44 protein-coding genes, 2 pseudogenes and 1 riboswitch (1 of these 47 running past the window's edge) are annotated in these 57,671 nt (G+C 71.1%); of the genes and pseudogenes, 13 read left to right on the forward strand and 33 right to left on the reverse strand.

The genetic code is table 11. The features are described 5' to 3' along the window. The 4 genes and pseudogenes from ACFYQA_RS08825 to ACFYQA_RS08840 form a co-directional block, all read right to left on the reverse strand. A pseudogene (locus ACFYQA_RS08825) lies at positions 1-135 on the reverse strand (4-hydroxy-3-methylbut-2-en-1-yl diphosphate synthase); the annotation flags it as partial. Positions 136-331: 196 nt separating this feature from the next. After that, a complete protein-coding gene (locus ACFYQA_RS08830) occupies positions 332-1,624 on the reverse strand; it encodes a M50 family metallopeptidase (RefSeq protein WP_388914073.1) in 1,293 nt (430 codons plus the stop codon). Between the two features lie 8 nt (positions 1,625-1,632). Continuing rightward, on the reverse strand, positions 1,633-2,895 hold the full coding sequence (gene dxr / locus ACFYQA_RS08835; RefSeq protein ID WP_388913636.1) for a 1-deoxy-D-xylulose-5-phosphate reductoisomerase: 1,263 nt from the start codon (positions 2,893-2,895) through the stop codon (positions 1,633-1,635). A gap of 234 nt (positions 2,896-3,129) precedes the next feature. Then, positions 3,130-5,106 (reverse strand): acyl-CoA dehydrogenase family protein, encoded by a 1,977-nt coding sequence (locus tag ACFYQA_RS08840; protein ID WP_388913639.1) that lies wholly within the window; start codon positions 5,104-5,106, stop codon positions 3,130-3,132. A 437-nt stretch (positions 5,107-5,543) separates the two neighbouring features. Here ACFYQA_RS08840 and ACFYQA_RS08845 point away from each other — a divergent pair, with 437 nt between their 5' ends. Continuing rightward, positions 5,544-6,593 (forward strand): LacI family DNA-binding transcriptional regulator, encoded by a 1,050-nt coding sequence (locus ACFYQA_RS08845; protein ID WP_388913642.1) that lies wholly within the window; start codon positions 5,544-5,546, stop codon positions 6,591-6,593. 79 nt (positions 6,594-6,672) lie between these two features. On the opposite strand, the gene ACFYQA_RS08850 is transcribed toward ACFYQA_RS08845, so the two are convergent. From ACFYQA_RS08850 to ACFYQA_RS08875, 6 genes are all read right to left on the reverse strand, one after another. Beyond that, a complete protein-coding gene (locus ACFYQA_RS08850; protein ID WP_388913645.1) occupies positions 6,673-7,386 on the reverse strand; it encodes a hypothetical protein in 714 nt (237 codons plus the stop codon). A gap of 36 nt (positions 7,387-7,422) precedes the next feature. Continuing rightward, positions 7,423-9,693: a glycoside hydrolase N-terminal domain-containing protein gene (locus tag ACFYQA_RS08855; RefSeq protein WP_388914076.1), complete on the reverse strand. Its 2,271-nt coding sequence runs from the start codon at positions 9,691-9,693 to the stop codon at positions 7,423-7,425. A 68-nt stretch (positions 9,694-9,761) separates the two neighbouring features. Further along, the gene (locus ACFYQA_RS08860) at positions 9,762-11,729 is read right to left on the reverse strand and encodes a DUF4434 domain-containing protein (protein ID WP_388913648.1); all 1,968 of its coding nucleotides are present in this window, start codon (positions 11,727-11,729) and stop codon (positions 9,762-9,764) included. A 139-nt stretch (positions 11,730-11,868) separates the two neighbouring features. Further along, positions 11,869-12,807 carry a carbohydrate ABC transporter permease gene (locus tag ACFYQA_RS08865; RefSeq protein WP_388913652.1) on the reverse strand — a complete coding sequence of 313 codons (939 nt, stop codon included), beginning with the start codon at positions 12,805-12,807 and terminating at the stop codon, positions 11,869-11,871. Then, positions 12,804-13,874 (reverse strand): ABC transporter permease, encoded by a 1,071-nt coding sequence (locus tag ACFYQA_RS08870; protein WP_388913655.1) that lies wholly within the window; start codon positions 13,872-13,874, stop codon positions 12,804-12,806. The genes ACFYQA_RS08865 and ACFYQA_RS08870 overlap by 4 nt, the downstream gene beginning before the upstream one ends. A 27-nt stretch (positions 13,875-13,901) precedes the next feature. Then, complete coding sequence (locus ACFYQA_RS08875) at positions 13,902-15,593, reverse strand: extracellular solute-binding protein (RefSeq protein WP_388913658.1); 1,692 nt, start codon at positions 15,591-15,593, stop codon at positions 13,902-13,904. A 388-nt stretch (positions 15,594-15,981) separates the two neighbouring features. On the opposite strand from ACFYQA_RS08875, the gene ACFYQA_RS08880 reads away from it, so the two are divergent. Continuing rightward, entirely contained in the window at positions 15,982-18,948 is a 2,967-nt protein-coding gene (locus ACFYQA_RS08880; protein WP_388913661.1) for a glycoside hydrolase family 3 C-terminal domain-containing protein, read from the forward strand. Between the two features lie 158 nt (positions 18,949-19,106). On the opposite strand, the gene ACFYQA_RS08885 is transcribed toward ACFYQA_RS08880, so the two are convergent. From ACFYQA_RS08885 to ACFYQA_RS08895, 3 genes are all read right to left on the reverse strand, one after another. Continuing rightward, on the reverse strand, positions 19,107-20,567 hold the full coding sequence (locus tag ACFYQA_RS08885) for an aldehyde dehydrogenase family protein (RefSeq protein ID WP_388913664.1): 1,461 nt from the start codon (positions 20,565-20,567) through the stop codon (positions 19,107-19,109). 137 nt (positions 20,568-20,704) lie between these two features. Further along, positions 20,705-22,327, reverse strand: a complete 1,623-nt coding sequence (locus tag ACFYQA_RS08890) for a PucR family transcriptional regulator (protein ID WP_388913667.1) — start codon at positions 22,325-22,327, stop codon at positions 20,705-20,707. Positions 22,328-22,573: 246 nt separating this feature from the next. After that, positions 22,574-24,712, reverse strand: a complete 2,139-nt coding sequence (locus ACFYQA_RS08895) for an ATP-binding protein (protein WP_388913670.1) — start codon at positions 24,710-24,712, stop codon at positions 22,574-22,576. Between the two features lie 355 nt (positions 24,713-25,067). On the opposite strand from ACFYQA_RS08895, the gene gabT reads away from it, so the two are divergent. Next, positions 25,068-26,402: a 4-aminobutyrate--2-oxoglutarate transaminase gene (gene gabT, locus ACFYQA_RS08900; protein WP_388913673.1), complete on the forward strand. Its 1,335-nt coding sequence runs from the start codon at positions 25,068-25,070 to the stop codon at positions 26,400-26,402. Between the two features lie 477 nt (positions 26,403-26,879). After that, positions 26,880-27,515, forward strand: a complete 636-nt coding sequence (locus tag ACFYQA_RS08905) for a phosphatase PAP2 family protein (RefSeq protein WP_388913676.1) — start codon at positions 26,880-26,882, stop codon at positions 27,513-27,515. Positions 27,516-27,958: 443 nt separating this feature from the next. Here ACFYQA_RS08905 and ACFYQA_RS08910 read toward each other — a convergent pair whose 3' ends face one another. The 7 genes from ACFYQA_RS08910 to ACFYQA_RS08940 all read right to left on the reverse strand — a co-directional run bounded on the left by ACFYQA_RS08910 (position 27,959) and on the right by ACFYQA_RS08940 (position 35,736). After that, complete coding sequence (locus ACFYQA_RS08910) at positions 27,959-28,414, reverse strand: hypothetical protein (RefSeq protein ID WP_388913679.1); 456 nt, start codon at positions 28,412-28,414, stop codon at positions 27,959-27,961. 172 nt (positions 28,415-28,586) lie between these two features. Then, positions 28,587-29,990: an NAD(P)/FAD-dependent oxidoreductase gene (locus tag ACFYQA_RS08915; RefSeq protein ID WP_388913681.1), complete on the reverse strand. Its 1,404-nt coding sequence runs from the start codon at positions 29,988-29,990 to the stop codon at positions 28,587-28,589. 5 nt (positions 29,991-29,995) lie between these two features. Next, on the reverse strand, positions 29,996-30,796 hold the full coding sequence (locus tag ACFYQA_RS08920) for an ABC transporter permease (protein WP_388913684.1): 801 nt from the start codon (positions 30,794-30,796) through the stop codon (positions 29,996-29,998). Next, positions 30,796-31,734, reverse strand: coding sequence for an ABC transporter permease (locus tag ACFYQA_RS08925; RefSeq protein WP_388913687.1), 939 nt, complete (start codon positions 31,732-31,734; stop codon positions 30,796-30,798). The genes ACFYQA_RS08920 and ACFYQA_RS08925 overlap by 1 nt, the downstream gene beginning before the upstream one ends. Continuing rightward, positions 31,734-32,900, reverse strand: a complete 1,167-nt coding sequence (locus tag ACFYQA_RS08930) for an ABC transporter ATP-binding protein (protein WP_388913690.1) — start codon at positions 32,898-32,900, stop codon at positions 31,734-31,736. Before ACFYQA_RS08930 ends, ACFYQA_RS08925 begins: the two co-directional genes overlap by 1 nt. A 4-nt stretch (positions 32,901-32,904) precedes the next feature. Beyond that, the gene (locus ACFYQA_RS08935; protein WP_388913693.1) at positions 32,905-34,152 is read right to left on the reverse strand and encodes a PotD/PotF family extracellular solute-binding protein; all 1,248 of its coding nucleotides are present in this window, start codon (positions 34,150-34,152) and stop codon (positions 32,905-32,907) included. 48 nt (positions 34,153-34,200) lie between these two features. After that, the gene (locus ACFYQA_RS08940) at positions 34,201-35,736 is read right to left on the reverse strand and encodes a gamma-aminobutyraldehyde dehydrogenase (RefSeq protein WP_388913696.1); all 1,536 of its coding nucleotides are present in this window, start codon (positions 35,734-35,736) and stop codon (positions 34,201-34,203) included. A gap of 201 nt (positions 35,737-35,937) precedes the next feature. Between ACFYQA_RS08940 and ACFYQA_RS08945 the strand changes: the two genes are divergently transcribed. Further along, positions 35,938-36,564 carry an NADAR family protein gene (locus ACFYQA_RS08945; RefSeq protein WP_388914079.1) on the forward strand — a complete coding sequence of 209 codons (627 nt, stop codon included), beginning with the start codon at positions 35,938-35,940 and terminating at the stop codon, positions 36,562-36,564. 423 nt (positions 36,565-36,987) lie between these two features. On the opposite strand, the gene ACFYQA_RS08950 is transcribed toward ACFYQA_RS08945, so the two are convergent. Beyond that, the gene (locus ACFYQA_RS08950; RefSeq protein WP_388914117.1) at positions 36,988-37,914 is read right to left on the reverse strand and encodes a hypothetical protein; all 927 of its coding nucleotides are present in this window, start codon (positions 37,912-37,914) and stop codon (positions 36,988-36,990) included. Positions 37,915-38,012: 98 nt separating this feature from the next. Here ACFYQA_RS08950 and ACFYQA_RS08955 point away from each other — a divergent pair. Next, positions 38,013-39,141 (forward strand): annotated as a pseudogene (locus ACFYQA_RS08955) (adenosine deaminase). 71 nt (positions 39,142-39,212) lie between these two features. Further along, positions 39,213-39,908 carry a glycerophosphodiester phosphodiesterase gene (locus tag ACFYQA_RS08960; protein ID WP_388913699.1) on the forward strand — a complete coding sequence of 232 codons (696 nt, stop codon included), beginning with the start codon at positions 39,213-39,215 and terminating at the stop codon, positions 39,906-39,908. 15 nt (positions 39,909-39,923) lie between these two features. Here the strand turns inward: ACFYQA_RS08960 and ACFYQA_RS08965 are convergent, their stop codons facing one another. Next, positions 39,924-40,451: a hypothetical protein gene (locus ACFYQA_RS08965; RefSeq protein ID WP_388913702.1), complete on the reverse strand. Its 528-nt coding sequence runs from the start codon at positions 40,449-40,451 to the stop codon at positions 39,924-39,926. A 201-nt stretch (positions 40,452-40,652) separates the two neighbouring features. Beyond that, positions 40,653-42,092 (reverse strand): gamma-aminobutyraldehyde dehydrogenase, encoded by a 1,440-nt coding sequence (locus ACFYQA_RS08970; RefSeq protein WP_388913705.1) that lies wholly within the window; start codon positions 42,090-42,092, stop codon positions 40,653-40,655. A gap of 181 nt (positions 42,093-42,273) precedes the next feature. On the opposite strand from ACFYQA_RS08970, the gene ACFYQA_RS08975 reads away from it, so the two are divergent. The 6 genes from ACFYQA_RS08975 to ACFYQA_RS09000 all read left to right on the forward strand — a co-directional run bounded on the left by ACFYQA_RS08975 (position 42,274) and on the right by ACFYQA_RS09000 (position 48,106). After that, positions 42,274-42,792 carry an Lrp/AsnC family transcriptional regulator gene (locus ACFYQA_RS08975; protein WP_388913708.1) on the forward strand — a complete coding sequence of 173 codons (519 nt, stop codon included), beginning with the start codon at positions 42,274-42,276 and terminating at the stop codon, positions 42,790-42,792. 2 nt (positions 42,793-42,794) lie between these two features. Beyond that, positions 42,795-44,168: an aspartate aminotransferase family protein gene (locus ACFYQA_RS08980; RefSeq protein ID WP_388913711.1), complete on the forward strand. Its 1,374-nt coding sequence runs from the start codon at positions 42,795-42,797 to the stop codon at positions 44,166-44,168. Between the two features lie 287 nt (positions 44,169-44,455). Further along, on the forward strand, positions 44,456-45,205 hold the full coding sequence (locus ACFYQA_RS08985) for an ABC transporter ATP-binding protein (RefSeq protein WP_388913714.1): 750 nt from the start codon (positions 44,456-44,458) through the stop codon (positions 45,203-45,205). Beyond that, entirely contained in the window at positions 45,187-46,608 is a 1,422-nt protein-coding gene (locus ACFYQA_RS08990; RefSeq protein ID WP_388913717.1) for a hypothetical protein, read from the forward strand. Before ACFYQA_RS08985 ends, ACFYQA_RS08990 begins: the two co-directional genes overlap by 19 nt. Before the next feature lie 141 nt (positions 46,609-46,749). Continuing rightward, on the forward strand, positions 46,750-47,157 hold the full coding sequence (locus tag ACFYQA_RS08995; protein ID WP_388913719.1) for a VOC family protein: 408 nt from the start codon (positions 46,750-46,752) through the stop codon (positions 47,155-47,157). Between the two features lie 220 nt (positions 47,158-47,377). Next, positions 47,378-48,106 carry an LAETG motif-containing sortase-dependent surface protein gene (locus ACFYQA_RS09000; RefSeq protein ID WP_388913722.1) on the forward strand — a complete coding sequence of 243 codons (729 nt, stop codon included), beginning with the start codon at positions 47,378-47,380 and terminating at the stop codon, positions 48,104-48,106. Between the two features lie 86 nt (positions 48,107-48,192). Here the strand turns inward: ACFYQA_RS09000 and ACFYQA_RS09005 are convergent, their stop codons facing one another. From ACFYQA_RS09005 to tsf, 10 genes are all read right to left on the reverse strand, one after another. Further along, entirely contained in the window at positions 48,193-48,990 is a 798-nt protein-coding gene (locus ACFYQA_RS09005) for a maleylpyruvate isomerase family mycothiol-dependent enzyme (RefSeq protein WP_388913725.1), read from the reverse strand. A 24-nt stretch (positions 48,991-49,014) separates the two neighbouring features. Then, positions 49,015-50,040 (reverse strand): ABC transporter ATP-binding protein, encoded by a 1,026-nt coding sequence (locus ACFYQA_RS09010; protein ID WP_388913728.1) that lies wholly within the window; start codon positions 50,038-50,040, stop codon positions 49,015-49,017. Beyond that, positions 50,041-51,714, reverse strand: coding sequence for an ABC transporter permease (locus ACFYQA_RS09015; RefSeq protein WP_388913731.1), 1,674 nt, complete (start codon positions 51,712-51,714; stop codon positions 50,041-50,043). It lies immediately after the preceding gene. After that, entirely contained in the window at positions 51,690-52,784 is a 1,095-nt protein-coding gene (locus ACFYQA_RS09020; protein WP_388913734.1) for a thiamine ABC transporter substrate binding subunit, read from the reverse strand. The genes ACFYQA_RS09015 and ACFYQA_RS09020 overlap by 25 nt, the downstream gene beginning before the upstream one ends. Before the next feature lie 84 nt (positions 52,785-52,868). Beyond that, a riboswitch (TPP riboswitch) is annotated at positions 52,869-52,974 on the reverse strand. A 47-nt stretch (positions 52,975-53,021) separates the two neighbouring features. Further along, positions 53,022-54,128, reverse strand: a complete 1,107-nt coding sequence (gene rlmN / locus ACFYQA_RS09025) for a 23S rRNA (adenine(2503)-C(2))-methyltransferase RlmN (protein WP_386407090.1) — start codon at positions 54,126-54,128, stop codon at positions 53,022-53,024. 65 nt (positions 54,129-54,193) lie between these two features. Next, on the reverse strand, positions 54,194-54,370 hold the full coding sequence (locus ACFYQA_RS09030; RefSeq protein ID WP_388913737.1) for a hypothetical protein: 177 nt from the start codon (positions 54,368-54,370) through the stop codon (positions 54,194-54,196). 268 nt (positions 54,371-54,638) lie between these two features. Continuing rightward, positions 54,639-55,766 carry a phosphatidate cytidylyltransferase gene (locus ACFYQA_RS09035; RefSeq protein ID WP_388913740.1) on the reverse strand — a complete coding sequence of 376 codons (1,128 nt, stop codon included), beginning with the start codon at positions 55,764-55,766 and terminating at the stop codon, positions 54,639-54,641. Then, complete coding sequence (frr, locus tag ACFYQA_RS09040) at positions 55,766-56,323, reverse strand: ribosome recycling factor (protein WP_386407083.1); 558 nt, start codon at positions 56,321-56,323, stop codon at positions 55,766-55,768. The genes ACFYQA_RS09035 and frr overlap by 1 nt, the downstream gene beginning before the upstream one ends. A 181-nt stretch (positions 56,324-56,504) precedes the next feature. Next, positions 56,505-57,260, reverse strand: coding sequence for a UMP kinase (gene pyrH / locus ACFYQA_RS09045; RefSeq protein WP_388913743.1), 756 nt, complete (start codon positions 57,258-57,260; stop codon positions 56,505-56,507). 186 nt (positions 57,261-57,446) lie between these two features. Then, on the reverse strand, positions 57,447-57,671 hold the end of the coding sequence (gene tsf, locus ACFYQA_RS09050; RefSeq protein WP_388913746.1) for a translation elongation factor Ts. 621 nt of this gene lie beyond the right edge of the window; only the last 225 of its 846 coding nucleotides appear in the window; its start codon lies off the right edge, out of view — the gene reads right to left on this strand; it ends in the stop codon at positions 57,447-57,449.

Below are 57,671 nucleotides of genomic sequence, written 5' to 3' on the forward strand. Positions count from 1 at the left end.
CGTCGTCGTCATCGACTGCACCGACACCGGTGCGTCCCCGCCCACCGCCACCGACCCGACCTGGATCTTCCGGCTCTTACGGCGCGGGGCGAGCGTGATCGGAACGGACGGCATGCCGAGAGAAATCGCAGTCATCTGCTGTGCAACCCCAAGTCGTGGATCAAGGTCCGGCTCCCGGTGAGCAGCGGGCTCCGGGCTCCGAGATTACGGCACGGCCATCGGCCCCGGCACATCCCGGTCGTAAACCCACCCAAAGGGCGATGGCCCGGAACGAAAGGGTTCCAGGCCATCGTGAACGGCAGGTGTCCGGCGGATGCGTGCCGGACAGTCCCTACGAGATCCGTATCGGGTTCACCACGTCCGCGACGAGGACGAGGAGGGTGAAGCAGACGAAGACACCGGCCACCACATAGGCCACCGGCATCAGTTTCGCCACGTCGAACGGGCCCGGGTCGGGGCGGCGCAGCACCTTGGCGAGGTTGCGGCGCAGCGACTCCCACAGGGCGCCCGCGATGTGCCCGCCGTCGAGGGGCAGCAGCGGGAGCATGTTGAACAGGAACAGAGAGAGGTTGAAGCCCGCGAGCAGCATCACGAACATGGCCATCTGCTGCGAGGCCGGGATGTCGAGCGTGGCGATCTCGCCGCCGACCCGGGCCGCTCCGACGACGCCCATCGGGGAGTCCTGTTCGCGCGGGCCGTCGCCGAAGGCGGCGTCCCACAGGGCGGGCACCTTGGACGGCAGGGCGGCGAGGGAGTCGATCGCGTCGCCGACCCGGTCGGTCATCCAGACCACGGAGTCGCCGAAGTCCTGCTTCACGACGCCGGTGGCCGCGCTGAAGCCGAGGAAGCCCGCCTTGACGTACTCGCCCTCGACATAGAGCCCGTTGGAGTCCTTCTTGGCGACCAGGTTGACGGCGATCTCCGCCTGGAGGGTGACTTCCCGGCCGTCGCGGTCGACGACGATCGGGACGGCTTTGCCGGCGCTGTCGCGGATGAGGTCGGAGAGCGTGCCCCAGTCGTCGGTCCTGACGCCGTTGAACGCGACGATCTCGTCGCCCGCCTTCATGCCGGCCGCCTCGGCCGGAGACCGGGGGTCGGACTGCTTGCACTCGTCGCGGTTCTCGCTCTGCGAGATGACGCAGGGGGAGACCGAGCTGACGGTGGTGGTCTGCTGCTGGATGCCGAAGCCCATCAGCACGGTGAGGAACAGCGCGACCGCGAGGATCAGGTTCATGAACGGGCCCGCGAACATCACGATCACCCGTTTCCAGGGTTTCCGTGTGTAGAACAGGCGCTTCTCGTCGCCGGGCTGCAGTTCCTCGAAGGCGGCGGAGCGGGCGTCCTCGATCATGCCGCGCCACGGTGAGGTGGAGCGGGCCTCGATGCGTCCGTCGGCGCCGGGCGGGAACATGCCGATCATGCGGATGTAGCCGCCGAACGGGATCGCCTTGATGCCGTACTCGGTCTCGCCCTTGTGCCGGGACCAGATGGTCGGGCCGAAGCCGACCATGTACTGGGGCACACGGATGCCGAACATCTTGGCGGTGGAGAGGTGCCCCAGCTCGTGCCAGGCGATCGAGACCAGCAGGCCGATCGCGAAGACGACTATGCCGAGGATGAACATCAGGGTCGTCATGCACGCGCCTCCGCGCTCGCCGTACGGGCTGTCAGTTCCCGGGTCCTCGCTCGCGCCCAGGTCTCCGCTTCGAGGACGTCCGGGACCGTCAAAGAGGTTCCCGGTCGGGGGGTGCCGTGCTCCTCGACCACCCGGATGACCGTATCGATGATCCCGTTGAACGGCAGCGCGCCGGAGCGGAACGCCTCCACGCACTCTTCGTTCGCCGCATTGAACACCGCCGGGGCCGTTCCCGCGAGCCCGCCCACGTGCCGGGCCAGGTTCACCGAGGGGAAGGCCTCGTTGTCGAGGGGGTGGAACTCCCAGGTGGACGCCTTGCTCCAGTCGAAGACCGGGGCGGCGTCGGGGACCCTTTCGGGCCAGCCGAGGCCGATGGCGATGGGCCCGCGCATGTCGGGGGGCGTCGCCTGGGCCAGTGTCGATCCGTCCGTGAACTCAACCATCGAGTGGACATACGACTGCGGGTGCACGACGACCTCAATGCGATCGAAGGGAATGTCGTACAGGAGGTGTGCCTCGATGACTTCGAGGCCCTTGTTGACGAGGGTCGCGGAGTTGATCGTGATCACCGGGCCCATGGCCCAGGTGGGGTGGGCGAGGGCGTCCTCGACGGTGACGTTCGCCAGTTCGTCCCTGGTGCGGCCACGGAAGGGGCCGCCGGACGCGGTGACGACGAGCTTTCGGACATCCGCGCGGGTTCCGGCGGCCAGCGCCTGGAACAGTGCGGCGTGCTCGGAGTCGACGGGGATGATCTGTCCCGGCTTCGCCAGCGCCTTGACCAGTGGGCCGCCGACGATCAGCGACTCCTTGTTGGCGAGCGCGAGGGTGCGGCCCGCCTCCAGGGCGGCGAGGGTCGGGGCCAGTCCGATGGAGCCGGTGATGCCGTTGAGGACGGTGTGGCAGTCGGAGGCGGCGAGCTGCGTGGCCGCGTCCGCTCCGGCCAGTATCTCGGGCAGCGGCTCCCCCGCGCCGTACCGCGCGGCCAGCTCGTCGCGCAGCGCGCCGACGACGTCCTCGCGGGCGACGGCGACCGTGCGCACCCGCAGCCGGTGGGCCTGTTCGGCGAGGAGCGCGACGCGGCCGCCGTTGGCGGACAGGCCGGTGACGCGGAAGCGGTCGGGGTTGCGCAGTACGAGATCGATGGCCTGGGTGCCGATCGACCCGGTGGAGCCGAGGATCACCACGCCCTTGGGGCCGTCCCCCGCCACGGGGTCGTACACCAGATGCGGGTCGGCGAGCGGAGCTGGAGCGTCGGTCATGGACTCCATTGTGTCCGGTCGCGGGCACTGCCGGGGCCCCGCCCCGGCAGCTCGTGCGTCGTGGTCCGCGCCGGGGCTGCGTCACCGGGGCCGCCCGCTCCGGCCCTGTTCCTTCCCTTCCCCTCCCCGCTCCTCCCGGCTCCTCCCGGCTCCCTCCTGTCTCCCTCCTGTCTCCCTCCTGCCTCTCCTGGCACCACCGGCGCCGGTCGGCCGCGGCCACCGGGACCGGCCGGCTCAGCGGATCGGCCGGTGCCGGTTCTTCCGGCTGCTCGGGCCGGGCGCGGCGTCCGCGATCCAGGGGCCGTCGCCCGAGGGATCGACGACACCCTGTTCCAGCCAGGTGTACGTGCCGGAGAGCACACCCTTGACGACCCTGCGGTCGACGTCGTCGGTGTTGGTCCACAGCCGGCCGAAGAGCTCCTCGACGCGGACGCGGGACTGGCGGCAGAAGGCGTCGGCGAGCTGGTAGGCCTCGCGGCCGTTCTCGCCGCGGGTGCGCAGGAGCTCGGCGCGGACGCAGGCGGCGCTCATCGCGAACAGTTCGGCGCCGATGTCGACGATCCGGCCCAGGAAGCCCTGCTTGGTCTCCATCCTCCCCTGCCAGCGGGACATGGCGTAGAAGGTGGATCGGGCGAGCCTGCGGGCCGCGCGCTCGACGTACCGCAGATGCGGCGACAGGTCGATGCCGTGCTTGAACTCACCGTAGGTGCCAGGGAGTTGTCCGGGACCCGCGACGAGCTTGGGCAGCCACTTCGCGTAGAAGAGGCCTGCGTTCGCCCCTGCCCTCGCCTTGTCGCCCAGGGTCTTCTCGGGGTCGATGAGGTCACCGGCGACCGACAGGTGGGCGTCGACGGCCTCCCGCGCGATCAGCAGGTGCATGATCTCGGTGGAGCCCTCGAAGATGCGGTTGATCCGCAGGTCGCGCAGGATCTGCTCGGCGGGGACCGCCCGCTCGCCGCGTTCCCGGAGGGAGTCGGCGGTCTCGAAGCCGCGTCCGCCGCGGATCTGGACCAGTTCGTCGGCCATCAGCCAGGCCATCTCCGAGCCGTACAGCTTGGCTAGCGCGGCCTCGATGCGGATGTCGTTGCGGTTCTCGTCGGCCATCTGCGAGGACAGGTCGAGTACGGCCTCCAGGGCGAAGGTGGTAGCCGCGATGAACGCGATCTTCGAGCCGACCGCTTCGTGCAGCGCCACCGGTTTGCCCCACTGTTCGCGGGCCGCCGACCATTCGCGGGCGATCTTCAGGCACCATTTTCCGGCGCCGACGCACATTGCGGGCAGGGACAGCCGTCCGGTGTTCAGCGTGGTGAGCGCGATCTTCAGGCCCTGCCCCTCCTCGCCGATGCGGTGGGCGGCGGGGACCCGGACGCGGTGGAAGCGGGTGACGCCGTTCTCCAGGCCGCGCAGGCCCATGAAGGCGTTGCGGTTCTCGACGGTGATGCCCTCGGAGTCCGCTTCCACGACGAACGCGGTGATGCCGCCCCGGTGGCCCTCGGACTTCGGCACGCGGGCCATGACGACGAGGAGGTCGGCGACCACGCCGTTGGTCGTCCACAGCTTCACGCCGTCGAGGACGTAGAACCCCCCGCTCTCGGCTCCGCTCGAGCGGGAGGTGCCCCCATCGTCCGGGACGGCGGTGGTGGCGAGCCGGGCCGGGTCGGATCCGACGTCGGGCTCGGTGAGCAGGAAGGCCGAGATGTCGGTGCGGGCGCAGCGCGGCAGGAAGGTGTCCTTCTGCTCCTGGCTGCCGAACATTTTCAGCGGCTGCGGGACGCCGATCGACTGGTGGGCGGAGAGCAGTGCGCCGATCGCGGGGCTGGCGGAGCCGACCAGGGCGAGGGCCTTGTTGTAGTAGACCTGCGTCAGGCCGAGGCCGCCGTACTTGGTGTCGATCTTCATGCCGAAGGCGCCGAGTTCCTTGAGGCCGGTGACCACCTCGTCGGGGATGCGCGCCTCGCGGTCGATCAGGGCTCCGTCGATCCGTGTCTCGCAGAAGTCGCGGAGCTTGGCCAGGAACGCCTCGCCGCGTTCGGCGTCCTCGCCGGCCGGGAGGGGGTGGGGGTGGATGAGGTCGAGCCGGAAGCGGCCGAGGAACAGTTCCTTGGCGAAGCTGGGCTTGCGCCAGTCCTGCTCCCGGGCGGCCTCCGCGACTTGACGGGCTTCACGTTCGGTGACGGTGGGTCGGGACGAAGACTCGGGTGTTGCGGACATGAGGCTCACCTCGCCGCTTATCGGGGGTATGCGGAATGTAAGGGGTTCGACTCGGCACCGGCCCCGAGGATCGTTTCAGGCGATCTTGGGGGTTTACGTTACCGACTGGTGCTACTCGTACGTATGTACCCGATTCGTAGCGACCTCGCCACCCCTCGTGCACCCGTTCGGCCTACCTGCCGCGGTCCCCCGGCCCGGCCGGGCCCCGCGGGAGTGACGGCGGCGCGTTCGTGGCAACCTGGGTGCCACGGGGTCCGGCTCGCACCCCGTCCGCGAAGCGACGGACCCATCGACACCCCCTCCCGTCGAAGCGCTTCGACAGTTGTATGGACACGCACCCATGCTGGTATTAGGGTCGATTCACCGATTGAGCCACCCTCACCCGTCCCATCGTCATGGCGCACTGTCGAAGCGCTTCACAACAATTGGAGAGCTGGATGGTCACCCTCGCCGAGGTCGCCCAGCACGCCGGAGTCTCGGCGAGCACGGTGAGTTATGTCCTCAGCGGCAAGAGGTCCATCTCCGCGAACACCCGGCAGCGGGTCGAGGAGAGCATCCGCAGGCTCGGGTACCACCCGAACGCCGGGGCCCGCGCCCTGGCCAGCAGCAGGTCGAACATCATCGCTCTGATGGTTCCGCTGCGGACGGACATGTATGTGCCCGTGATGATGGAGATCGCCATTGCCGTGGCCACCACCGCCCGCGCCCACGGGTACGACGTCCTGCTGCTCACCGGCGAGGAGGGCCCGGACGCGGTGCGCCGCGTCGCGGGCAGCGGACTCGCCGACGGGATGATCCTGATGGACGTCGAACTCGAGGACGAGCGGCTGCCGTTGCTGCGCGGCGGGGATGCCCCCGGTGGAGCGCGGCCGGGCGTACGGGCCGACCAGCCGGCGGTGCTGATCGGACTGCCCGCCGACGCCTCTGGCCTGACCTGCGTCGACCTCGACTTCCGGGCCACCGGTGCGCTCTGCGTGGAGCATCTGGCGAAGCTGGGGCACCGCGACATCGCCGTCATCGGCGAGGCCCCCGCGGTGTACGAACGGCACACCGGCTTCGCCGAGCGCACTCTGGACGGGCTGCGCTCCGGGGCACGGGAGTCGGGGGTGCGGCTGCTGCACCGGCCGTGCGAGGGCGGGTACGACGCGATGGCCCTGACGCTCGCCCGGATCCTCGACGAGCGCCCGGGCACCACCGGGTTCGTCGTACAGAACGAGTCGGCGGTCGAGCCGCTGCTGGCCCTGTTGCGGCAGCAGGGGCGGGCCGTGCCGGAGGACGTCTCGGTGGTCGCCGTCTGCCCCGAACAGGTCGCCGTCCAGGCCTCGGTGCGGCTGACGTCGGTCGCCATTCCCGCACAGGAGATGGGCCGGTACGCCGTGGAGCACCTGGTCGCCAAGCTCGACGGGCGGGACGGGGACGAGGTCGTACTGATCGCGCCCGAGCTGACGGTCCGGGCCAGTTCGGGCCCGGCCCCCGCCCGCGCGTGACCCGCCCCGGTCCCGCCCTGCCTCGCCCCCGCTCCTCGGCACGGTGGGCGACCGGTCGCCCACCGTGCCGAGGCCGTGGTCAGCTGCTGCTGACGGTCAGGTTCTCGGTCCGGAAGTCCAGGCCGCCGGACGACGAGGTGATCTCGTAGCCGAACTGCACGTCGCCGATGGTCTCGTTGCCCATCCAGCCCTTGGTGTCCTTGATCCAGTCGAGGATCGGCAGGATGTTGACAGTTCCGGACGTGGAGTTGGACGTACGCAGGAACGAGAAGACCTCGTTGGCGCCGTTGTCGCCCTTGTGGACGTTCCAGGTGTGGCCGCCGAGGGCGACCGTGCCCTGCGGGCTGCCGAGCGGGCCGACGGGGCCGTACCGGTTGACCCAGAGCATGATCTCGTAGTCGTAGTCCGTGTCCCAGATGTCGTACGACGTGTTGTACGCGCCCGCGGACGGGACGGCGACGTTGTAGCTGCTGGTCAGCGAACGGAGCGAGTCGATGGGCTTGTTGACCACCTTCTTGGCGTTCGGATACGACTTGATGCCCCCGGTGTCGGGGTGGTTGGCCCAGGCGCCCCAGTTGGTGCCGGAGTTGGCCCAGACGCACTGGCTGCCGGCGCCGGAGCCCCAGATGTTGTTGTAGAGGATGTAGCCGTTCAGCGTGGTGTTGCCCCACTGGTCGCAGGAGCTCCAGACCGCGGCCTGGGCGGGGGCGGAGGCCACGCCGACGGTGAGGCCGAGGGCGACGGCGGGCACGGCCAGGACCTTGCCGATCCTGCTCGTGATGCTTGGTGCCATGGGGTTCCTTCCATGGGTGGGGGGAGAGCGCCGATGTCACCGCGCCTTCAGGGTGAGGACGCGGTCTTCGTGGGCGACGAGGTCGAGCGGCTCGACGCCGTCGGAAGTCCTCAGTTCGATGCGGACGGTGCGGGTGGGGCGCAGGACGGCGGTGACGTCGTCCTCGGTCCAGGTGAGGTCGAGGGCGGCGCCGAAGCGGGTCCGTACACCGTGCAGCGCCCCGCGCGGGTACTCCGCGGGCGGGGCGGGCAGCAGGACCAGCCGGTCCGGGGTGGACTGCACGAGCGCCTCGATCAGCACGGCCGGGAGGGTGTGGGCGGCGTCGGCGTTGTAGACGTCGCGGTGGGGGTAGTGCGCGCTCATCAGGGAGGCGTGGAAGAAGTCGCCGTCGAGGACCCTGCCGAGGGCGCTCGCGACCCGTTCGGCATCGCGGAGACGGGCGGCGATCAGGGCGTGGTGCAGGTGGCCGTGCGCGGAGTCGTTCTCGGGGCCGCGCAGTTCGAGGGCGCGGTGGGCGGCGGCGGCCAGGTCCGGGGTGTCGTAGGGAGTGATCTCGTGCAGCGGCCAGACGGCGTAGAGGTGGCTGAGGTGGCGGTGGTCGTAGGTGTCGGTGAGGTCCGGCCGGGCCCATTCGGCCAGTGCCCCGTCCGCGTTGATCCGGTGCGACGGGAGCCGGTCGGCGAGGGTCCGCCAGCGGCCGGCGTGCTCGGGGTGGCGGTCGGCGGCGGTACGCAGCGCGTGCCGGGCGGCGGAGAGGTCCATGGCCGCGTTGACCGTGCCCCAGCCGGCGTTCGCGGGACGGTTCTCGGGCGAGTAGGAGGGGACGACGACCAGCCGGCCCTCGTCGTCGGTGCGGGTGAGGAAGTCCTCGTAGAACAGGGCGACTTCGGCGAGGACGGCGGTGGTGCGGGGATCGTGCTCGCCGCGGGTGTCGTCGTGGTCGACGAGCGGCCCGAGGAGCCAGTCGGCGCCCGCTGTCCACAGGTGCAGCGGGTACTCGCGGTTGAAATGGTAGGAGTGTCCGGACTCGCCGTCGGAGTGCGCGGGCGCGACCACGCCCCGGGCACCGAAGACCTCACGGGCGTTGTCCCGCCAGTCGGGCAGCTGGCGTTGGACGAGTGACGCCAGTGCCTCGGTGACCTCCGGGAGGGCCGCCGCGGCGGCGCAGGCGGTCTGGAGGTTGAGGTTGGCGTCGTTGGTGAAGGCGCCGGACCAGGCGGTGTCCCAGTCGCCGGTCCACAGGCCGGTGAGACGGGGCGGGAACAGGCCGCCGGAGGACAGCAGGTGGTAGCGGCCGGCCGCGAAGAGGCGTTCGAGCAGGGCGGCGCTGCGCGGCCGGGCCAGCAACTCCGATCCCGGCCGGGCGCGTTCGGCCGGATCGCCGGCCAGGTCGAGGGTGACGCGCTCGTAGGCGGTGCGGTGGAGGGACAGGTGGCGGGTGAGGAGGGCGTCGTACGCCTCGGCGGAGGACCCGGGCGCCGCCGGCCCCTCTTCGGTCGTGCGATCGTCTTCGTCTTCGGTGAGCAGGTCCCGCAGGGCGCGTCCCTCGGCGACCACGTCCGTCTCCCCGGTGTGCCGGCGTACCCGGGTGAGCAGGAGTACGGAGCTCGCGCCCTCGACCCGCACGCCCGGCGGGGCGAGCGTCGTCGTGCCGCCGGTGACGGCGACCAGGGTGACGCCGGTGTACGCGAGGTCGCTGTCCGGGTAACGGGCGCGCAGGCTCAGCAGGGCGCCCTCGGCGGTGAGGACGGCGCCGTGTCCGATGCCGAGCGTGCCGGGGGCGCCGGCGAGGCGGGGGTCCAGGCGGATGTCGAGGGTGAGGTCCGGCCCGGTGACGTACTGGACGATCACGTCGTCGGCGCGGGAGACGAAGACGCGGCCGGTCCGGCCGGCGCGGGTGGCCTCCGCCACGCCGGTGCGGAAGTCGACGGTGCGGCGGTGGAACGGCGGGGCCCCGGTGCCGTCCTGGGCGCCGTCGGGCCGGCGCAGGTGTACCTGGAAGGCCGGGTGGAAGGGCCGTACCCACTGGAGCGGGCGGCCGTCGGTGAAGGTCTCGGCGGCGCTCGTGTCCCCGGCGAGCAACCGGTCCTGCAGGGAGGTGAGTTCGTCGGCCAGCCGGGGCGGCAGCCGGTCCTCGTCGGCGCCGACCGGACGGACCAGGGTGTGGTGGGTGACGACGACCCGTTCGTCGTCCGGATCACCGAACACAAGGGCGCCGTGGTGGCCGTTCCCGCTCAGGAAGGCGTCCTCCCAGCGGGCGGCGGGCCGCGGTTCCCAGGTCCCGTGGACGGGTGCGGTGGCGTTCATGGGCGCGTTCATGGGCGCGTTCATGGACATGTTCGGGGATGCGTTCGTAGGCGTGTTCAGGGATGCGTTCATGGGCGCAGCACCGCCGCGCCGTGGCGGCCGAGGGTGACCCGGTCGGTGACGTCGGTGCCGGTGAGCAGGTCGTGGTGGGTGCCGGGCAGGTCGACGGCGACCGGTTCGCGGCCGTGGTTGAGCAGGAACAGCAGGTCGCCCCGGCGTACCGCCTCGACCTGGTCGGGGAGCCCGTCGAGCACCGGCCGCACGCCCGCGCCGGCGGCGATCCGGGTGAGCAGGTCGCGCAGCGCCTCGGGCTCCGGGAGCGTCGAGACGTACCAGGCGCGGCCCTTGCGCAGGACGGCGGGCAGTCCGTCGAGTTCGCCGCCCTTGTAGGGCGTCGTGGCGTCCGCGGTGCCGTCGGCCTCCAGTTCCTCGGACCACAGGGTGCCGCGGAAGCCCTCGCAGGCGACGGTCTCCCCCGCGTCCAGCGGCCACCACTCGTGCAGGGTGCGGATGCCGAAGAGGTCCCGCAGCCGGGCGTCCATGCCGCCGGGCCGTACCCGGTCGTCCTCGTCGGCGATGCCGGTCAGGAACCCGCAGACGAGGGTGCCGCCGCCGTGCGCGTAGGCGAGGAGGTTGTCGACGGCGGTGTCCGTGAGCAGGTAGAGCTGGGGGACGACGACCAGCGGGTAGGCGGACAGGTCGTGTTCGGGGTGGGCGAAGTCGGTGGTGAGGTGGGCCTGCCACAGGGCTCGGTGCCAGGCGCGCAGCATGCCGGGGTGGTCGACCTCGTGGGACGGCCGGGCCTCCTGGTCGCCGGCCCACCAGGAGTGCCAGTCGTGCAGTACGGCGATGCGGGCGGTGCTGTGCGTGCCGGTGACGTGCGGGGCGATCCGTGCCAGGTCGGCGCCGAGCCGCGTGACCTCCTGGTACGTACGGCCCTGCTCGCCCGCGTGGCTCACCATCCCGGAGTGGAACTTCTCCGCGCCCTGCCGGGACTGGCGCCACTGGAAGCAGCAGACGGCGTCCGCGCCGCGTGCCACGGCCTGCAGGGACCACAGGCGGTTGAGGCCGTGGGGCTTGGGGTGGTTCACCCCGCGCCAGTTGACCGCTCCGGCCGCCTGTTCCATGAGCATCCAGGGGCCCCGGGCTTGGGAGCGCGTCATGTCCTGGACCAGGGCGCCCTCCTGGGCGCCGAAGGGGTCGCGCGGGTCGGGGTAGAGGTCGACGGAGACGACGTCCTCCTCCTCGGCCCAGCGCCAGGCGTCCTGCCCCGCCCACAGCGGCATGAAGTTGGTGGTGACCGGGAGGTGCGGGCTGTGCCGGCGCACGATGTCGCGTTCGGCGGCGTAACACTCCAGGAGCATGTCGGACGTGAACCGTTTGAAGTCCAGCACCTGGGTGGGGTTCTTCAGGTAGTGCGGGTGGCGGGGCGGCATGACCTCGGCCCAGTCGCCGTAGCCCTGACTCCAGAAGGCGGTGCCCCAGGCGGTGTTGAGTGCGTCGAGGGTGCCGTGGCGGTCGCGGAGCCAGTCGCGGAAGCGGGCGGCGGCCTCGTCGCCCCAGTCGTAGGTGCAGTACTCGTTGTTGATGTGCCACATGGTGAGGGCCGGGTGGCCGGCGTAGCGGGCGGCCAGGTCCTCGGTGATGGCGGCGGCGTAGCGGCGGTAGGTGGCGCTGGAGTGCGAGAAGTGCTGCCTGCCGCCCCACCATTCGGTACGGCCTTCCTCGTCACGGGGCAAGGTGTCCGGGTGGAGGTGCCCCATCCAGGGCGGTGGCGAGGCCGTCGGGGTGGCGAGGACGACGCCGATACCGGCCTCGCCCATCAGGTCCATGATCCGGTCCAGCCAGCCGAAGTCCCTTTCTTCCGGCCGGGGTTCGAGCTTCGACCATGAGAAAACGCCCAGCGTCACGGTGTTGACGCCGGCCTGCCGCATCAGACGGACGTCCTCGTGCCAGGTCTCCTCGGGCCACTGCTCGGGGTTGTGGTCGCCGCCGTAGAGGATGCGCCCGCGGGTGGCGTCGCTCAGTCCGGGCATCAGACACGCTCCCGGCGGGTGGGGAACGTACGGGATGTGCGGGATGTGCGGGACGCGTGCATGACCTACCTCGTTCTGCGGGTGTCGGGGGGCGGGCCACCGGAGGGGAGCCGCGGCGGTGTGCCGTGATCCCCCTCCGTCAGCCCTTCACGGCGCCGGTGAGCATGCCCTTCTTGAAGTGCTTCTGGACGAAGGGGGACAGCACGGCGACCGGGAGCAGAGCCATGACCATGACGGCCATCTGGACGGCCAGTCCCGACAGCTGCCCGGTCCTGATGGCCTGGCCGAGGCCGACGGGGGCCTCCTGTTTCTGGACGAGCTGGATCATGACGTTCTGCAGGGGCAGCATGTTCTGGTCGTTGAGGTACAGGGAGGCGTTGAACCAGGCGCTCCAGTAGCCGACGGCGTAGAAGAGCGTGATGACGGCGATCACCGCGCGGGACAGCGGCATGACGATCTGCCACAGGATGCGGAAGTCGCCTGCGCCGTCGATGCGGGCGCTGTCGACGAGTTCCTGCGAGATGTTCATGAAGAAGCCGCGCAGGACCAGGATGTTGAAGACGCTGATGGCACTGGGCAGGATCAGCGCCAGGTAGCTGTCGGTCAGGCCGAGGGTCTGCACCAGCAGGTACGTCGGGATGAGGCCGGCGCTGAAGAACATGGTCGCCAGCAGCGTCATCAGGATCCAGCGGTGCCCGAGCGAGTCGGTGCGCGTCAGGCCGTAGGCGCAGAGCACGGACACGGTCATCGAGAACAGGGTGCCGACCAGGGTGACGCCGATACTGACCAGCGCGGCCCGGGTGACCTGGCCGCCGCTGAGCAGTTCCTGGTAGGCGATGAAAGTGATGTCCTTGGGCACCATCACCAGGCCGCCGGCCTCGTCGATGGTCCTGCGCGTGGACAGGCTGGTGACGATCACGATCCACAGCGGGAAGACGACCGCCAGGCAGGCGAGGACCAGGATGATGCCCTTGCCCGCGAGCCCGGCCTTGGTGGGCGCTTCCTCCCACACCGGGCGGGGCGGGGCGGCCCAGCCCCGGGCCTTGTGCGTCGTGGGTTCGTCGATCACGGCGGTCACTTCTTGTACACCCCCTGCTCGCCCATGAGGTGGGCCACCTTGTTCGCGGCGAGGACCAGACCGAGGCTGACCACGCCCTTGATGAGGCCTGCGGCGGCCGCATAGCCGAAGTCCTGGTTGCGCACGCCGTTCCACCAGACGAAGGTGTCGAGGACCTCCGAGGCCCCTGGCCCGACGGCGTCGCGTTGCAGCAGGATCTGTTCGAAGCCGACGGTGAGCGCGTCACCCACCCGCAGGACGAGCAGCAGCGCGATCACGGGCCGCAGCGCGGGCAGGGTGACGTGCCAGATCCGGCGCCATCGTCCGGCGCCGTCCATGGCGGCGGCCTCGTACAGGTCGGGGCTGACGGAGGCCAGCGCGGCGAGGAAGACGATGATCCCCCACCCGGCGTCCTTCCACACGCTCTGCGCGGTGAGCAGGAACATGAAGGTGTCGGGGTTGGTCATGACCTCCAGGCCGTCGTGGCCGTTCTGGCGCAGGAGCTGCGAGAAGATCCCCGCGCCGCCGAACAGCTGCTGGAAGACGGCGATGACCAGGACCCAGGAGAAGAAGTGCGGCAGGTACAGGATGGCCTGCGCGACCGCCCGCACCCGGGGCCTGATCACGCTGTTGATGAGCAGCGCGAGCAGGATCGGGATCGGGAAGAACAGCACGAGCTGGAGGAAGAAGAGCACCAGGGTGTTCTTCAGGGCGTTCCAGAACGCCGAGTCCTCCATGATTCGCTGGAAGTTCTCCAGTCCCACCATGGGACTGTTCAGTATCGAGACGACGCCGTTGTCGCTGATGTAGGGGTCGTAGTCCTGGAAGGCGACGACGTTGCCGAGGATCGGCAGGTAGTTGAAGACCAGGACCAGTGCCACGGCGGGCAGGGTCATCAGCAGCAGGACGCGGTCGCGCCGGTATCGGAGCCGCAGGCTCAGCTTGCTCCGCTTTCCCTGCTTGCTCCGCTTTCCCTGCTTGCTCCGGGGTGGTGCGTCCGGCGGGCCGGCGGCGTCACCGGACGCCGCCGGCTCCTCGACCGGCTTCGTGGCCTCGGCCTTGCTCCGAGGCACCGTGCTGTGCGACACGGCGGTTCTCCTTGCCTCGGTCCCGGGTCAGCCGGCCGCCGGGCCGTTCTCGTCGAGGATCTTCCGATACCAGTCGCGCAGCTTGTCCCCGCCCTTGCTCTTCCAGTCGGACACGGCCTGCTGCATGTCGCCGATCTTCTTGTGGCCGCGGACGATGTCGTCCTCGAGCTGCTCGAAGTCGTTGGAGAGGCTGGTCAGGCGGGAGGGCTCGGTGATCTGCATCCCGTAGAAAGAGCTCTTCCTGGTGAAGGCGCCCATCCGCTGCTGCCACTCGACCTGCCCCTTGGCGACGTTCGCGAAGTCGGGGTGGGCGATGGTCGGGGCGGGGCTCGCCACCATCACGTAGGCGTTGACGACGTGGTTGTTGCCGGTGTCGTTCTTGACCGGGACGCCGTCCTCGACGCCGTAGTGGGTGCCCTCGACGCCGTAGTTGGTCAGCATGAACTCCTTGGTGCCGTACGGGGCCGCGGTGACGTTGGCGACCGCCAGGGTGTCGCGGATGACGGCCTCGGAGGCCTTCTTGCTGACGAAGGCGAAGATGTTGGCCGGCTGCGTCGCGTACAGCGTGGGGTCGCCGCCGTCGTGGCCGAAGATGTCCATGCCCCAGATCTCGAAGTCCGGGTTCTGTGTGGCCTGTGCCGCGGTGAGGCCGTACCAGCTGGAGATGTCGTTGTTGTAGATCAGGAACTCGCCGGCGGCGAACTTGGTACTGGGGTCGGTGGCCTGGCTCTTGCCGAGCTTGAAGTCGGGGTGCACGACACCGGCGGCGAACAGTTTGCGGGTCCATTCCAGGGCCTCGAGGTACTGCTCCAGCTCGGCCCGGTAGACCAGCTTGCCGCCCTCCTCGATCCAGCCGAGCGGCTTCTCCTGACCGGAGGGCACGCCGAACGCGTTGAACGCGGTCCACTTCATGTCGCCGCAGGCCCACCGCTTCGCCTTCGCGTTGGTGGCGTCCTTGGCCAGGGCCATGAACTCGTCGGCGGAGGTGGGGATGTCGTAACCCTCCTCGTCGAAGATGTCCTTGCGGTAGTACGGCACGATGTTGGTGACGTAGGAGGAGGGCATCGGCAGGCCCCGCAGCTTGCCGCCGAAGATGGAGCGCTGCCAGGCGTCCGTCGGGATCGCCGCGAGGTTCGGGTACTCCTTGACCTTGTCCCCGGACAGGTAGGGGCCGAGGTCGGCGAACTTGCTCGTGATGGCGCTCGGTATCTTGCCGCCCATGTTCCAGCCGGGGATCACCACGACGTCCGGGAGGTCGCTGGAGGCGAGGACCGCGCCGAGCTTCTGGTCGTAGGTGTTGCCGTCCTGGTTCTGCCAGGCGACGTCGACGCCGATCAGGTCGTTCATGGCCGTGTAGTAGGCGTTGTCGCCCTTGGGCGGCGAACCCCAGAACGGCGCCATGACGGTGACCTTGCCGCCCTTGCCGAGCTTCTTCGGCACCGAGGTCTTCAGGCCGGCGAGGTCGAGCTTGCCGGTGAAGCCGACCGCGGAGCCGTTCTTCGACGCGATGTCCGGGGTCACCACGCTGCCGGCCACGAAGGCCGGGAGGATGTCCTTCGCGTCCTTGCCCGAGGTGGTGCCCTCACGCGAGCCGCTCTCCGCACCCCCGCACGCGGCGAGCAACGGCACTCCCCCCGCCACCGCTGCGGTGGCGACCGCCGTGGAGGCGAGGAAGCTTCTCCGGCTGGGCCCGGAGGAGGTGGAGGCATTCGGCGTCATTGCGTCAACCCTTCATGGCACACCAGGACACCCGGCGGCGGCCGTCGGCTGCGGTGTCTTCACTGGAACTGGCTGAGCCGAAGCGGTCGTTCGGAGGGAACGTGCCAGGGAGGCGGCCTCACAGTCGAAGCGCTTCGATGTTGCTGCGAGGTTAAGTGAACACCTAGGGCCGCACAAGAGTTGCTCACAAGATTCCTCGGAGGTGCGCCGAGGAACTGCACGACCACCACACACGCGCAATGCGCGCGCTCCCTTCAAGGAAATGCCCGCGAGATCCCGCCGGTCGTCCGATCGCTCCCACCCCTGTCCTTGACACCCACCCCTTCTCGGAATCAGCATCGAAGCGCTTCGAAAGCGCCTCGTCGTTCCACCGCAAGGGGATGTCCACGTGACCGCACCAACGCCGACCACGCCGCCTTTCCGCGATCCGCGCCTGCCGTTCGCGAAGCGCATCGACGACCTTCTGTCGCGGCTGAGCCTCAAGGAGAGGATCGGAGCCCTGCACCAGTTCACGCCCGCCGTCGAGCGGCTGGGCATCGCCGCCTTCCGCACCGGTCAGGAGGCACTGCACGGCGTGGCCTGGATGGGGCCGGCGACGGTGTTCCCGCAGGCCGTCGGGCTGGGGGCGACCTGGAACCCGGAGCTGGTGCGCCGGGTCGGCGAGGCGGTGTCCAGGGAGGCCCGCGCGATGCGTGCCCGGGACGAGCGGGTCGGCCTCAACGTCTGGGCGCCGACCGTCAATCTGCTGCGCCACCCCCTTTGGGGCCGCAACGAGGAGGGCTACTCGGAGGACCCCCGGCTCACCTCGGCGATCGCCACCGCCTACACCCGCGGCCTGCGCGGTGATCACCCGGTGTACTGGCGGACGGCGCCGGTGCTCAAGCACTGGCTCGCACACAACAACGAGACGGCCCGGGACACCGCTTCCAGCTCGGTCCGCCCGCGGGTGCTGCACGAGTACGATCTGCGCGCCTTCCGGGACACCGTCGAGGCGGGTGCGGTGGCCGGCGTGATGCCCGCGTACAACCTGGTCAACGGCCGCCCGAACCATGTCTCGCCGTATCTGCGCGAGCACTTGCGCACCTGGACCGAGGAGGAGCTGCTGGTCTGCTCGGACGCCGGCGCGCCGTCCAACCTGGTCGATTCCGAGCACTACTTCGACACCCACGAGGAGGCCGTCGCGGCCTCGCTGCGGGCCGGGGTCGACAGTTTCACGGACCACGGCACGGACAGCTCGGTCATCGTGGGGCGCCTCGAAGAGGCGCTGCGGCAGGGGCTGTTGACGGAGGCCGAGATCGACGACGCGGTCCGCCGGCAGCTCTCGGTGCGCTTCAGGCTCGGCGAGTTCGACCCGGGCGCGGACCCGTACGGGGGCGGCGGGAACGGCGGGGGTTCCGGTGCCCCGCAGGCGGAGGGGGGCGCCGACGAGCACGCCTTCGACACCCCGGAGCACCGGGCTCTGGCGCAGGAGGCCGCCGAGCAGGCCGTCGTCCTGCTGAAGAACGACGGCCTGCTGCCCCTGGCCCCGGCACACACCCGTGTCGCCGTGGTCGGCCTGCTGGCCGACGAATGCAAGCTCGACTGGTACAGCGGCACCCTGATCCACCGCTCCACTCCCCTGGAAGGGCTCTACGAGCGGTTCGGCGCCGAGCGGGTGGAGTTCGCGGAGGGCGTGGACCGCGTCCTGCTGAAGACCTCCGCCGGCGCCTTCCTGCACGTCCCGCCGGCGCCCGACACCCCTGAGGCGGCGCGCGGCGCCGAGGGCGCGCTGGATCCGGCGCTGCTCGCGGGCCGCACCGACCTGGCCCCGCTCACCGCCGGACCGGAAGGCACCGAACTCGCCCTGGTCGACTGGGGCGAGGGTGTGCTGACCCTGCGTGCCCCGGACGGCCGGTATCTGTCGGTCGCCGAGGACGGCTACCTCCGCGCCTCCGCCGACCAGCCGGGCGGCTGGGTCGTGCAGGAGACGTTCCGGCTGGAACCGCACGGCGGCGGTCACCTCCTCAGGCACGTGGGAACAGGACTCCCCGTGCAGGTCGCCGCCGACGGCGTGAAGGTTGCCCCGGAGAACCCCCCTGCCGGGGAGAGCGCGGCCGCCGGGGCGGACGCAGCCGCCGGGGCGGCCCCCGAGGTGTTCGAGCTGATCGTCACCGAGCACGGTGAGGAGGCGGTGGCGCGGGCCGCGGCACGGGCCGACGTGGTCGTGGTGGTCGCCGGCAACGATCCGCACATCAACGGCCGGGAGACCGAGGACCGGACGACGCTCCGGCTGCCCGCCCAGCAGGAGCTGCTGCTGGGCGCGGCCCGCGCCGCCAACCCCAGCACCGTGCTGGTTCTGGTCTCCGCCTACCCGTACGCGGTCGATCCGACGGACCTGCCGGCGATGCTCTGGACCGCGCACGGCGGACAGGCCGCGGGCACCGCGCTGGCCCGGGTGCTCGCCGGTGACGTCTCCCCCGCCGGCCGGCTTCCGCAGACCTGGTACGCCGACGACACCGATCTGCCCGGCCTGCTCGACTACGACGTGATCGGCTCCCGCCAGACCTACCTGTACTTCGGGGGCACCCCGCTGTTCCCCTTCGGCCACGGCCTGTCGTACGCGGCCTTCGCCTACGGTGAGTCGACGGCGCGGGCCGAGGAGCAGGGGGTGCGCGTCTCGTTCACGGTCACCAACACCGGTGCCGTCACGGCCGACGAGGTCGTCCAGCTCTACACTCGGGCCGTGGACCCGTCGGTGCCGCGTCCGCTGCGCGAGCTGGTGGCCCACCGGCGGCTGACCCTCGCGCCCGGCGAGACGGCCGCGGTCGCCTTCGAACTCCCCCTCTCCGCCTTCGCTTTCCGGGACGTGGCGGCGGGCCGGTGGCGGGTGGAGCCGGGCCGGTACGAGCTGCTGGCCGGCGCGTCCAGCGCGGACATCCGGCAGTGGACCACCGTCACGCTCGACGGCGAACCCACCGCCCCTCGCGCGGTCCTCGAACACGGCTTGGACGCCGCGGACTTCGACGAACAGAGCGGCACCGAGATCGTCGACCGGACCAAGGAGTCGGGCGACGCGGTGACGCCGATGGCCGGGCAGGAAGGCGAACTGGTCTTCCGGCACTGCGACTTCGGGAACGGGGCGAGGGAGGTGACCGTCGAGGTCTCCGGCGAGGGCACCGTCGAACTCTCCCTCGACGACGGCCCGGTGCTCGCCAAACTGTCCCCGTCGGCCCCGACGTCGGGCCCGTACGACTACGTCACGCTCGGCGTGCCCCTCGCTTCCACCGGGGCCTCGGTGGCCACCGCCGGGGTGCACGAGGTGCGCCTGCGGCTGCGCGGCGTGCTGCGGCTCGCGCGGGTCGGCTTCTCCGGCTGAGAACACGAAGAAGCGCGAAGAGGTACGCACAGGTGCGGAAACCGAAGGAGCCCGGCACCGGAAGGCTTCGGTGCCGGGCCTCTCACGGGCGACGCTCCCGCGTCACCTGCCAGGTCACCCCGGAACGGTTCCCGAGAACCGGGAGCCGGCCGCCTGCTTCAGAGGACGAGGCCGGTCAGGACCATCACCCGCTCATAGGTGTAGTCGTCCATCGCGAACTTCACGCCCTCGCGGCCCACACCGGACTGCTTGGCACCGCCGTACGGCATCTGGTCGGCGCGGTAGGAAGGCACGTCACCGATGACGACGCCGCCGACCTCCAGAGCGCGGTGGGCCCGGAAGGCTGCCTGCAGGTCGTGGGTGAACACTCCTGCCTGGAGGCCGTACTTGGAGTCGTTGACGGCGGCGAAGGCGGCTGCCTCGCCATCCGCCTTCGTCACCGTCAGGACAGGGCCGAAGACCTCCTCGCGGGCGATCGTCACCCCGGCCGGTACGTCGGCGAGCACGGTCGGCGCGTAGGAGGCGCCGTCGCGCTTGCCGCCGGTGAGGACGGTGGCACCGGCCTCGACGGCCTCCTGCACCCATGCCTCGACGCGTTCGGCGGCCTCCTGGCTGACCAGCGGGCCGACGTCGGTCGCGTCATCGGCCGGGTCGCCGGTGACCTGGGCCTCCACGGCGGCGACGATGCGCGGCAGCAGCCTGTCGTACACAGAGGTGTCGGCGATGACCCGCTGCACGGAGATGCAGGACTGGCCGCCCTGGTAGTTGGAGAAGGCGGCGATGCGCTGCGCGGCCCGGTCCAGGTCCTCGTCGCTCGCCCAGTCGGCGAGGACGACGGCCGCGCCGTTGCCGCCGAGCTCCAGGGTGCAGTGCTTGCGCGGCACCGAGTCCATGATCGCGTAGCCGACCTTCTCGGAACCGGTGAAGGAGATCACCGGCAGCCGCTCGTCCTGCACCAGGGCGGGCATCCGGTCGTTGGGGACCGGGAGGATGCTCCAGGAGCCGGCCGGCAGCTCGGTCCCGGCGAGCAGCTCACCGATGAGCAGCCCGGACAGCGGGGTCGCCGGGGCGGGCTTGAGGACGATGGGGACACCGGCGGCGATGGCCGGGGCGATCTTGTGGGCGCACAGGTTCAGCGGGAAGTTGAACGGCGCGATGCCCAGGACGACGCCCTTGGGGAACCGCCGGGTGAGGGCGAGCCGCCCCTGGCCGCCGGCGTCGGTGTCGAGCCGCTGGCTCTCTCCGCCGTTGAACCGGCGGGCCTCCTCGGCTGCGAACCGGAACACGGACACGGCCCGGCCGACCTCGCCGCGCGCCCACTTGATCGGCTTGCCGTTCTCGGCGGAGATCAGCCGGGCGATGTCCTCGGTGCGCTCGACGAGCCGCCGGCCGACGTGGTCGAGAGCGGCGGCACGGACATGGGCGGGGGTGGCCGCGAACTCGTCCCGTACTGCGTACGCGGCGGCCACGGCCTCTTCGACCTGGGCGTCGGTGGGCACGCTCACCGTGCCGACGACCCGGCCGTCCCACGGGGAGGTGACGTCGAAGGAGGCCTCGCCGGTGGCCTGGCGGCCGGCGAGCCAGAAGGCGTGGGTGGCCGCCGTATCTTTCTGGGGCATGGGGAATCCCGGCCCTTCCGCGTTGGGGTGGGTGCTTGGCCTGTCGCCTCCACCGTAGGGGCGCGCCGACGACGGGGCGTTTGTCCGAGCCGTAGCAGTCGGTTCCCCGAGCGCGCCGCTTTGGCGGATCGCGGCCCTCAGTCGGACGACGTCGCCTTCAGCGCCAGCCACAGCTCCATGCGGACGTCCGGGTCGTCCAGGGAGCGGCCGAGTATTTCCTCGACCCGGCGCATGCGGTAGCGCAGGGTGTGGCGGTGCACACCGAGGTCGGCCGCCGCGGCGTCCCACTGCCCGTGCCGGGAGAGCCACGCGCGCAGCGAGGCGACGAGGTCGCCGCGCCCGGTCGCGTCGTGTTCGTTCAACGGCCGCAGCAGTCCGTCGGCGAAGGCGCGGACGGCGTCGTCCGCGAGCAGCGGCACCACGGAGCCGGCGGCCATCTGCTCGTGCTCCACCAGCACCCGCCCCCGTCTCCTGGCCACCGACAGCGCCTGTCCGGCCTGCTTGTAGGCGGCGGAGGCGGCTATGGGACCGACCGGTGCGGAGAGTCCCACGACCAGTTCGTCCTCGTCGGCGCCCATGAGGGGTTCGTGGGCTCCCCCGGCGCCTCCGGCGCCCCGCACGGCCTCCAGGGCGGCCGCGTGGTCGCGGCACGCGGCCACGGCCGCGCCGCCGTCGGCGGCCAGCACCACCAGCCGCTCGCCGTCCGGCACCACCAGGACCGCCTCACCGGAACGGGCGGCGGCGGACTCCACGGCCTCCTCGAGGGCGCCGAGGGCGTCGCCGTTCGGTTCGCCCTGGGCGCGGGCGGCGGGTGCCGTGCCCGTCTCGGCCACGACGATCCGGAAGGGCGCGTCCAGGAGACCGCCGTACAGATGTCCGGCCACCGCGCGGGCGTGGTCCGGCTCACCGGCGAGCAGCATGCGCAGGACGGCGGCCCCGATCCGCTGTTCTGCGGCGTGCAGAGAACGGGAGCGTTCCGTGGTCAGGGTGAGCAGCGCGACGGCGGAGTGGACGGCGTACCGCGCGGCGGTGCCGAGCGCCGCGGCGGTGCCGACGGCGAGCGCGGCCCGGGGGCGCCGGCCGGTGCCGAGGGAGTGCAGTTCGACCCGGTCGTCGTCCTGTGGCCCGGCGACGACCGACGAGGCGGGCGCGGCCCGCTCCCGCAGCCGCCGCACGTCGGCCGTGAGCCGTGCGGCGCGCCGGCCGGCCCACTCCGGTGCCGTGGCGACCACGGCGCCCGAGGCGTCGTACAGCGCGGCCCATCCGTCGACCTGGGCGGCGAGCGCGGCCAGCAGACCCTCGGGCCCGCCGGCCAGCGCCTGCCGGGTCAGCTCCCGCTGGGCCGCGAAGCCCGCGGTCACCGCGCGGTACTGGTCGGCTGCGACGGCTGCGGAGACGGCCTTGCTGATCGCCAGGAAGGGCGTACGGCGCGGCACCTCCAGGAGCGGCAGCCCCTCCTCGCGCGCAGCCTCGACCAGTGCCTCGGGGATGTCCTCGTAGTGGACACCGACGGCGAAGCCGAGGCCGACCACCCCCGCCTCCACCAGCCGCCTCACATAGCGGCGCATCGCCGCCGCGTCCTCCGCGTCCAGCTTGAGCGCGGTGATGAGCAGCAGCTCGCCGCCCTCCATGTACGGCACCGGGTCGGCCAGCTCGCTGGCATGCGCCCAGCGGACCGGCACGTCGAGGCCGTCCTCACCCGCGCGCACGGTCAGCTTGAGCGCGGAGTGGTGTGCGAGCGAAGCGAGCGTCAGGGGCATGGCGCCTTCAGGTCGGCGGCGGGAACGGCCGGTCGGGTGGCCGGGGCGGTGAGCGAGTCGGTGGCCGGGGCGGTGAGCGATATGACGTTTTGGCCGTCACGTATGAACGACCACTATCGATTCTGCCTCACCGTATGCACACTGCGCCGCCACATGTGCTCCGCTCCCGGCGCTCGTCCACCCGCCGCGAACCGACCCGCCCGAAGCCGCTCCGCCCCACCCCGCCCGGCGCGGACGGCACGCCCCTCAGCCCCGCAGGTCGACCAGCAGCGGCGGCGCGTGCTCGCCCCGGACGTCGGTCAGGGACAGCACCGCGTGCCCGGCCGGCATCGCGTGCGCGAGTTCGGACGCGGACCACCGCTCCCGCTCGACCTGCCGTACGGTGACCGCCCGCGCGGTCGGCGCCTTGCCGGTGATGGCCCGCCGCACCGCGTGCCAGGCCTTGCCCGCCGGGCTCTCCGCGATGATCTGCCGGTCGGTGACGTCCCGTGCCTCGGTCCACTCCTTGCCCCAGACCTCGGCGAAGTCCTGCCCGTCCCACGGGGTGAGCCCGGCCAGCGCCATCCTGCACCCGACGGTCCCGAGCAGGGGTCCGCGCAGTGGCCTCGCCACGTCGTCCAGGGTGCGCAGGGTGAGCACGGCCCCGGCGTTGGCCGACCGCAGCCGCTGGATGCCGCGTACGGCCTCGGGAGTGATGACGCCGGTCGCGTCGTCCAGTACCAGGCAGGCGAACAGGGACCGGTCCTCGCGCTCCGTCACGCTCGCCGTGAACTGGGCGAGGACGAGTCGCGCCAGCACCCGCGACGCGTCGGCGTGGCCCCGCGCGGGCAGGTCGATCCGGACCCGTACGGGGTGGTCCAGCGCCTTGAGGGTGAAGGGCCGGGACTGCCCGGAGGCGTCGAAGCCCCCGCCCTTGAAGAACGTCGCGAAGGCCGGCCGGTCGAGCAGCGCCACCCGGTCGGCGAGGACCCCGCCGACGTCACCGGGGTGCACCATCTGCCGTTCCCGGGCGTCGAGTTCGCGCAGCAGTGACTCCTGCCCCGTCTCCGTAAGACCCCGGCGCAGCTCGGCGAGCGGGCCGGGTGAGCCGTCGAGCAGACCGCGCAGCTCGGGGACGGAGGGGAAACGGCCGTGCACCGCGCGGAAGGGGCCGAGCAACTGGGCGAGGACGGTGGTGGCGCGCCGGCTGTCGTTGCCGGGATGCGGGTCGGCCAGGTCGCCGACCAGCGCCTCGGCGAGCACGGCGGCGGCCTCGTCGGGGTCGGTGGTCCCGCCGTACAGGTCGAGGTCGTACATGGAGTCGGGGTTGCCGATCCGTACCACGACGTCGTACGCGTCGGCCGGGCCCGCTCCCACGCCGGCGGCGCCGACGACGACCACGGCGGCGCGTCCGGCGAGCGCGTGCAGGCACAGCGATTCGGCGAGCGGCCGGACGACGGCGCCGGTCTTGCCGGAGCCGGCCGGTCCGACCGCGACCAGGGAAGTGCCCAGCAGTTCGGGGCCGAGGGCGAGACCGGCGCCCCGGTAGGCGTACGGGTTGCGGACGTCGTCGGCGGCGGTGCCGAGCCGCACCTGCCCGGTGGCCAGGTCGTGCCGGGCCTGCCGGGCGGGCAGGTCGCGGGCGCCGGACGGGTGCGGGCAGGCGGCGGCGCCATGGCTGAGCACCGTGCCGGTGAAGGTCTCGAGAGGGTGCCGGCCGCTTTGTACGCCCTGCCAGGCGCGGGTGATGCGGGCGTGGTCGACGTCCCGCATCAGCCCGGCGCGTGCGTCGGCGGCGAGCCGGTCCGCCGCGTCGGTGGCGCCGACGGCACGCAGCGCGGGCCAGGTGGCGGGGTCGTCCTCGGGGGCCGGCGGGCGCTCGGCGGCCCGGGGGGTGCGACGCCAGGCGGGTGGCCCGTAGCGCCGCCAGATCTCGCCCCAGCGGCCGAGCCGGCCCACACCGACCATGATGAGGCCCGCGATCAGCACGTAATAGGCGTAGACCACCACGACGGCGGCGAAGCTGTGGGGTTCGACCCACGAGTCGGGGATCATCGCGTACAGCGGCAGCAGCCACCAGCTGCCCAGGTAGCCGTTCCACAGCAGCGACCAGATCAGCCAGCCCACCAGGAAGGCGATCAGGGCCCCGCTGAACAGCTGCCGTCCCGGAATGCGCTCCGGTTCCTCCTCCGGGCGCGGCCGGTGGCCGAACCGCCATACGCCGGGCAGCGCCTCCGGGCGGGGTGTGCGCAGCCAGGTCAGGAACGCCGACCCGTCCGGCAGGGGTGGCATGCCCGGTGCCCTGGCCGGCCTCGGGGGCGCCGAGGGCACCTCCGGTGGCCCGGCAGGGCGCGGCACCGGGTTCGCATGCGTACCCCGCGCGTCCTGCGTCCCGTCGCCGTCCATCGCCCTTGCCCCCTGAGCAGCCGCGCCGTTCACCGTCAGCGAGCCAATCTAACGCCCCGGCAGGGCGAGTTCACCGTTCACCCGGCCGGGTCGGGCCACGACGGCACTTCGCACGGTGCCGGGTCCGCGCCGAATCCCGCGCGGTTCTGGGCCGTCACCGCGCGCCGCCCGCCCGCCTCGCCCCGGCCCACCCGTCACATCCGCCGCCTTTCCCCTGCCCCGGTCCCCCGCTATGTCCACACCGGACAACCCGGTCCCCCGGACAACGCCCACATGGAGCATGCCCAGTCTCCCCTCCCCGCCCTAACCTGCGAGAAAAGAAGGCACGTGTCCGTTACACCCCCAGGAGCCCCTCATGACCGCACTTCCGCAGGAGCGCCGCGTCGTCACCGCCATCCCGGGCCCGAAGTCGCAGGAGCTGCAGGCCCGCCGTACCGCCGCGGTCGCCCAGGGCGTGGGCTCCGTACTGCCCGTGTTCGCCGCGCGCGCGGGCGGCGGGATCATCGAGGACGTCGACGGCAACCGGCTGATCGACTTCGGCTCGGGCATCGCGGTGACCTCGGTCGGCGCCTCCGCCGAGGCCGTCGTGCGCCGTGCCGCCGCCCAGCTCGCCGACTTCACGCACACCTGTTTCATGGTCACGCCGTACGAGGGGTACGTGGCCGTGGCCGAGGCGCTCGCCGAGCTGACCCCGGGCGACCACGCCAAGAAGTCGGCCCTGTTCAACAGCGGCGCCGAGGCCGTCGAGAACGCCGTCAAGATCGCGCGGGCCTACACCAAGCGGCAGGCGATCGTGGTGTTCGACCACGGCTACCACGGCCGCACCAACCTCACCATGGCGCTGACCGCGAAGAGCATGCCCTACAAGCACGGTTTCGGCCCGTTCGCGCCCGAGGTGTACCGCGTTCCGGTCGCCTACGGCTACCGCTGGCCGACCGGCGCCGACCACGCGGGCCCGGAGGCCGCCGCCCAGGCCATCGACCAGATCTCCAAGCAGGTCGGCGCTCAGAACGTGGCCGCGATCGTCATCGAGCCGCTCCTCGGCGAAGGCGGCTTCATCGAGCCGGCCAAGGGCTTCCTGCCCGCGATCAGCGAGTTCGCCGCGGACAACGGCATCGTGTTCGTCGCCGACGAGATCCAGTCCGGCTTCTGCCGCACCGGCCAGTGGTTCGCCTGCGAGGACGAGGGCATCGTCCCGGACCTGATCACGACCGCGAAGGGAATCGCCGGCGGGCTTCCGCTCTCCGCCGTGACCGGACGCGCCGAGATCATGGACGCGGCCCACTCCGGCGGCCTCGGCGGCACCTACGGCGGCAACCCGGTGGCCTGCGCGGGCGCGCTCGGCGCCATCGAGACGATGAAGGAGCTGGACCTCAACGCCAGGGCGAAGAACATCGAGGCGATCATGAAGGCCCGCCTGACCGCGATGGCCGAGAAGTTCGACCTCATCGGCGACATCCGCGGCCGGGGCGCCATGATCGCCATCGAACTGGTCAAGGACCGCACCACCAAGGAGCCGAACGCGGAGGCGACGGCCGCGCTGGCCAAGGCCTGCCAGCAGGAGGGCCTGCTGGTCCTGACCTGTGGCACCTACGGCAACGTCCTGCGCTTCCTGCCGCCGCTGGTCATCGGCGAGGACCTGCTGAACGAGGGACTGGACATCCTCGAGCAGGCGTTCACACGCCTCTGAACAGGTGTTCGCGCGCATCCGATCCGCCGTCGGGGCGGGTGGGCCGCTCCGACGGTACCGCCGGAGCGCGAGCGGCAGAGCGTGTGAAGAACGTGTGCGGGGTGGATGACAGGAGCCTGTTGGCCCTGTCGCGGGCCCACCCCCTGCCGTAGGTTCTACCGGGACAAGAGATACACCCGCTCACAGGGAACTGTGAGCGGTACGGGCCGAGGCCCCCCCCCAGCTTCGCCCTGGTCGTGCCTTCGCGCACACAACCGGAGCCCCCAGGTTTCGGGTCTCCTCACGATCGGACAGCCGCCCGCCCCAAACCCCCCGGGGCGCGCGGCGTTCCGATCCGGATGGCAGCCCACGCGTCACGTGCGGCAGGCCGTTCCCCGAAGGGCCAGTGCTCACCCCCCCCTTGCACTGGCCCTTCGGCGTTCCCCGGGACCTGCCACTGCGAACGGCCGCGCGTGAGCGAATGCGAAGCTGTGGACCATGCTGCTGCTCGGGCCTCCCGTTCTCGTCTTCGCGCTGATCACCTGGCAGGTCGTCACCGACGGCCCCCTGGTGCATCTGGACGAACGGCTGAGCAGGGCACTCGTCCGACCGGACCGGGTCTCCGAGCTGCTCGCCGACCTCGGCAACATCGAGGTGGCCGTGCCCGTCCTGGTGGCCGCCCTGGCGTACGTCGCGTGGCGGGGGCGTGCCGTGGGCCGGGACCGCTGGTGGCTGCCGCCCGCGGCCGGAGCCGTGGCGATGGTCCTGGTGCCGGTGCTCGTCCTGCCCCTGAAGGCCTGGGCCGACCGCCCCGGCACCCCGGCCGTGCCTCCGGCGGTCGGCTACTACCCCTCCGGCCACACCGCCACCGCCATCGTCGCGTACGGTGCGGCGGTCCTGCTCCTCGTCCCGCTGCTGCGCTCACCGGCGGTCCGCCGCGCGCTCCTGCTGCTCTGTGCCGCCCTGGTCGCCGGCGCCTCCTACGGCCTGGTGCGCCGGGGCTACCACTGGCCGCTGGACGTGGTGGCCGGCTGGTGCCTGGGGTCGGTGGTGCTGATCTGTCTGTGGCTGTCGGCCGGCCGGAGCAGCCGTCCGCCGACCGCGGATCGGCAGCCGGCCTCTCGGGCGAAGTAGCCGCGGACGCGTGCGGGGGGCTCGTGCGGGGAGTCCGGCCGCACGGGTCACGGTCTGCGCGCACCGGGCGTCGCCGGCACCTGCCGGGGTCGCCCCGCGCGCCGGACCACCGCTGCGGGCCGGCGGGTTCACATGGGCGCCGGCCGTAAGGGGCCCGGTTGCCGGGACCGGACGCGAAGCCGCCGTTCCTGATACGAGGTCCGCTTCGGCCGCACGGGCGGCCGACGAGATACCGGACGCGGCGGGAGCCGCGGTGACGGACACGGCGGAAGGACCGAGCGGCCGAAACGGTCTGCGGCGATCCGCACCTGCCTTTGGGCATGGGGGAATGGGAGGAGAAAGGCGGAGGGCGGAGCGCCTTCGAGCCGATCCGGACCCATCAGCCCGTCAACGCCTCAGCCACTGACCCGTCGCCCTGTCGGCCAGGACCTGTCTGACAATTCCTACGCCTCCTCCCGCCCGGCGAGCCCCGCCGCCGCCTCGTGCATGGCCAGTTCGAGCAGGGCCGGATCGGTGAGCGTGCCCGAGCCGTCCGGCGGGAACAGCCAGCGCGTCCCGCCGGCCGACGAGCGGCCCGGATACGGCACCACGATCCAGGTGCCGTCGCCCGCCGTGCGGATGCCGGTGCCGATCCAGCGGGCCGCGGTGCCAGGTGGCACGAGGAAGCCCATCCGCGCGTCACCGAAGTCGACCAGCACCGGACCGGGCTGGTCGAGGATGCGGGTGAGCACGTCGAGCGTGGGGTAGCCGAGCTCGCCCGGCAGGATCAGCACGTCCCACGCCTTGCCGGCCGGCAGCAGCGCCACCCCGTACGGGTTGCGCTCCCACTCCCAGCGGCACGCCTCGGGGTCGGGTGCGACCGAGGAGAGCCATTCGACCGCCGGCTTCGTCCCTGTCATCACAAACGCCTGCCTCTCTGCCGTGGACGCGGGAAGGCCGCGTCATGAGGAGGAGAGGAAGCTTTCCGCCGGGCATTACGCGGGTTTCGGCACCCGATGGGAGTGAACCGGCTCACGCCCGTCGACATCCGGTCACCACTGTCGAAAACCGGCCACGCCACCGGGAACGTTCTCAGCTGTCGAAGCCCAGTCCCAGCCTGTCCATCGTCCGCAGCCACAGGTTCCGGTGGCCGTCGTGGCTGTCGGCGTGCGCCAGCGACCACTTGGTGAGCGCGATGCCGGTCCAGGCGAAGGGCTCGGGCGGGAACGGCAGCGGCTTCCTGCGCACCATCTCCAGCTCCGTGCGCTCGGTGCGCTCCCCCGCCAGCAGGTCCAGCATCACCTCGGCGCCGAAACGGGTGGCGCCGACGCCGAGTCCCGTGAAGCCGGCCGCGTAGGCGACCCTGCCCCGGTGGGCGGTGCCGTAGAACGCCGAGAAGCGGGAGCAGGTGTCGATCGCGCCACCCCAGGCGTGGGTGAAGCGGACCCCCTCCAGCTGGGGGAAGCAGGTGAAGAAGTGGTCGGCGAGCTTCGCGTACGTCCGGGGCCGGTCGTCGTACTCGGCCCGCACCCGCCCGCCGTACGGGTAGACCGCGTCGTAGCCGCCCCACAGGATGCGCTGGTCGGCGGTCAGCCGGAAGTAGTGGAACCGGTTGGCGCTGTCGCCGAGCCCTTGCCGGTTCCTCCAGCCGACAGAAGCCAGTCGGGCGTCGGTGAGCGGCTCGGTCATCAGGGCGTAGTCGTAGACCGGGACGGTGTAGGCGCGGGCCCGTCTGACCAGGCTGGGGAAGATGTTGGTGCCGAGGGCGGCCGTGCGGGCGCGGATCTGCCCGTAGGGGGTGCGGACGGACATCCCGGCGCCGTACGGGCGCAGGGTGAGGGCGGGGGTGTGCTCGTACACGCGGACGCCGAGGTCGAGGCAGGCCCGCTTGAGCCCCCAGGCGAGTTTCGCCGGGTGGAGCATGGCCACGCCCCGGCGGTCCCAGAGGCCGGCCAGGAAGGTGGGTGAGTCGACCTGGGCGCGGACCGCGTCGGTGTCGAGGAGGTCGACGCCGTCGGCGAGGCCCCGGCGGTCGATCTCCCGGTACCAGTCGCGCAGTTCGCGTGCCTGGTAGGGCTCGGTGGCGACGTCGAGTTCGCCGGTGCGTTCGAATGCACAGTCGATGGCGTGGCGGGCGACCGTCTCCTCGATGGCGTCGAGGTTGCGCGCGCCCAGCCGCTCCAGCCGGTGGATCTCGTCGGGCCAGCGGGCCAGGCCGTTGGCCAGGCCGTGGGTGAGGGAGGCGGCGCAGAATCCGCCGTTGCGGCCCGAGGCGGCCCAGCCCACCTCGCGCCCCTCCACCAGGACGACGTCCCGGTCCGGGTCGCGTTCCTTGGCGATCAGTGCCGTCCACAGCCCGCTGTATCCGCCGCCCACCACCAGCAGGTCGCAGGTCTCGGCGCCGGTGAGGGCGGGCCGGGGCTCCGGCCGGCCGGGGTCGTCCAGCCAGTACGCGGTCGGCCGGGCATCGGCGAGGGATTTCGTCCAACGGCTCATGGTCTTCACGCCTTCTGCCGCTTGCGGCGGTTGCCGACGGTCATGGAGACCAGCACCAGCAGGACGGCGACGACGAACATGGCCGTACCGACGACGTTGATCTGTACCGGGGTTCCGCGCTGCGCGGAGCCCCAGACGAACATCGGGAAGGTGACGGTGGAACCCGAGTTGAAGTTGGTGATGATGAAGTCGTCGAAGGACAGGGCGAAGGCGAGGAGCGCGCCCGCCGCGATGCCGGGGGCGGCGATCGGCAGGGTGACCCTCAGGAACGTCTGGGCCGGACCGGCGTACAGGTCCTGGGCGGCCTGCTCCAGGCGCGGGTCCATCGACATCACGCGTGCCTTGACGGCGACCACGACGAAGCTGAGGCAGAACATGACGTGGGCGATGAGAATCGTCCAGAAGCCGAGCCGGACGCCCATGTTGAGGAACAGGGTCAGCAGCGATGCCGCCATGACCACCTCGGGCATCGCCATCGGCAGGAAGACCAGCGAGTTCACGGCGCCGCGGGCGCGGAAGCGGTAGCGGACCAGCGCGAAGGCGATCATGGTGCCGAGCACGGTGGCGCCGAGAGTGGCCCACAGCGCGATCTGGAGGCTGAGCGACAGCGAGCCGCACAGGCCGGAGACCCCGCACGGATCCCTCCAGGCGTCCGTGGAGAACTCCTGCCACTCGTAGTTGAAGCGGCCCTTGGGCTTGTTGAACGAGAACACGGCCACCACCACGACCGGCAGCAGCAGATACCCGAGCGTCAGCAGTCCCGCGATGACGACGAGACGGCGCTTGAGCCGGTTGACGAAGGTCATCACACCAGATCCTCCGTGCCGGACTTGCGGATGTGGAACGTGACCGCGAACAGGATCGCGGCCATCAGGATGAACGAGAGCGCCGCGGCCGTCGGGTAGTCCAGGACGCGCAGGAACTGCGTCTGGATCACGTTGCCGATCATGCGGGTGTCGGTGGAGCCGAGCAGGTCCGCGTTGATGTAGTCGCCGGTGGCCGGGATGAAGGTCAGCAGCGTGCCGGAGACGACGCCCGGCATCGACAGCGGGAGGGTGACTCTGCGGAAGGTGGTCGAGGGCCTGGCGTACAGGTCGTTCGCCGCCTCGTGCAGCCAGGGGTCGATGCGCTCCAGGGAGGTGTAGAGCGGAAGGACCATGAACGGCAGGAAGTTGTACGTCAGACCGCAGACGACGGCGAGCGGGGTGGCCAGCACCCGGTCGCCGGCGGTCCAGCCGAGCCAGGAGGTGACGTCCAGTACGTGCAGCGCGTTGAGGATCTCGACCACGGGGCCGCTGTCGGCGAGGATCGTCTTCCAGGCGAGGGTGCGGATCAGGAAGCTGGCGAAGAACGGCGCGATCACCAGGATCATGATCAGGTTCCGCCAGCGTCCCGCGCGGAAGGCGATCAGATACGCCAGCGGGTAGCCGAGCACGAGGCACAGCACGGTCGCGGAGGCCGCGTAGAGCACCGAGCGGACGAACTGCGGCCAGTACGCGGACAGTGCGTCCCAGTAGGTGGCGAAGTGCCAGGTGACCTCGTAGCCGTCCTCCAGGGAGCCCGTCTGGACGGAGGTGGAGGCCTGGTAGATCACCGGCAGTGCGAAGAAGACGAACAGCCACAGCAGGCCGGGCAGCAGGAGCAGGTACGGCGTCCGGCGGCCCCGCTTCCGTGGTGGCTTCGCCTGCGGGGCCGGCGCGAGGGGCGGTGACTGGGGTGGCGGCGACTGGGTGACGGTGGCCATCAGACGGCCTCCTCCCCGACGGTTTCCACACCGGCGTCCGCATCCTGAGCGGCGTCGAGACCGAAGGTGTGCGCCGGGTTCCAGTGCAGGACGACCTCGGCGCCGGGCGCCAGCCGGTGGTCGCGGTCGATGTTCTGGACGTAGACCTCGAACGCGGTGCAGACCGGGCTGTCGACGACGAACTGGGTGGAGACACCGAGGTAACTGGAGTCGCGGATGCGGCCGGTGATCCGGTTGCGGCCCTCGGGTATGTGTCCGGCGTCGTCGGCGTGGACGAGGGAGATCTTCTCCGGGCGCACCCCGAGCAGCACCTTGCCGCCGGTCGCCGTGGGGCCGCTGTTGCGCGCCGAGGGCAGGACGAGCTTGCCGCCGCCCGCCTTCAGCACGATGTCGTCGCCCGACCTGGTGTCGACGTCGGCCTCGATGAAGTTGGACGTGCCGAGGAAGTTGGCGACGAACGTGGTGCGCGGGTTCTCGTACAGCTCGCTGGGCGGGCCGAGTTGCTCGACACGGCCGCCATTCATCACGGCGACCGTGTCGGCCATGGTCATGGCCTCTTCCTGGTCGTGCGTGACGTGCACGAAGGTGATGCCGACCTCGGTCTGGATGCGTTTGAGCTCCAGCTGCATCTGGCGGCGCAGTTTCAGGTCGAGGGCGCCGAGCGGCTCGTCGAGCAGCAGCACCTTCGGGTGGTTGATCAGGGCGCGGGCCACGGCGACCCGCTGCTGCTGGCCGCCGGAGAGCTGGTGCGGCTTCTTGCGGGCCTGCTCGCCGAGCTGGACGAGTTCCAGCATCTCCCCGACCTGCTTCTTCACGCTCTTGATGCCGCGCCGGCGCAGACCGAAGGCGACGTTCTCGAAGATGTCGAGGTGCGGGAAGAGGGCGTAGGACTGGAAGACGGTGTTCACCGGCCGCTTGTACGGCGGGAGCGCGGTGACGTCCTGGTCGCCGAGGTGGACGGTGCCGGCGGTGGGTTCCTCCAGGCCGGCGATCATCCTGAGGGTGGTGGTCTTGCCGCAGCCGGACGCGCCGAGCAGGGCGAAGAAGGAGCCCTCGGGCACGGTCAGGTCGAGGGGGTGGACGGCGGTGAACGCGCCGTAGGTCTTGCCGAGGCCGGTGAGGCGGACGTCTCCGCCGTGGGCGGCCGTGTCGTGCGTCGTCTTCATCTCGTCACGCCCCCGTGAGCTTCGCGAACTTCGCTTCGAATGCCGTCTCTTCCTCGGTGCTCAGGGAGCGGAAGGCACGGGACTTGGTCTGCATGGCCCTGTCGGGGAGGATCAGCGGGTTGTTCGCCGCGTCCTCGTCGATCTTCGCGAGCTCGTCCTTCACTCCGTCGACCGGACAGACGAAGTTGATGTAGGCGGCGAGCTCGGCGGCCGGCCGCGGCTCGAAGTAGTAGTCGATGAGCCGCTCGGCGTTGGCCTTGTGCCGGGCCTTGTTCGGGATCATCAGGTTGTCGCTGGACATCATGTAGCCGCTGTCCGGGATCAGGAAGTCGATGTCCGGGTTGTCCGCCTTCAGCTGGACGATGTCACCGGCCCAGGCGACGCATGCGGCGAAGTCGCCCTTGCTGAGGTCGGAGGTGTAGTCGTTGCCGGTGAAGCGGCGGACCTGGCCCTTGTCGACGGCCTTCTGGAGGCGGGCTATCCCCGCGTCGTAGTCGTCGGCGGTGAACTTCTCCGGGTCCTTGTCCATGTCGAGCAGGGCCAGGCCCATGGTGTCGCGCATCTCGGTGAGGAGGCCGACGCGCCCCTTGAGCTTCGGGTTGTCCAGCAGGTCGGAGAGGGTCTTCACCTCGACGCCGTCGAGCGCCTTCTTGTTGTAGGCGATGACGGCCGCTATGCCCTGCCAGGGGTAGGAGTAGGCACGGCCCGGGTCCCAGTCGGGGCTGCGGAACTGCGGCGACAGGTTGGCGTAGGCGTGCGGCAGGTGGGACGGGTCCAGCTTCTGCACCCAGCCGAGCCGGATCAGTCGGGCGGCCAGCCAGTCGGTGAGGACGATGATGTCGCGGCCGGTGTCCTGGCCGGCGGCGAGCTGCGGCTTGATCTTGCCGAAGAACTCGGTGTTGTCGTTGATGTCCTCGGTGTACGTGACCTTGATGCCGGTCCGCCCGGTGAACGCGTCCAGCGTCGGGTGTTCGCGCCCGCTGTCGTCGACGTCCATGTACTCGGTCCAGTTGGAGAAGGCGATGCTCTTGTCCTTCTCCGAGTGGTCCTCGGCCGATACGCCGCCCTCGGTGTTTCCCGCCGGGGGTATGCCGCAGGCGCTCAGCGCCCCGATTCCGCCGAACGCGAGCGCGCCGCCCGCGGAGGCGCGCAGCAGGGACCGGCGCGACAGGGCCGCCCTGCCGTTGCGGAAGCCGCGCCGCATGGCGGCCGCCTGGGCCGGGGAAAGGCGGTCGGGCTCGTACTGCTTCATACGCGTGGTGCCTTTCGGGAGTGGGCCGTGGGTCGGACGGCCCGGCTGCTATCGGTCCCCGAAGATCGTGCGGTGCCAGTCCTTGCGGACCACCGCGGTGGTGTCGAACATGACATGCTTGAGCTGGGTGTACTCCTCGAACGAGTACGCGGACATGTCCTTGCCGGAGCCGGACGCCTTGTAGCCGCCGTGCGGCATCTCGCTGATGATCGGGATGTGGTCGTTGATCCACACGCACCCGGCCCTGATCTCGCGCGTGGCGCGGCCGGTCCGGTACACGTCCCGGCTCCAGGCGGAGGCGGCGAGTCCGTACGGCGTGTCGTTGGCGAGCGCGATGCCCTCGTCGTCGGTGTCGAAGGGCAGAACGACCAGCACCGGTCCGAAGATCTCGGCCTGCACGGCCTCGCTGTCCTGCGGGGCACCGGCGATCAGGGTGGGCCGGTAGTACGCGCCGGCGGCGAGTTCCCCGCCCGGAGCCTGACCGCCGGTCACCACGCGCGCGTAGGCGCGGGCCCGGTCGACGAAGCCGGCCACCCTCTCGCGCTGCGCGTGCGAGACCAGCGGGCCGAGGTCGGTCCCGGCGGCGAAGGGGTCGCCGAGCCGCACGGTCTCCATGAGCGCGGCGGTGCGCTCCACGAACGCCTCGTAGAGGGGCCGTTGCACATACGCGCGGGTGGCGGCCGTGCAGTCCTGACCGGTGTTGATGAGCGCGCCCGCGACCGCTCCGTTGACGGCGGCGTCGAGGTCGGCGTCGTCGAAGACGACGAAGGGCGCCTTGCCGCCGAGTTCGAGGTGGACGCGCTTGACGGTGGCGGTGGCGACGGCGGCGACCCGCTTGCCCACGGCGGTGGAGCCGGTGAAGGAGGTCATGGCCACGTCGGGATGGCCGACGAGGTGCTCGCCCGCCTCCCGGCCGGTGCCGGTGACGATGTTGATCACGCCGTCCGGGATGCCGGCGTCGGTGGCGGCCCGAGCGAAGAGGAGTGAGGTCAGCGGAGTGATCTCGGCGGGCTTGAGGACGATCGTGTTGCCCGCGGCGATCGCCGGGAGGATCTTCCACGCGGCCATCTGGAGGGGGTAGTTCCAGGGTGCGACGGAACCGACGACGCCGATGGGTTCGCGGCGCACGTAGGAGGTGTGGTCGCCGGAGTACTCACCGGCCGACTGGCCCGTCAGGTGCCGGGCCGCACCGGCGAAGAAGGCGATGTTGTCGATGCTTCCGGGGACGTCGAACTCCCGGCTCAGTTTCAGGGGCTTGCCGCACTGCAGGGACTCCGCGCGGGCGAAGTCCTCGGCACGCTCGGCGACCACGGCGGCGAACCGGTGCATCGCGTCGGACCGATCGCCCGGGGTGGCACCGGCCCATGCCCCGAACGCCTTCCGCGCGGCGGCGACGGCCGCGTCCACGTCGTCGGTGCCGGCGAGTTCGTAGGTGTACACGTCCTCGCCGGTGGCCGGGTCGACGACCGTGTGCGTACGGCCCGAAGTGCCCTTCGCCAGGCGTCCCGCGACGAACTGCGCCCCGTCGGCGAATCGTTCCTGGGCCGGAAATCGTTCCGGGGCGGCGTTGCCGGGGTGCTGCATGTCGCTCTCCTCCGTTTCCCGAGGGGGCGACGTGGCGCCGGCTCGATTTGAGTGCCGATCCTGACAGAGGCACACGACGCCAACAAGTGATTCCGTTGTTTCCATTTGATTAAGCGACGAAATCTGTCGACGGAGTGCCGTGCGAGCACCGAAAGGACAGGCCGGTTGTCAGTGCTGCCTGCAAAACTCGCGCACATGGGGATGAACACGGAGGCGGAGAAGGTCATGGAGAGCGCTGGGACTGCGATGGGAGCCGGGGTGATCGATTCCCGGGAGGCCCTGATCGAGGCGCTGAGCACCGGGGAGCAGATCAAGTTCCTGCACTTCTGGGGGCACCAGCCGCTCCCCGACGGCCGGATCGGGGCGAACTGCCTGAGCCAGTGGTGGCCCTCGCCGTTCACGGTGGACGGCGTGACCTACGCGACCGCCGAGCACTGGATGATGGCGGCCAAGGCCCGGATATTCGCAGATCCGGAGGCGGAACGGAAGATCCTGGCCGCGGAACACCCCGCCGACGCGAAGAAGGAGGGCCGGCTCGTCCGGGACTTCGACGAGGCGACCTGGCGGCGCGAGCGGTTCCCTGTCGTGGTCGAGGGCAGCACGCACAAGTTCGCGGCCCACGCGGACCTGCGCGCCTTCCTGCTGAACACGGGCGACCGCGTCCTGGTCGAGGCGAGCCCCAGGGACCGCGTCTGGGGCATCGGGCTCGGGGCGAAGAACGAGAGGGCGGCGGACCCCGCCCAGTGGCGCGGCGCGAACCTTCTGGGCTTCGCCCTGATGCAGGCCCGCATCCGCCTCCGGGAGGCCGGGACCGGCGCAAAGGCGTGAGCGGTCCGGGGCCGGGGCCGCCACGGTGAGGACCCGGCCGCCGGGCGGGCGGGCGGACGGACGACAACCGTCCGGGGCCGGGTGGAACCCATCCAGCGGCGGACGGCACCGCAAGGGCCGATCGGCGGCCGGACCGGCGCACCGGGACCGCGCCCGACCATGTGACCGGGTGAAATCCGCCCGATGCGGGCCGACGCGACACCACGAGCATCCGGGGACGGGCGGTGACCGGGGTCGGTCCGGGCCGGGCGCACGGGGCGAGGTCCGTCTCGCGGCCCTCACGGAGGTCGCGCGTGCCGGCCGGGCCCGGTCCTCGACGAGGGTGAGGGCCGGGGCGTGGGCTGAGGTCTTGGGGCCTTCCGTGAGGGTGGGGCCGGATCGGGCACCGGGGCTTGTGAGCCCCGCATGGTCCGGACGAGAGTCCTACCAGTAGGGCGTGGTGAGGACGAGGACGCCGAAGCAGGCACCCAGGAGGATGCCGGCCCAGCCGCAGATGAGACCGGCCAGGGCGTGGCCCGGGTTCGTGGCTTCGCCGCGGGCGGCCTTGCCCCGGCCCAGGGCACTGAAGATCACGGCGAGGACGCCGAGCCCGATGGCCAGCGGCCAGAAGCAGAAGACGACGGCCGAGATGATCCCGAGCACGAGTCCGGTGACGCCCATGCCGTTGGCGGGCTGCGGAGGCATGCCGGTCCAGCCGTAGTAGCCCTGGTCGGGCATACCGGCGTGACCGGGCGGCTGTGGCTGCACGGCCGAGTGGGCGTAACCGCCCTGAGGGCCGCCCGGATAGCCGTACGGCGCCTGGCCGGGGCCGCCGGGGGCGATGGGCGGCGGCGGGACCGGCTCGGCGGCCAGGGGCGCGAAGGGGTTGGGGACCGCGGCGCCGTGGCCGGCGGGCGTTGCGGGGGCGGACGGGACGGAGGGGTCGGCCCAGGGCCGGCCGGACGGCGAGACCGGGTTGGTGGCCGGGGCGCCCGTCGCGGGGAAGGACGTGACCGTCCGCTGGTCGTACGCGGAAGACGCCGAGGGAGCGGACGGGGTGCCGGAGGACGGGGGCGTGCCGGCCGCACCGGGCCTACTCGGGGCGGGGGCCGGTGGGTCGAATTCCGGGAGAGCGAACGGATCGATGACTCCGGCGGAGCCCAACGGGCCGGTCGTGCCCCGACTGCCGAGGTCCACCTGGGTCGGCTCGGGTGGCGCCACGTCCCGCGGCGGGCTCTGGGGCGGTTGGGCCTGCGCGGCCCTGCTGTCGGCCGGCGCCGCCCAGACGTCGTCATGAGCATGCGGGTCCCGGGGCGGAGTACCGCCCACCGGGTTCCCCCGCGCTTCCGGCGCCTGCGCGTCGTCGGACATACGCTGGACCCCCTCCGTCGAACGTCCCGTCATCGTACGGCCCGCCCCCGCCCCGTGCGTGCCCGGCCTACGATGATCCCCGATCCACCGATCAGCCGATCACCCGCGTCCCGCCGCACCCCGGCCGGGGACGCCGCTCCCGGAGGGACCATGACCGAACGCCTCGCCGCGTCCGCCGAGGCGGGCAGCGGCCCGCACGACTTCATCGCCGGACTGCCCAAGGCCGAACTGCACGTGCACCACATCGGTTCCGCCTCCCCCCGCATCGTCTCGGAGCTGGCCGCCCGCCACCCCGACTCCAAGGTCCCCGCCGACCCCGAGGCGCTCGCCGACTACTTCACCTTCACGGACTTCGCCCACTTCATCGACGTGTACCTGTCCGTCGTCGACCTGATCCGCACACCCGAGGACGTCCGGCTGCTCACCTACGAGGTGGCGCGTGAGCTGGCCCGGCAGCAGGTGCGGTACGCCGAACTGACGATCACCCCGTTCTCGTCGACCCGCCGCGGGATCGACGAGCGGGCGTTCATGGAGGCGATCGAGGACGCCCGCAAGGCGGCCGAGTCCGAGTTCGGGACCGTGCTCCGCTGGTGCTTCGACATCCCCGGCGAGGCCGGCCTGGAATCCGCCGAGGAGACCACCCGGCTCGCCACCGACGACCGGCTGCGCCCGGAGGGCCTGGTCTCCTTCGGCCTGGGCGGACCCGAGATCGGGGTGCCCCGGCCGCAGTTCAAGCCGTACTTCGACCGGGCCATCGCCGCGGGTCTGCGCTCGGTGCCGCACGCCGGGGAGACCACCGGCCCCGGGACGGTGTGGGACGCCCTGGTCGACCTGCGCGCGGAGCGGATCGGGCACGGCACCAGCGCCGCCCAGGACCCCGAACTGCTCGCGCACCTCGCCGAGCGGCGCATCGCGCTGGAGGTGTGCCCCACCTCCAACATCGCCACCCGCGCGGTCGCCGACCTGGATGAGCACCCGATCAAGGAGTTCGTCCGCGCCGGCGTGCTGGTCACCGTCAACTCCGACGACCCGCCGATGTTCGGCACCGACCTCAACACCGAGTACGCGATCGCCGCGCGGCTGCTGGACCTCGACGAGCGAGGTCTGGGGGCGCTGGCGAAGAACGCGGTGGAGGCGTCGTTCCTGGACGAGCCGGCCAAGGCGCGGCTGGCGGCCGAGATCGACGCCTACACCACGTCCTGGCTCGCCTCCCGGCCGCTGCGGTGATTCCGTCCTCCGCCGCGGTGGACCGGTCGTCCCGTGAACCGGCAGGTGAACCGACTCCGCGAAGGGCCGCCATGCACAACGTGACCGCCGTGGCCCACCGCGGCGACCCGTACCACGTCCGTGAGAACACGCTCGACTCGCTGCGTTCCGCGCTCCGCAAGGGCGCGGACGCGGTCGAGTTCGACGTACGCCTCACCCGGGACGGCGTACCGGTCCTGTTGCACGACGAGACGCTGAAGCGGCTCTGGGGGCACGACCGCCCGCTGCGGTCGCTGTCCTGGGAGGAGGTGCGCGGCCTGACCGACGACGGTGTGCCCACGCTCGCGGACGCGCTGTCGGCGACCGGAGACAGCAGGGTCATGCTGGACCTGCCGGGCGATCCCGCCCCTCGCGCGGTGCGCCGGATCGTGGACGTCGTACGGGAGCACGGCGCCCGGGACCGTGTCCACTACTGCGCGGGCGCCGCCGCCATGCTCGCCGTGCGCGCGGCGGACCCGTCCGCCGAGATCGCCCTCACCCGTACGTCGCTGGCCCCGCCGCGCGCCGGCCTCCTGGAGGCGATCCGGCCGCGCTGGCTGAACTACCGCTTCAGCCTGGTCGACCGGGCCCTCGCCGACCGGGTCCACGCGGACGGCTATCTGCTCTCCGTGTGGACCCCGGACACCCGCCGCTCCCTACGCCGCCTGCTGGCGCTGGGCGCCGACTCGATCACCACCAACCGCATCGACGTCCTGTGCGCCCTGCGCGCCCCCCGGCAGGACCGGTAGGGCCCGTCCGGCGGATCACGCCGAAGCGGCGGGGACCGGCGCCGGGTACGGGGTGAGCGCCTCCAGCCGCTTGATCTTCTTGCGTACGGCGTACAGCGGGATCATGCCGAACACCCCGAACGCCATGTCGATGACGCTCCACCAGAAGGGGATGCCGCGGACCGGGCCGCAGACGAGGGCGAGCGGAATGATGCCGGCGCAGGCGATCATGCCGAACTCGACGACCCAGATGTTGCGGACCGGGTCGCGGTAGGGGCCGTAGAAGGCGACGGCGATCACGAGGTGGGCGAAGGCCAGCCAGTCGGTGCCGTAGAGGAGGAACGGATACTCGGCGTCGGCGGCGTCGAGTCCGTCCCGGACCCGCTCGATCCACTCCATGAGGGCGGGAAGGTGCTCCGGTGCCCCCAGGGAGCGGAGCACCTCCTCGGTCCAGCGCAGTTCGTGCACCAGGGGGAAGGCCGTGGCGCCGCTGAGCACCAGGCAGACGACGAAGAGGACCAACCAGGCGCGAATGCCCTTGAGCAGGGCGGCTCTGTCGCTCATGACGGCAACATACGCCCTTGTTGAACGTGTTCAAAAATCGGGGTCGAGTGAACTCCCTCCGTACTCCGCGCACTTCTCGCGCTCACCCCCCACCCCTCACCGGCCATCGGCCGGCGCACGCGAGAAGCCCCGCGCCCGGAAGGGGCGCGGGGCTGAACCGGCATGCGGCTCCGCCGCCTGGGCAGGGCCGGTCGCGAACGCTTACGCGTCGAGCGACGTCATCACGTGCTTGATGCGCGTGTAGTCGTCGAAGCCGTAGGCGCTGAGGTCCTTGCCGTAGCCGGACTTCTTGAAGCCGCCGTGCGGCATCTCCGCGACCAGCGGGATGTGGGTGTTGATCCACACGCAGCCGAAGTCGAGCTTCTTGGACATGCGCATCGCGCGGGAGTGGTCCTTGGTCCACACCGAGGAGGCCAGCGCGTACTCGACGCCGTTGGCGTACGCGACGGCCTGGTCCTCGTCGGTGAAGGTCTGGACGGTGATGACCGGACCGAAGACCTCCTTCTGGACGATCTCGTCGTCCTGCTTCAGGCCCGAGACCACGGTGGGCGCGTAGAAGAAGCCCTTGTCGCCGACGCGCCTGCCGCCGGCCTCCACGCGCGCGTGCGCGGGCAGCCGGTCGACGAAGCCCTCCACCTGGGCCAGCTGGTGGGCGTTGTTGAGCGGGCCGAAGAGGACGTCCTCGTCGTCGGGGGCGCCCGTCTTCGTGTCGGCGGCGGCCTTGGCGAGGGCGGTGACGAACTCGTCGTGGATCGACTCGTGGACGAGGACACGCGTGGCGGCCGTACAGTCCTGGCCGGCGTTGAAGAAGCCCGCGACGGAGATGTCCTCCACGGCCTTGGCGATGTCGGTGTCCTCGAAGACGACGACCGGCGCCTTGCCGCCCAGCTCCAGGTGGACGCGCTTGAGGTCCTTGGACGCGGACTCGGCGACCTGCATGCCGGCCCGTACCGAACCGGTGATGGACGCCATCGCCGGGGTGTCGTGCTCGACCATCATGCGTCCGGTGTCACGGTCGCCGCAGACGACGTTGAAGACGCCCGTCGGCAGGACCGAGCCGAGGATCTCGGCGAGCAGGACCGTGGAGGCCGGGGTGGTGTCCGAGGGCTTGAGGACGACCGTGTTGCCCGCCGCGATCGCCGGGGCGAACTTCCACACGGCCATCATCATCGGGTAGTTCCAGGGGGCGACCTGGGCGCAGACGCCGACCGGCTCACGGCGCACGATGGAGGTCAGACCCTCCATGTACTCACCGGCCGAGCGGCCCTCCAGCATCCGCGCCGCGCCCGCGAAGAAGCGGATCTGGTCGACCATCGGCGGGATCTCCTCGGTGCGGGTCAGCCCGGTGGGCTTGCCCGTGTTCTCCACCTCGGCCGCGATGAGTTCCTCGGCGCGCTCCTCGATGGCGTCCGCGACCTTCAGCAGGGCCTTCTGCCGCTCGGCCGGCGTGGCGTCGCGCCAGCCGGGGAAGGCTTCGGCGGCGGCCGCCATCGCGGCGTCCACGTCGGCCTGTCCGGACAGCGGCGCGGTCGCGTACGCCTCGCCGGTCACGGGGTTGACCACCTCGGTGGTCCGTCCGTCGGCGGCGTCACGGAACGCGCCGCCGACGTAGTTGCGCAGACGTCGCAGCTCGGTGCTCACTGCAGGTCCTCCCGGTGTTCCTCGTGGGTGTCCGAGGTGTCCAACCTCTGAGACACCCACCCTAGACGGACCCCTGACGCATTCAACACCCCCGACCACCTCAAGTCTGCGAAATCCGCAAACATCAACCCTCGCAACAACGGATTTCATCGAATGCGCCTTGCGGAACGATCGAGAAGTCATGCACAGTGACCGTGTGGCCAGTCGAAGCGCAGAAGCCAGGGACCCTCGCGAGTCCAGGAACGGCGGTGGTCCCCACCTGGACGCCGTCTCCCTCGCCATCATCGAGCAGCTCCAGGAGGACGGCCGCAGGCCCTACGCCGCCATCGGCAAGGCCGTCGGCCTGTCGGAGGCGGCCGTGCGTCAGCGCGTCCAGAAGCTGCTCGACCAGGGCGTGATGCAGATCGTCGCCGTCACGGACCCGCTCACGGTGGGATTCCGCCGGCAGGCGATGGTCGGCGTCCATGTCGAGGGGGACGTGGAGTCCGTGGCCGACGTCCTGAGCGCCATGGACGAGTGCGAGTACGTGGTGATGACCGCGGGCTCCTTCGACCTCATGGTCGAGATCGTCTGCGAGGACGACGACCACCTCCTGGAGGTCATCAACCGACGCATCCGGGCCGTGCCCGGCGTGCGCTCCACCGAGAGTTTCGTCTACCTCAAGCTCAAGAAGCAGACCTACATGTGGGGAACCCGATAATCGTGAGCACCGACAGCTCCAAGGACCTCAGCAAGGCCGCGTACGACCACCTGTGGATGCACTTCACCCGCATGTCCTCGTACGAAAACTCCCCCGTGCCCACCATCGTCCGCGGCGAGGGCACCCACATCTACGACGACCGGGGCAAGCGGTACCTCGACGGTCTCGCCGGGCTGTTCGTCGTCCAGGCGGGGCACGGCAGGGTCGAACTCGCCGAGACCGCCTTCAAGCAGGCGCAGGAACTGTCCTTCTTCCCCGTGTGGTCCTACGCCCACCCCAAGGCCGTGGAACTGGCGGAGCGGCTGGCCCACGAGGCGCCGGGCGACCTGAACAAGGTCTTCTTCACGACCGGCGGCGGCGAGGCGGTGGAGACCGCCTGGAAGCTCGCCAAGCAGTACTTCAAGCTGACCGGCAAGCCGACCAAGTACAAGGTCATCTCCCGCGCGGTGGCCTATCACGGCACCCCTCAGGGGGCCCTGTCGATCACCGGCCTGCCGGCTCTGAAGGCCCCGTTCGAGCCGCTGGTGCCGGGCGCCCGCAAGGTGCCGAACACCAACATCTACCGGGCCCCGATCCACGGCGACGACCCCGAGGCGTTCGGCCGTTGGGCCGCCGACCAGATCGAGCAGCAGATCCTCTTCGAGGGCCCGGACACGGTCGCCGCGGTCTTCCTCGAGCCGGTGCAGAACGCCGGCGGCTGCTTCCCGCCGCCGCCCGGCTACTTCCAGCGGGTCCGCGAGATCTGCGACCAGTACGACGTCCTGCTCGTCTCCGACGAGGTCATCTGCGCCTTCGGCCGCCTGGGCACGACGTTCGCCTGCGACAAGTTCGGCTACGTCCCGGACATGATCACCTGCGCCAAGGGCATGACCTCCGGCTACTCCCCCATCGGCGCCTGCATCGTCTCCGACCGCCTCGCCGAGCCGTTCTACCAGGGCGACAACGTCTTCCTGCACGGCTACACCTTCGGCGGCCACCCCGTCTCGGCCGCGGTGGGCGTCGCCAACCTCGACCTGTTCGAGCGCGAGGGCCTCAACCGGCATGTGCTGGACCACGAGGACGCCTTCCGCTCCACTCTGGAGAAGCTGTACGACCTGCCGATCGTCGGCGACATCCGCGGCAACGGCTTCTTCTACGGCATCGAGCTGGTCAAGGACAAGCACACCAAGGAGACCTTCGACGACGCCGAGACCGAGCGCGTCCTGTACGGCTTCCTGTCCAAGAAGCTGTACGAGAACGGCCTGTACTGCCGTGCCGACGACCGCGGCGACCCGGTCGTCCAGCTCGCCCCGCCGCTGATCTCCGACCAGGAGACGTTCGACGAGATCGAGCAGATCCTGCGCGCTACCCTGTCGGAGGCATGGACGAAGCTGTGACCCGCACCGCGCTCTTCAGCCGTGATCTTCAGTCGTGATCCCCGCCGCGATCTCCGTCGCGATCTTCCGCTGTGATCTTCCGCTGTGATCTTCCGTTGGAATGATCACGTACGGCCCCGGTACCGCCCGTTCGAGTGAGAAACGGCGGTTCGGGGCCGCGTACTGTCCGGTGTCCCGTCGCGTGCTGCCTAGCGTGCCCAGTGACCGATCGGCTCTGCTTTCGTTCCCCCGCATGGGGGATTCACGAATCTCGCACGGCATTTCTGATCCGAACCGAGGTGTACGCCATGGTGGCCCCACCGGACAACGACGTGCTCTGGGCACGCGCCCTGCACTTCCGGCACAACGACGGCTCACCCGGCCTGAGCGGGGTCTCGCTCGGCGTCGGGGAGGGCGAGATCCTCGCCGTCGGCGGCCCGCGAGGCAGCGGCAAGACGACCCTCCTGCAGTGCCTGTCCGGACTGGTGCCCGTGGCGGGCGGCGAGGTCTGGTTCAACAGCGTGCCCGTGCACACCATGAGGCCGGCCGCCCGCGAGCGACTGCGCCGGGAGCGCTTCGGCTGGATCGACCCGGCGCCGGTGCTCGTCCCCGAGCTGAACGTCTGGGAGAACGCCGCCCTCCCCCTGATGCTGCGCGGCATCGCCCGCCGCCCGGCCAGGGCGACGGCCCTGGAGTGGCTGGAGCGGCTCGACATCGGCGACAAGGCCCGCAAACACCCCGGGGACCTGGTGCACGCGGAGCGCCAGCGGGTCTGCATCGCCCGCGCCCTCGCCCCGGCTCCCTCGGTGCTGTTCGCCGACGAGCCGACCGCCCCGCTGCACCGCGCAGACCGGCGGCACGTCCTGCGCACGCTGACCACGGCGGCCCGTTCGCACGGCATCACGGTGCTCCTCGCCACCGCCGACGCGGACACCGCGGCCCTCGCCGACCGCACGGTGTCGCTGCTCGACGGGCGCCGGGTGCGCACCGTACACCTTCCTCCCGTCCCCGGGACCGCCGAGACGGAGGGCCGGGCCGCGTGCTCGCTCTCCATCTGACCCGAGGCGCCCGTCCGGCCGTCCAACTGCGCCGCCTCCTGGTCGCCGCGGCCTCGGCGGGCACGGGCTTTCTGCTGCTGTGCGCCCTCGGCCACGCGATCGGCCACCCGGGCACGCCGTCCGCCTCGCTGCTCCGGCTGGCCTGGTGCGCGGTCCCGCTGGCGGCCACGGTGCACTTCGCGGTCGCGGTGGCCCGGACCGACCCGGGGACCAGGCCCCGGCCCGGGCTCTCGGCGCTCGGCCTCGGTCCTGCCCGGCTGACGGCGATCTCCGTGGCGACCACAGCCCTGGCCTGCGCACTGGGGTCGGTGATCGCGCTGCTCGTCTTCCTCCACCTGCGCGGCGACCTCACCGGCGTACCCTTCGACGGCTCCGGCACCGACTTCCTGGCGGTCGGCCGACCGCTGCCGTTCCCGGCGACCCTGACACTGCTGACGCTGGTGCCGGTGAGCGCCTCGGCGGTGGTGGCGGTGGCACTGCGCCCGCGCGAGCGGGCGGCGGGACCGTCCCGTTCGGAGCGGACGGCGTACGGCCGCTTCGGCGCGTACCGTGCCACGGCGGCGCGGGAGACGTTCGGAGCGTACGGACGCTTCGGCAGGCATCTGGAGACGGCGGCCCACGGCCGCCGGCCGCCCGCCGCCCAGCAGCGAACGCCGGAGGAGGCACAGCCACAGGCCCAGGCACAGGCACAGGCCCAACAGGGTCGGCTGCGGGCGGATCTTCCGGGGCAGGACCCCGAGCCGGCGCACGGGCCGCACGGCACGGAGGGCGGCCCCGCTTCCACGGCGACGGTCCCGGCTCCCGGCGCCGGCACGGCGCCGTCCGGTCTCCCCTGGGGCATCGCGGTACTGGCCGTGGGCCTGGCCGTGGGGGCCTACGCGAGCCGTACCGGCGCCGGCACCGGCACCGCGCCCGGCGACCGGCCCGGCGCGTCGGCCGGTCCGATGCTGGCCGCCGTCGGCCTGATCCTGGCCGGTCCCGGTCTCACCCATCTGTGCGGCCGGCTGCTCCAGTCGGTCCGCCCGGGTGCCCTGCGCCTGCTGGCCGGGCGGCTCCTCATGACGGAGGCCACCAGGATCGGCCGTCCGCTGGGCGTGGTCTGCGCCGTGCTGTCGGGCGCGTACGCCATGGAGGCGCTGTACTACGCCGACGGTCCGTCGGCAGGCCCGCTCGCCCTGCTCGGCATGCTCCTGGTGACCGGCTGCACCGTGGCGACGCTGCTGACGGCCGCTGTCGAGGCGAAGCAGGCGCACGCCGGTACCACGGCCGCGCTGCTGCGTCTCGGGGCTCCCGCCTCGACACCGCGCCGGGCCGCTGCGCTCAGGGCCGGCGCGCTCCTCGCCCTGTTCGGCCCGCTGACCGTGATCGTGGCCCGACTGTCGGCCCTGCCCCTGGCTCTCTGAGGCCGCGCACCCACACACCACGGGAACCCCGAAGAAAATCTCCGCGGGCGATGAGTTCCGTACGTACCCCCGGTCCACCCCCTCGAACGACACGGCACGGAACCGCCCGGGAACCGGCAGACCCACGGAAGAGACACCACCATGACGCAGCAGATGATCTTCGTGAACCTGGCCGCCAACGACCTCGAGGCCTCGAAGAAGTTCTTCACGGCGCTCGGCTACGGGATCAACGAACAGTTCAGCGACGAGAGCACCGCCTCCGTCGTGATCAGCGACACCGTCGTCGCGATGCTGCACACCAAGCAGCGCTACGCGGAGTTCACGAAGAAGGAGATCGCCGACTCCACCAGGACCAGCGAGGTGTTGCTGGCCCTGAGCTCCGAGAGCCGCGAGAAGGTCGACGAACTGGTCGAGAAGGCCCTCGCGGCGGGCGGCTCGGTCAGCAGGGAGACCCAGGACGAGGGCTTCATGTACGGCCGCGCCTTCGACGACCTGGACGGCCACACCTGGGAGGTCGTGTGGATGGACCCGTCCGCGCTGGAGGGCTGAGGGAACGGCCTGCGGCCGGAGGCGGGGACCCGCCGGGGAGGCTCCCAAGGCGTTGAAACGCCTGGGCAGTTAACGAATCGGTAAAACGATGACCTGCTATCGGCATATGCGTTGACACTACTTACGCGACGCTTATAGACCTGGGAGCCTCATGGGAGTGCTGATGTTTCATCAACACTCCCTCAACCCCCCGCATTTGCGTATCCCGTAAAGGACAAACGTGACAGTTCTGTCCGTATCGCACGGTACGGCCTCGCGCCGTACCGTCGCACGCACCGTACGCGCCCTCGGTGTCGTCTCCGCGTCGGCCGCACTCACCATCGGCCTCGCCGGCAGCGCGGCCGCGTGCAACATCAACGAGTTCTCGGCCGAGGCGAAGTGCGTCGGTGACAAGGGTGTCATCACCGTCACCGACGTCGACCCGGCGGGCGTGCCCGCCACCGTCACCGTGTTCCTGGAGAACAACGGCGCCGACGAGAAGAAGATCGGCGAGCAGGTCGTCAAGGGGTCCCGTGAGGGTGTCACCATCACCTTCGAGGAGGACTGGCAGCCCAACGCCGAATACCGCATCCACGTCAAGGCCAAGCCCTACGTGGACGAGGACATCAAGCCGAACCTGACCACCCCGGCCACGGCCTGCAAGGAAGAGGAGAAGCCCCCGGCTCCGTCGGAGCCCGCTCCGACGCCGTCGGACTCCGCCTCGACCCCGCCCGAGGACGAGGACGAGCCCGGCACGCCGACTCCGTCGGAGTCCGAGCCCGAGACCACCGCTCCGGCGGACACCTCGGACAACGCTCCGTCGCCCGCCGTCGGTGAGTCGAACCTCGCCGAGACCGGCGCCGACTCCAACACCGGCCTGATCGCCGGTATCGCAGCGGCCCTGGTCGCCATCGGTGGCGGTGCGATCTTCTTCGGCATACGCCGTCGCGGGGCGAACAGCGACAGCTGACGCCTCGAGGACATGAGGTGATGGCCCGTCCCAAAAGGGGCGGGCCATCACCATGCGGGAGCCGTCGCCCCTCCCGGCGATTCGCCTCACCCGAACGTCGCCCGTTCCAGCCAGAACTCCAGCAGCTCCCGGTCGCCCAGCACCTCCACCTCGGGTGCGTCGAGCGGCAGCCTTCGGTAGAAGGCGAGGAGCACGGAGGTGAGCGGGCCGCGGAGGGCGACCGTGGCCTTCTCGTGGCCGCGGCGCCAGGAGACACCCTCCTCGGTCAACTCGATGCTCCATTCCGCGTTCACCTCCGGGCCGGTGTCGACGGCGTGCAGATGGATGCTCCGGTGCGGGCCGCGCAACTCCCGCACCGTGTCCTCCGGCAGTGTCCGCTGCGCCCACTGCACGATCTCCAGCCACTCGTCGATCGCGTCGGCGGCGACATCGGGCGCGACCTCGTAGGGCAGCCCGGCGGCGAGGGTCGCGTCCGCGCGGTGCACGGTCATCTCGTGCGTCATACGACGGGCCCAGAACCCGGCGTTGCGGACCCCCGCCCAGCTCCACACCCCGGCGTCCGGCCCGGCCTCCCGCAGCGCCTCGACGAGCAGTTCGCCGGACTCGGCCAGCCACGCGTCCAGCGCGGTGGGTTCGCCCCGCACGCCGGGCCCGCCGAATCCCGGCACCCGCTCCTCGGGCATCTCCTCCTCGGCCCCGGTGCGCACCATCAGCGCGGCCCAGCGCAGAGCACCGCCGACATGCCGGACGAGCTGCTCCAGCGACCACTCCGGGGTGGTGGCAACCGTGCCGTCCAGATCGGCCCCCGAGGTCACCACGGACCGCAACCGGCCTACCTGGTCGGCGATTTCGTCGCAGTAGCGGTCGTGCGCGAGGGGTGTCATGCCACTCACCCTAGGCATGGCCGCTTACCCGAGCACGACAATTTCGGCCGCGTCGAACTCCACTCCGACCTCGTCCCCGACCTCCGGTGCCGCCCGGAGGGCGCAGGCGGCCTCCAGGAGGGGCCCGTCACCGTCCTCCGGCTGGAGGCTGACGGCGACATGGGTGCCGCGGAAGGTACGCGCGGTGACGGTGCAGCGCAGGTCCGCCCCGTCCGGGACCAGACGGACGCCAGCGGGCCGGACCAGCAGGGTGCGCGTGCCCTGCGGGGCGTCCGCCGGCACCGGGACCTTGCCCCAGGGCGTCACCGCGACGTCCGCGGTGATCGTCGCCTCGGTCACGTTCTCGAAGCCGAGGAAGCGGGCCACGAACGCGTCGGCCGGGCGCTGCCACACCTCGAGTGGCGTACCGGACTGGGCGATCCGCCCGTCCCGCATCACCACGACCCGGTCGGCCAGGGCGAACGCCTCACCCTGGTCGTGCGTCACGGCGAGCACGGTGGTGCCCAACCGGCCGAACAGCTCCCGCAGCTCGACGACGAGCCGCTCCCGCAGCGAGCGGTCGAGCTGGCCGAGCGGCTCGTCGAGCATCAGCAGCCGAGGGCTGGGCGCCAGCGCACGGGCCAGCGCGACGCGTTGCTGCTCTCCGCCGGACAGTGCGGCCACGGCCCGCCCTCCCGCCCCGGGCATCCCGACGAGTTCCAGCAACTCCCTTACACGGTCGGCCTGTCCGGTGCGGGACGCCCCGCGCATCCGCAGTCCGAAGGCCACGTTGCCGCCCACGTCCCGCTGCGGGAACAGCTGGTGGTCCTGGAACATCAGCCCGACCCCGCGCCGGTGTGCGGGCACGCCCGCCTGGTCCCGCCCGGCGAGCGAGATCCGCCCCGCGTCGAGGGGCTGCAGCCCGGCCACCGCCCGCAGCAGGGTGGACTTGCCACTGCCGCTGGGCCCGAGCACGCACACGATCTCGTGCTCGGCGACCTGGAGATCCACGGCGTCCAGGACCGCCCGCCCGCCGAAGCGGACGGTGGCACTCTCGAGGCTCAACAGCATCTAGAACTCCCCGGATCTGTCGGTCCGCAGCCGCTCGAGGACCAGCAGCGCCACCGCGCACACGATCATCAGAATCGTCGACAGGGCCATCGCCTGCCCGTAGTTGAGCTCCCCCGGCCGGCCCAGCAGCCGTGCCACGGCCACCGGCAGCGTCGGGTTGTCCGGCCGCGCGATGAACACCGTCGCCCCGAACTCCCCCAGCGACACCGCGAAGGCGAATCCCGCCGCGACGAGTACGGCCCGTCGCACCATCGGCAGGTCCACCTCCCGCCACACCCGCCACGGCGACGCCCCGAGCACCGCCGCCGCCTCCCGCAGCCGCACGTCCACGGCCCGCAGCACGGGCAGCATGGTCCGTACGACGAAGGGGACACCGACCAGCGCCTGCGCGAGCGGCACCAGGATCCAGGAGGAACGCAGGTCCAGGGGCGGCTCGTCGAGGGCGATCAGGAACCCGAAGCCGACGGTCACGGCGGACACCCCGAGCGGCAGCATCAGCAGGGCGTCGAAGCCCCGCACCAGCCGTCCCGCGTCCCGCCGGGTGAGCGCGACGGATGCCAGGGTCCCGATCACCACGGCGATGGCGGTGGCCGCGACCGCGTACCGCAGGGAGTTGCCGACCGCCTCGATCGGCGCGACCAGGAACACACCCCCGTCGTCGCGGGTCAGCGCCCGGTAGTGGCCGAGACCCGCGTCGCCGAAGGACCGTTCCACCAGCACCGCGAGCGGCAGGAGCAGCAGGACGGCGACGGTGGTGACGACCCCGGCGAGCAGCGCCCACTGCCCGGCGCCGTGCGGCCGCCGCGCGGTCCCGGAGGCATCCACCAGCCGCAGCGCGGTCTCCCGCCGCCGTACGGTCCAGGCGTGCAGGGCGAGAATCGCGCCCACCGCGACGAACTGGATCATCGTCAGGACGGCGGCGGTGGACAGGTCGAAGATCTCCGACGTCTGCCGGTAGATCTCCACTTCCAAGGTGGCGAAGGTGGGGCCGCCGAGGATCTGCACCACACCGAACGAGGTGAAGGTGAACAGGAAGACCATCAGCGCGGCGGCGGCCACCGCGGGCCCCAGTGCGGGCAGCGTGACGGTTCGCCAGGCCGTGAACCGGGAGGCGCCGAGCATCCGCGCGGCTTCCTCCTGCCGCGGGTCGAGCTGCCCCCACAGTCCGCCGACGGTCCGTACGACGACGGCGTAGTTGAAGAAGACGTGCGCCAGCAGGATCGCCCACACGGTGGTGTCCAGCCGCAGACCCCACAGCTCGTCGAGGAGCCCGCCGCGACCCACGAGCGCCATGAACGCCGTACCGACGACGACCGTCGGCAGCACGAACGGGACGGTGACCACGGCCCTCAGCAGCTGCTTGCCGGGGAAGTCGAAGCGGGCGAAGACGTATGCGCCGGGCAGGGCGATCAGGAGGGTGAGGGCAGTGGAGACCAGCGCCTGCCAGGTGGTGAACCACAGCACCTGGCGGACGTCGGACTGCCCCAGGACCTCCCCGATCCGCCCGAGCTGCCAGACCCCGTCGGCCTTCAGGCCTCGCGCGACGATCGCGGTGACGGGGTAGGCGAAGAAGGCGGCGAAGAACGCGACGGGCACGGCCATCAGACCCAGCCGCGCCGCGGTTCCACGCCGCCTCGCCGCGGCTCGGCTCACTTCAGTACGAGCGAGGTCCACGACTTGACCCACTGGTCGCGGTGGTCGGCGATCCTCGCCGGGTCCATGGTCTCGGGATCCTCGGCCCGCGGTCCGAACTCCGTGAACTCCCCGGGCACCCGGGCGGCCTCCCGCACCGGGTAGACGAACATGTTGAGCGGCATGTCCTCCTGGAACCGCTTGCTGATCAGGAAGTCGAGCAGCGCCTTGCCGCCCTCGGGGTTCTTCGCGTTGGCGAGCAGTCCCGCGTACTCCACCTGTCGGAAGCAGGTGCCCTCGGCGACGCCGGTGGGCGCGGTCTTCGGCTTCGGGTCGGCGTAGATCACCTCGGCGGGCGGCGAGGAGGCGTAGGACACCACCAGCGGCCGGTCGCCCTTGGCCTGCTTGCCGCCGGCCGAACCGGAGAACTCCTCGTTGTAGGCCTGCTCCCAGCCGTCGACCACCTTCACACCGTTGGCCTTGAGCTTCTTCCAGTAGTCCTGCCATCCCTCGTCGCCGTACTCCGCGGCGGTGCCGAGGAGGAAGCCGAGGCCGGGCGAGGAGGTGGAGGCGTTCTCCACGACCAGGAGATCCTTGTACTCGGGCTCGACCAGGTCGTCGAAGGTCCGCGGCGGGGTCAGGTCGCGCTCCTCGAACCAGGCCTTGTCGTAGTTGACGCAGACGTCGCCGGTGTCGACGGGCGTGACCCGGTGGCCGGCCCCGCCGACCCGGAACTCGGGAAGGACGAGGTCGGATTCCTTCGCCTCGTACGGCTGGAACAGCCCGTTGTCGAGGGCGCGGGACAGCAGGGTGTTGTCCACGCCGAAGAAGACGTCGCCCTGGGGGTTGTCCTTGGTCAGGATCGCCTTGTTGACGGCCGACCCGGCGTCGCCGTCCTCCAGGACCTTGAGTTTGTAGCCGGACTCCTTCTCGAAGGCGGCGAGGACGTCCTTGGACGCGGCCCACGAGTTGTGGCTGACGAGGGTCACGGTCTTCGACCCGCCGCCGCTCCTGCCGCCGCCGTCGTCGCCGCCGTCGGACGAACCGCAGGCGGACAGCGTGACCAGACCCAGCCCGACAGCCAGGATCGTGACCTTCTTGGTGATGTTCACCGGTTTTTTCCTCCTGGGAGTGACCAGGAAGAGACGCGGCCCTGCCCGGGACCCCTCACAGGTGTCCCGGGCAGGGCGCAACAGCTCGAGTGATGACCGATCTCCCTACCCAGAATGACCTGGGCGAGGTTCGGAGGGTCTGCGGCCGATGCCGCACTCTCAGCGCTGTAGCGCTCCCCTGTCGGAAAATGAACGTGTGTTACCCGGTATGCAGTTGTTGCTCCTGTGCCGGCCAGGCTACCTCTCGCTCGCGGCGAGCTGACCACAGGCCCCGTCGATCTCCTGCCCCCGGGTGTCCCGGACCGTCACCGGCACACCGTGCGCGGCGATCGCGTCCACGAACGCCTTCTCGTCCTCGGGCCGCGAGGCGGTCCACTTGGAGCCGGGCGTCGGGTTGAGCGGGATGAGGTTGACGTGCACGGGCCTGCCCTTGAGCAGCCGCCCCAGCCTGTCACCGCGCCACGCCTGGTCGTTGATGTCCCGGATCAGCGCGTACTCGATGGACAGCCGCCGCCCGGACCTGGCCGCGTACTCGAACCCGGAGTCCAGGACCTCGCGCACCTTCCACCGCGTGTTCACGGGGACGAGGGTGTCACGCAGTTCGTCGTCGGGTGCGTGCAGGGAGATGGCGAGGCGGCACTTGAAGCCCTCGTCGGAGAACCGGTTGATCGCCGGCACGAGCCCGACCGTCGACACGGTGATCCCGCGCTGGGACAGCCCGAGGCCGTCCGGCTCGGGGTCGGTCAGGCGGCGGATGGCACCCACGACCCGGTTGTAGTTGGCGAGCGGCTCGCCCATCCCCATGAAGACGATGTTGCTCAGCCGCGCCGGCCCACCGGGAACCTCTCCGTCCCGCAGCGACCGCATCCCGTCCACGATCTGGTGCACGATCTCCGCGGTGGACAGGTTCCGGTCGAGACCGGCCTGCCCGGTCGCACAGAACGGGCAGTTCATGCCACAGCCCGCCTGCGAGCTGATGCACATCGTCACCCGGTCCGGGTACCGCATGAGCACCGACTCGACGAGGGTCCCGTCGGACATCTTCCACAGCGTCTTGCGGGTGGTGCCCTGGTCGGTGGACAGGTGCCGGACGACCGTCATCAGCTCGGGAAGCAGCGCCTCCCGCAGCCTGGCCCGCGACCCGGCGGGAATGTCGGTCCACTGCTCCGGATCGTGCGCGTACCGCGCGAAGTAGTGCTGCGAGAGCTGCTTGGCCCGAAACGGCTTCTCACCGGCCGCTGCGACCGCCTCCTTGCGCTCGGCGGGCGTGAGGTCGGCAAGGTGCCGCGGCGGCTTCTTGGATCCGCGCGGCGCGACAAAGGTCAGTTCTCCGGGCTTAGGCATGGCTGTACCAGTGTCGCAGATCCAACCGGGTGACCGCGCGGACCGGCCGAGGCGCCCGGAATCGGTCAGAACAGGCCGCCGACCAGGGCCGCGACCCATGAGCCGTAGTTCTTCCAGCGGTGGGACATACGGCAGTACAGGCGCGGTTTGCGCCGCCCGCCCTGGTCGATCAGGGTGTCGCACCACCGGCATGACAGGTCACCCCGGTATCTGCCGTCCGCCCCGAGCCGTGCCTGCGCCATCGCGGAACCCTACCGATGCGCGCACACGCCGGACAGGAGGGAATTGGGGCGGACGTGCTCGGGCCGGCCGAGCCCTTCCTTCGACGGGACGAGCCCCGCGCACGATGCCGATGTGCGCGGGGCTCGAATGACGCCGGAGGCGGACGGTCGGCTCCCTACGAAGACCACCAGCAGCAACCACACCACCGGAGCCGTCGGCAGCAGAGAGTCCAGGCAGTCCATGATGTATCCATGTGCGGCCGGCGCCGCGCGATGCCGTGACCTTCCCTCACCCCGACCCTACGAAGACCACCAGCAGCAACCACACCACCGGAGCCGTCGGCAGCAGAGAGTCCAGGCGGTCCATGATGCCGCCGTGGCCGGGCAGCAGTGTGCCCATGTCCTTGATGCCGAGGTCCCGCTTGATCATGGACTCGCCCAGGTCACCGAGGGTGGCGCTGACCGAGACGGCGAGCCCGAGCAGCAGCCCCTGCCACCAGGTGCCGTCGTCGATCAGGAACTGCATGCACAGCGTGCCCGCCACCATGGCGAAGGCGACCGCGCCCAGCAGGCCCTCGCGGGTCTTGCCGGGGCTGATGCGCGGGGCGAGCTTGTGCGTGCCGAAGCGCCAGCCGACGGCGTACGCACCGGTGTCGGCGACGACCGTGATCACTATGAACGTCAGCACCCGCCAGGGCCCGTCGTCCGCGGCCAGCATCATCGACACGAAGGTCGCCAGGAACGGTACGTAGAACGCGGCGAAGACCCCCGCCGTGACGTCCCTGAGGTAGTTCTCGGGCGGTTGGGCCATCCGCCAGACCAGTATCGCCAGCGCGGTGAGCGCCATCGCGATCCACGCGCCGTCGCTGCCCCAGACGTATCCGGCGACGATCATGGCCGCACCACCGACGGCAAGCGGCACGAGCGGCGCCTTGATGCCCTTGCGCTCCTCCAGCCGCTTCGTCAGCTCCCGCAGGCCCACCACGATGGCGACGGTGACGACGCCGACGAAGACGGCCTTGACGACGAACAGCGACACGGCGACCAGCGCACAGAGCCCGACACCGACCCCTATCGCGGCACGCAGATCGCGCCCCGCGCTCTTCTTCTGCGGCGGGGGCACCGGCTGCGGGGCGTCGGGCATGGACTCCGGATTCTGCGGCATCTCCCCAGGACGGGGACGCGCCCGTGTCGGCTCGTCTCGGAACAGGGGGCCGCTCGGCCGAGCAGCCCCCTGGTCCATCTCCTGACCGCCGCCGTGTTCGGGTGCGCCGGGCACGACCGGCATGGGGCGAGTCTGCTGCGCGTGATGCGCGTCGTACGGGGGACCCGCCGGGACAGCTCCCTGGACGGGCCCATGGTCGGGCGGCCCCCAGTCCCCGGCCTGCGGCGGCGCCCCCCAGGAAGATTCGTTCATCAGACCTCGAGCAGTTCCGCTTCCTTGTGCTTCAGGAGCTCGTCCACCTGGGCGACATACTTCGCGGTGGTGTCGTCGAGCTCCTTCTCCGCCCGGCGTCCCTCGTCCTCGCCGACCTCGCCATCCTTGATCATCTTGTCGATGCCGTCCTTGGCCTTGCGGCGCACGGCGCGGATGGAGACCTTGGCGTCCTCGCCCTTGGTCTTGGCGACCTTGATGAAGTCGCGACGGCGCTCCTCGGTCAGCTCCGGGAACACCACGCGGATGATGTTGCCGTCGTTGCTCGGGTTGACGCCCAGGTCGGAGTCGCGGATGGCCTGCTCGATGTTGCGCAGTGCGCTCTTGTCGAACGGCGTCACCACGGCCATGCGCGGCTCGGGCACGGAGAACGAGGCCAGCTGGTTGATCGGCGTCAGCGCGCCGTAGTAGTCGGCCACGATCTTGTTGAACATCGCCGGGTGCGCACGACCGGTGCGGATCGCGGCGAGGTCCTCCTTGGCGACCACGACGGCCTTCTCCATTTTCTCCTCGGCCTCGAGGAGGGTCTCTTCGATCACCACTTGCTCCTGCGTGTCTTGAGTAGGCCCGGCCGCGGTTCCCTGTCGGGGCGGCGGCCGGCTGCGTCGCGTCTTCTTCCTGCACGGTTCCCGACCGGCGGGACATTGTCCATCCCCCGGCCCGGCCCGCCCCGTCCGTCCCCCGAGGGTGTCGCCCCTCGGACGGGTGCTTGTGGTCCGGTCACTTCCGGTCCGTCGGGTCACCCACCAGCGTGCCGATCTTCTCACCCTTGACGGCGCGCGCGATATTGCCCTCCGCCAGCAGTTCGAAGACGACGATGGGGAGCTTGTTGTCGCGGCACAGGGTGACGGCCGTGGCGTCGGCGACCTTCAGATCACGCGTGATGACCTCGCCGTACCCGAGGTGGTCGAACTTCACCGCGTCGGGGTTGGTCTTCGGGTCGGAGTCGTAGACCCCGTCCACCCCGTTCTTCCCCATCAGCAGGGCCTCGGCGTCGATCTCCAGGGCACGCTGGGCGGCGGTGGTGTCGGTGGAGAAGTACGGCATGCCCATGCCGGCGCCGAAGATGACCACGCGGCCCTTCTCCAGGTGCCGTACGGCCCGCAGCGGGATGTAGGGCTCGGCGACCTGGCCCATGGTGATGGCGGTCTGGACCCTGGAGTCCACGCCCTCCTTCTCCAGGAAGTCCTGGAGTGCGAGGCAGTTCATCACGGTGCCGAGCATGCCCATGTAGTCCGAGCGGGCCCGGTCCATGCCGCGCTGCTGGAGTTCGGCACCGCGGAAGAAGTTGCCGCCGCCGATGACGATGGCGATCTCGGCGCCGTCACGGACGACCGCCGCGATCTCGCGTGCGACGGCGTGCACCACGTCGGGATCGACGCCCAGGCCTCCGCCACCGGAGAAGGCCTCTCCGGACAGCTTCAGCAGAAACCGTCCGTGCACTGTGCCGTCGTCGCTCTTCTCAGCCTTGGTCATCGGGGATCCCGCCTCTTTCACCTGTTGCACATACGAAGGAGGCCACTGCCGGTGGGGTGGGGTACGCATCCCATGCGGCAATGGCCTCCTCGTCAGATCTGCTGTCGTCCGGCACGCGCGCGTGACGGCGTGTCCGAACGACTGCCGACGACCCTATAGGGGTCGCACGCCCGTCGCGGTACGGACTCAGATGCCGACCTTGATGCGCGTGAAGCGCTTCAGGGTGACACCGGCCTCGTCCAGGACCTTCTGGACGGACTTCTTGTTGTCCAGCGCGTAGGGCTGGCCCAGCAGGGTGGCGTCCTTGAAGAAGCCGTTGAGGCGACCCTCGACGATCTTCGGCAGGGCGGCCTCGGGCTTGCCCTCCGCGCGGGTGGTCTCCTCGGCGACGCGGCGCTCGGTCTCGATGAC

It is taken from the genome of Streptomyces sp. NPDC005774 (assembly GCF_042871645.1).
GTDB lineage: Bacteria > Actinomycetota > Actinomycetes > Streptomycetales > Streptomycetaceae > Streptomyces > Streptomyces pratens.

Excerpts from the sequence above, each read along its gene's own strand:
- ACFYQA_RS08830 (WP_388914073.1), bottom strand. The coding sequence starts at position 1,624 with ATGTTCATCCTCGGCATAGTCGTCTTCGCGATCGGCCTGCTGGTCTCG.
- dxr (WP_388913636.1), bottom strand. The coding sequence starts at position 2,895 with ATGACCGACGCTCCAGCTCCGCTCGCCGACCCGCATCTGGTGTACGAC.
- ACFYQA_RS08840 (WP_388913639.1), bottom strand. The coding sequence starts at position 5,106 with ATGTCCGCAACACCCGAGTCTTCGTCCCGACCCACCGTCACCGAACGT.
- ACFYQA_RS08845 (WP_388913642.1), top strand. The coding sequence starts at position 5,544 with ATGGTCACCCTCGCCGAGGTCGCCCAGCACGCCGGAGTCTCGGCGAGC.
- ACFYQA_RS08850 (WP_388913645.1), bottom strand. The coding sequence starts at position 7,386 with ATGGCACCAAGCATCACGAGCAGGATCGGCAAGGTCCTGGCCGTGCCC.
- ACFYQA_RS08855 (WP_388914076.1), bottom strand. The coding sequence starts at position 9,693 with ATGAACGCCACCGCACCCGTCCACGGGACCTGGGAACCGCGGCCCGCC.
- ACFYQA_RS08860 (WP_388913648.1), bottom strand. The coding sequence starts at position 11,729 with ATGCCCGGACTGAGCGACGCCACCCGCGGGCGCATCCTCTACGGCGGC.
- ACFYQA_RS08875 (WP_388913658.1), bottom strand. The coding sequence starts at position 15,593 with ATGACGCCGAATGCCTCCACCTCCTCCGGGCCCAGCCGGAGAAGCTTC.
- ACFYQA_RS08885 (WP_388913664.1), bottom strand. The coding sequence starts at position 20,567 with ATGCCCCAGAAAGATACGGCGGCCACCCACGCCTTCTGGCTCGCCGGC.
- ACFYQA_RS08890 (WP_388913667.1), bottom strand. The coding sequence starts at position 22,327 with ATGCCCCTGACGCTCGCTTCGCTCGCACACCACTCCGCGCTCAAGCTG.
- ACFYQA_RS08895 (WP_388913670.1), bottom strand. The coding sequence starts at position 24,712 with ATGGACGGCGACGGGACGCAGGACGCGCGGGGTACGCATGCGAACCCG.
- gabT (WP_388913673.1), top strand. The coding sequence starts at position 25,068 with ATGACCGCACTTCCGCAGGAGCGCCGCGTCGTCACCGCCATCCCGGGC.
- ACFYQA_RS08905 (WP_388913676.1), top strand. The coding sequence starts at position 26,880 with ATGCTGCTGCTCGGGCCTCCCGTTCTCGTCTTCGCGCTGATCACCTGG.
- ACFYQA_RS08910 (WP_388913679.1), bottom strand. The coding sequence starts at position 28,414 with ATGACAGGGACGAAGCCGGCGGTCGAATGGCTCTCCTCGGTCGCACCC.
- ACFYQA_RS08915 (WP_388913681.1), bottom strand. The coding sequence starts at position 29,990 with ATGAGCCGTTGGACGAAATCCCTCGCCGATGCCCGGCCGACCGCGTAC.
- ACFYQA_RS08920 (WP_388913684.1), bottom strand. The coding sequence starts at position 30,796 with ATGACCTTCGTCAACCGGCTCAAGCGCCGTCTCGTCGTCATCGCGGGA.
- ACFYQA_RS08925 (WP_388913687.1), bottom strand. The coding sequence starts at position 31,734 with ATGGCCACCGTCACCCAGTCGCCGCCACCCCAGTCACCGCCCCTCGCG.
- ACFYQA_RS08930 (WP_388913690.1), bottom strand. The coding sequence starts at position 32,900 with ATGAAGACGACGCACGACACGGCCGCCCACGGCGGAGACGTCCGCCTC.
- ACFYQA_RS08935 (WP_388913693.1), bottom strand. The coding sequence starts at position 34,152 with ATGAAGCAGTACGAGCCCGACCGCCTTTCCCCGGCCCAGGCGGCCGCC.
- ACFYQA_RS08940 (WP_388913696.1), bottom strand. The coding sequence starts at position 35,736 with ATGCAGCACCCCGGCAACGCCGCCCCGGAACGATTTCCGGCCCAGGAA.
- ACFYQA_RS08945 (WP_388914079.1), top strand. The coding sequence starts at position 35,938 with ATGAACACGGAGGCGGAGAAGGTCATGGAGAGCGCTGGGACTGCGATG.
- ACFYQA_RS08950 (WP_388914117.1), bottom strand. The coding sequence starts at position 37,914 with ATGTCCGACGACGCGCAGGCGCCGGAAGCGCGGGGGAACCCGGTGGGC.
- ACFYQA_RS08960 (WP_388913699.1), top strand. The coding sequence starts at position 39,213 with ATGCACAACGTGACCGCCGTGGCCCACCGCGGCGACCCGTACCACGTC.
- ACFYQA_RS08965 (WP_388913702.1), bottom strand. The coding sequence starts at position 40,451 with ATGAGCGACAGAGCCGCCCTGCTCAAGGGCATTCGCGCCTGGTTGGTC.
- ACFYQA_RS08975 (WP_388913708.1), top strand. The coding sequence starts at position 42,274 with ATGCACAGTGACCGTGTGGCCAGTCGAAGCGCAGAAGCCAGGGACCCT.
- ACFYQA_RS08985 (WP_388913714.1), top strand. The coding sequence starts at position 44,456 with ATGGTGGCCCCACCGGACAACGACGTGCTCTGGGCACGCGCCCTGCAC.
- ACFYQA_RS08995 (WP_388913719.1), top strand. The coding sequence starts at position 46,750 with ATGACGCAGCAGATGATCTTCGTGAACCTGGCCGCCAACGACCTCGAG.
- ACFYQA_RS09005 (WP_388913725.1), bottom strand. The coding sequence starts at position 48,990 with ATGACACCCCTCGCGCACGACCGCTACTGCGACGAAATCGCCGACCAG.
- ACFYQA_RS09010 (WP_388913728.1), bottom strand. The coding sequence starts at position 50,040 with ATGCTGTTGAGCCTCGAGAGTGCCACCGTCCGCTTCGGCGGGCGGGCG.
- rlmN (WP_386407090.1), bottom strand. The coding sequence starts at position 54,128 with ATGCCTAAGCCCGGAGAACTGACCTTTGTCGCGCCGCGCGGATCCAAG.
- ACFYQA_RS09030 (WP_388913737.1), bottom strand. The coding sequence starts at position 54,370 with ATGGCGCAGGCACGGCTCGGGGCGGACGGCAGATACCGGGGTGACCTG.
- ACFYQA_RS09035 (WP_388913740.1), bottom strand. The coding sequence starts at position 55,766 with ATGAACGAATCTTCCTGGGGGGCGCCGCCGCAGGCCGGGGACTGGGGG.
- pyrH (WP_388913743.1), bottom strand. The coding sequence starts at position 57,260 with ATGACCAAGGCTGAGAAGAGCGACGACGGCACAGTGCACGGACGGTTT.